Source organism: Streptomyces sp. 4F14, from assembly GCF_048159485.1.
Lineage (GTDB): Bacteria > Actinomycetota > Actinomycetes > Streptomycetales > Streptomycetaceae > Streptomyces.
Window position 1 is genome coordinate 1 of sequence record NZ_JBLRVY010000015.1, and the last position, 53,874, is coordinate 53,874.

The window sequence follows — 53,874 nt, forward strand, 5'->3', positions numbered from 1 at the left end:
CGGCATGATCGACGGCCCGTGCAGCGCCCCCTCCTCACCCCCGGAGACGCCGACTCCCACGAAGTGGATGCCCTGTTGCCTGAGGGCGGCCTCCCGGCGGCGGGTGTCCGCGAAGTGCGCGTTCCCCCCGTCGATGATCATGTCGCCCGCCTCCAGCAACGGCGCGAACTCCTCGATCACCGCGTCCGTCGCCTCCCCCGCCTGCACCATCAGCATCAGACGCCGGGGCCGCTCCAGCGCCGCCACGAACTCCTCCGCCGACTCCGCCGCGACGAACGCCCCTTCGTGGCCGAACTCCTCGATGAGCGCACGGGTCCGCCCGGCGCTCCGGTTGTGGACGGCGACCGTGTAGCCGTGCCGCGCGAAGTTGCGGGCGAGGTTGCGGCCCATGACTCCGAGGCCGGTGACGCCGATCGATGCGGATGCGCTCATGTGTGGTACCTGTCCCCTGCGTGGAGTGGAGGTGAGTCCGTCACCGTCAAGTACGCACGTGGCGCGGCTCTTTCTCGATGCCGCTCCCTTTCCGGGCGCGTCAGTAGATGCCGTCGACCTTGAGATCCGGCCCGACGACGAGGTTCACGACCCCGGCGGTCGCCTCCGCGGACACCGTCGCCGTCACCTTCCCGCCGAGCCGCGTCATGAGGGCGCGCGCGCCGGTGTCGTCCGAGCCCTGGGCGTGCTGGACGGTCGTGGTGGTGACGTTCGAGGGCGCGTTGCCGGTGGCGACGACCGTGAAGCCGCTCAGCCGGAGCTTCTCCGCGACGTCGGAGGCCCGGCCGGGGATGCCCGTGCCGTTGAGGACGCGGACGCGCACCTGTGAGGCGTACACGAGGTTCTTCGTCTTCGCGGCGAGCGCGTCCTTCGTCGTCTCCTGGTCCTTGGCCAGTGCCGTGAACAGGTCGACGGCCTGCGGGTACTGCCAGGCGACGTTGGCCTTGTCCCTCGGAAAGTCCGCCTCGCGCGGGTAGTTGGGGACCGTGAGGAAGGCGAGCCGCTCGCTGGGGATGCCCTTCAGCTCGGACGCGAGCGCGTACAGCGGCTTGATGCCGGCCATCTCCTTGTCCGCGGTCAGCGATTTCGTCGCCGAGTTGAGGAAGCCGTACATCGAATCGGGGCTCGTCAGCTTGGACTTGGCCTTCTTCGTGAGGGCGTCCATGAACTCCTGCTGGCGGCCGATACGCCCGATGTCGGAGTTGTCGCCGACGCCGTAGCGCGCGCGGACGTAGCCGAGGGACGTCTCGCCGTCGATGGTCTGGCAGCCGGCCGGGAGGTTCAACTTGGCCTTGGGGGAGCGGATCGGCTCCTTCGGGCAGACCTCTATGCCGTCCAGCGCGTCCACCATGCCCTTGAAGCCGGAGAAGTCGATGGACATGAAGTGGTCGATGCGCAGACCGGTGTTCTCCTCGACGGTCTTGATCGAGCAGGCCGCCGCGCCCGCGACCTCACCGCTCGTGCCGCCCAGCGCGAACGCCTCGTTGATCTTGAAGTGGTGTTCCTTCGACTTGGTGCCGTCTCCCTTGTCACAGACGGGGATCCGCACCCACGAGTCGCGCGGGAACGACAGGACGGTCGCCCACTTGCGGTCCGCCGGGATGTGCAGGACGAGCAGCGTGTCCGACTGCATCGTCTTCAGGTTCTCGCTGCTGCCGTAGCCGGAGTTGGCGCCCTCACGGCTGTCCGAACCGACGATCATGATGTTCTTCGAGCCGGGGCTGAGGTTCTCCGGCCGGTCGCCGCCGAGCTTGTCGTCCACGTCGGCGGAGGTGATGTTGCCGTTCAACTGCTGGTAGATCCAGGTACCGGCCCCGGCGACCCCCAGCACGCCGACGCACAGGACACCGGCGCTCCAGGCCAGCACCCGACCGCGCCGCGTCAGGCGGACATCCGCCTTGCGCTTCCCCACGCCGTTCCTCCGCTCCCCCAGCTCGATCGGGGCTCCGTCTCCACCCGGCACGGACACCCCACACACAACAGACGACCCAGCCATCAGGTTTCGTTGCCCATCGGATGACCAATTCTTTTCCAGTACGTCCGATACCGCACATCCCGTTCAGCTCACCTGCCTCTTACGATGATCGACCGGCGTGCCACCGTGATCAACAGGGGGATTCAGATGAACACCGTCCGCTTCAGACAGTTCGGTACGTACGGCGCCGTCGCCGCGTCGCTCGTGCTCGCCGCCTCGGCGGTCGCGACGCCGGCCCAAGCCGACGTGCAGACCGACCAGTTGTGGATCAACGCGCCCTCGGACCGGCCGGTGACGGTCGCGCCCGCCTCGGGGGAGGCGCTCACCCAGACGATCCCGGTCGGCCTCTACCACGACAACAACAACTTCACCGTGACCGACGGCAAGTTGACCGTCGACGTCTCCGGACTCGCCGGTGTCGCCGAGGTGTTGTGGCCCGCGAACTGCGTCCCGACCGGGACGACGGCGGTGTGCGACGCCGGGGACGTCCCGATCCTGCGCGCCGGTTTCGTGCCCCAAGTGACCCTGAAGGTAAGGGCGTTGCCGGGCGCGGCGACCGGCGCCGCCGGCCGGATCACGTACGGCGCCGAGGCGACCGGCGGGCCCGACGGCACGCTCACCGCGCCGGCCGACTCCTTCGAGACGAACGTCACAGTCGGCACGGGGCCCGACCTGAGCGTCCCGACGCCCGCCGATCTCACGGGGGTTCAGCCCGGGACGACCGTCGACGCGCCGTTCAGCATCACCAACCACGGCGACCAGGCCGCGAACGGCTTCACCCTCCAGATGTGGACGTCGTACGGGCTCGACCTCGCGACGGCGTATCCGCAGTGCACGTCCGAGGACATCGACGGCTTCCTCGTCCACTACACCTGCGCGTTCGACACGGTCGTCCAGCCGGGCGAGACGGTCGGGCTCCCGCAGCCGCTGAAGGTCACCGTCGCGCCGCACGCCCTCGACGAGCGGTTCGACTTCTCCGTCGACACGGCGGCCGGGCAGACCGAGTTGCAGCCCTCCGACAACGGCACGGGCTGGCAGCTCCACGCGGACAGCACGGCGGACTTCGCGGTCTCCGGGACCTACGCGGGCGGGGCGGTCGGGGAGACCGTCGACCTCACCGCGCGGCTCACGGACAACGGGCCCGCCTGGGTCGCCAACATCCGCTCCGGCGACCCGGTGGCCGTCCTCGACGTGACGCTGCCCGCCGGGACCAGCGCGGTGAGTGTGCCGGACCGCTGCACGCCCCACGGCGCCGGGTACGCCTGCGAGTTGGGGATCATGATCAAGCCGGGGGAGAGTGCCGGGTTCCCGTTCACGGTCCGGGTCGACAGTGTCGTACCGGACGCGAAGGCGACGGTGTCGGCGCGGCCGTCGTACGGGACGGGCTTCTCGTTCGACCCGGACACGTCGAACAACTCGGCCGAGTTCTAAAGGCGGTTAGGGCAGTTGGGGCACCCCGGGGGGTTCAGGGTGCCCCAACCGGTCTTGTGTTACGGCGCGTTGATCAGGTCCACCGGCGGGACGCTGACCGTGCGCGCGCCCTCCTTGCCGCCGAGGGTGACCTTGCGCAGGGAGACGTTGTTCTTCAGGTTCGTCTCCTGGAGGCGGTGGGCGGGGTTCGCCATGACCTCGATGTAGTACGTGCCGTTGGGCAGGTCCGTGATGTCGAAGGACTGGCCCGGACGGTACTGGGTGTAGGTGTCACCGGAGCCGACGTCCAGCACCTCGCGCACGGAGATCGAGTTCTGCTGTCCACAGGCGGTGGACAAGTCCGTGTTGAACGGGTGCCAGTTGGCGTTCTTCACCGTGTAGTCGACGGCGTCCGTGTTGGCGAGGCAGAACGCCTCCTTGCCGCTGCGGACCTCCTTCGTGCGGTCCTCGCTCAGCAGGCGGTAGCTCGCGAAGTCCGTGAAGTGCCAGTGCTCGTGGCCGATGCGCGGGTCCCACTCCATCGTGCCGGCCGGGGTGTAGCCGACCTGCTTGCCGTTCGCGTCGTAGAAGTACTGGTAGGAGTCCATGAGTTCGGCACCCGGCTTGCGGAAGCCGTCCACGACGAGGGGGGCCGGACCGGCGTTCCACACGTTCGCGCTGAACGCGAGGTAGTCCTTGCCGGGTACGTCGCCGTCCTCGCCGTCCGTGATGGAGATGTCCCACGCCGGGAGCGAACGCAGGTCGGGCTTCGGGACGTTGGCGGGGGCGCCCGCCTTGCCGGTCGGCTTCGCGGCGTTCGCCTTCAGCGCGGGGGCGATGCGGGAGCCGTCCGTGTGGCCCTTGCCGTCGCCCAAGTGGTGGGCCTGGCCGCGGGCTTCGAGCGCGTGGGACAGCGCGGGCGGGGTCGGGGCGTCGGCGCCGCGCGGGCCGTAGTGGTGGTTCGCGCCCTCGGTCGTGCCCGTCGCCGCGTGGCCGCTGTGCTGGGAGCGCAGGCCGACGCCGCCCTCGCCCTTGATCTCGCGGACCGTCACCTTCACGGACGCCGTCTCGTTCGGGATGGCGAACAGGTCACGGTACTTCTTCGCGACGGAGACCTGCGCGGTGTACTCGCCGGCCGCGAGGTTCACGGGCCTGTCGTAGTCGACGGCCGAGGTGTTGGCCGCCCAGCCCTGCTCGACGCCCCAAATGGAGCCCAGCGTAAAGGGGTTGGTCGGGCAGCTCTGCGGATAGTGCGAGGTCGCCGGGGCGTCCGGGCGCAGCCGTCCCGACGCGTTGTTCGGACAGAACGTCCCCTTGCTGCTGGTGACGACCTTGCCCGCGGCGTCCTTCACCGACACCTCGACGAAGTCCGGCAGCCCCTTGAAGTCCTTGACGAGGCCCGCCGGGAGGTTCTTCGTCGTCACCTTCTTGCCGTCCCGCAGCACCTGCTGCGCGACGACCGGGTCCTTGTACGACTTGCGCGTCACCTTGAACTCCAGGGGCGCGTTGTCGACGGTGAGGTACGTCCCGAGGTCGAGGTAGACCCCCGACTCCCCCTCGTACTTGTCGAGCACCACGGACTTCGACGCGGCGACGAGCTTGAGCTGAGGCTGCCCGGGTTTCGCGGCGGGCGCGGCACCTGCCCCCGGCGCGGTGGCGGCCACCCCGGCCACCACCGCGAGCGCGGCCCCCGCGGCCAACGCCGCGCGCTTCTTCACTTGCTTGCGATCTTGCTGACTGGTCATCGGTTCCTCGTCTGTTCCTAGCCTGCGAGCGCCTGGTCATCGACGCCCGGACCGAACAACCCGCATCCCGAACCCCACCCCACGTACCACTGCGACGCGTCCCCACGCGCCCCTGAGATCGGACCCGGTCTGTGAGCACCCTGTGAGACAGGGTTTCGATGACCTCGGTTGCCTCACCCCTCAAGAAGGTCAAAAACTCAACTCCGCGATCACTAAAGGGTGTTGTCCGAACAGTCAAGGTTCATCCGGAGCCCGGGGGTGATCACCACCCCACCCGCCACTCCTCCCGGTACCCCGGATGCTCGTGATACGCCTGAGCCAGCATGCGCAACGCGAACCCCACCCCGCCCGCCGCGCATCCCCTTCCCTCATCCCCTCATACTCCCGAGCCAGCGCGTCGACCATGTCCAGCATCGGCAACTGACTGTCCAGCAGCGCATCACCCCCGAAGCGCTGGGCGACGTAGGCGTAGGCGTGGTTGTCCTCTTCATTGCGCGCACGAAGAAACGCGACGATCCCGTCCACTGCCCGATCCTCCCCCGCACCGCCGCCGCTACGCTCGGCACCCTGCCGCCACCCACCCTGAAGGGGCCGCCGCGCATGGGCCGGATCGAGTACTACAACGACCCCACCGCACCCGAGGCCAACACACTCATCCCCGCCAGCAACCTCCTCGTCGCCGACGACAGGGGCGCGATCCTCCTCCAGCGCCGCCGCGACACCGGGCAGTGGGCGCTTCCCGGCGGCGCCCAGGACATCGGCGAGACAGCGGCAGGGTGCGCCGTATGCGAATGCCTGGAGGAGACCGGCATCGTCGCCGAGATCACCGGTTTCCTCGGCGTCTACACCAACCCCCGCCACATCGTGGCGTACACCGACGGGGAGATCCGCCAGCAGTACGAGACCACGTACATCGGCCGCCCTGTCGGAGGCGAACCCACGGTCAACGACGAGGCCGACGGCGTACGTTTCGTCCTGCCCGCCGACCTCGACGCGTACGACATCCACCCCAGCATGCGGCAGCAGATCGGGGACTACCTCTCAGGTACGTACCCCTACCTCGGCTGAGCCCTGGGATTCATCGCCCGCGAGCGTCACGCGGGCGTTCTGAACGAGGCGGCGTCGAAGGGAGCGCCTTCGTACGTGTACGGATGGTCGACCCCCTCCGCCGCGAGCGCGGCAGCGCGTCGACGTTCCCACTGGAGCCGCAGCTCCCACGCGGACTCCGCCTGGGCGTGGCGGTCCGCCTGGAGACGGAAGATCTCCGCGGCGTCTTCTTTGGAGAGGAAGGTCCAGGGGCGGGACCAGGGGCTTACGGGTACTACGGGCTGGGGCGCCGGTACGGGGGCCGTAGACGGCTTGCGGCGCTTGCCCCGGCCGGGGAGGGTGAGAGCGAGCAGGGTGCGCAAGCATGCCGAAATGGCATGCGCGATAGAGTGGCGCATGGCGACAGTTCCTTCCAAGGCTATGTCGTCACGGCCTCGTCAGCAGAGTGTTAGAGCACTCTGAGTCCTGACGGGGCCACTTTTTGTGTTGTGATCCGCAACATAGCACCGTGATCGAATCGGTGGTGCGCGGATCCTGTGAAGATGTTCAGCCCGCCGAACGCCGGGGAGTGTTCTCATGTCCGCATGGACATGGCTGGAAAGGTAGACCGCGGGGACTACGGCATCGGCGTAACCCCCTGGGACGACGAGGCGTGGCGGGCCGAGGTCGTGGAGTGGGTGCGGGGAGTACTGGGGTACGACGCCCCCATGGGGGACGTACGCCTGCGCCCCTGGTCCGTGCTCGTGCGGTTCGGGGAGCTGTGGTTCAAGGCGAATCCCGAAGGGAGCCGTTTCGAGGCGGGGTTGGGGAAGGGGCTGGCTCGGTGGGTGCCGGGGAGGGTGATGAGGCCGGTCGCGGTGTGGGGTGAGCGGGGGTGGGGGTTGTGGCCCGACGGGGGAGTGGTGATGCGGGAGGGCGAGGGGGTGGGGGTGGCCGCGTGGGAGGAGATGGTGCGCCAGTACGCCCTGATGCAGCGGGAGTTGGCCGCCCACGCGGCGGAGATCGAGGCGCTGGGCGTCCCCTCGGCGCGGCCCGAGGACGTTCCCGCGCTCTTCGACCGCCTGGTCGAGGAGAACACGGTCCTGGACGACGCCGGCCGCGCCGAACTCCTCGACAGGCGCCCCGAGTTGACGGCCTGGTGCGAGGAGCTCGCGGCCACCGGGATCCCGGCCTCCCTCGACCACTCCGACCTCCAGGACGCCCAGGTCCTCACTCGTCCCCCGTACCACCGCTTCACCTACTTCGACTGGGGTGACGCCACCCTCGCCCACCCCTTCACCAGCCTCCTCGTCCCCACCCGGGTGGCCACCCGCCGCTACGGCCCCGACCTCGCCCCCCGCCTCCGCGCCGCGTACCTCGAAGCCTGGACGGACACGGGCCTTTCGACCCCCGAACTCCACCGCGCCGTCGACCTCGCGTGCCGGGTGGGCGCCGTGGGGAGGGCCGCCGCCTGGGGGCGGGTGTTCGCGACCGGGAACGGGATGCCGCGGGACAACGCGGAGGCGGCGGCTGCCTGGTTGAGTGAACTCTTCACGGAGGAAGCCGAAGTGTTCTAGGCACCCCGGCAAGAATGAGGAGTTCCGGGGCCCGAGTCCGGTATCACAGCGGTGATTTCCCCTGAATCCGGTAGCGACCATATATTCCGCTGGGTGTACTTCTGCTACGTCGACGATTCCGGCGCGGACCAAGGCCGCACCTTGACGGGCCTGCTGGTCCCGGAAGAGGGCTGGAGCGACCTGCTTCACCACTGGCTGGAGGGGCGCCGCAAGCTGCAAGAGACCTGGGGCGTTCCCAAGAACACCGAGTTGCACGCCGTGGACCTGGTGAAGGGACGCGGGCGGCCATGTGCCACGGAGAACCAGAACAAGAGCTTCGGCAGGCCGGCGAGGATCGCCGCTCACGACCTGATGCTCAGGCACCTCGCCAAGTGCGAGAGCGTCCGCGTTCTCACCGTCGCAGGTGGCACGTCGCGCATAGCCACGGTGTACCGGGCCTTCGTGAGCCACCTCGAAGTGTGGGCGCTTGAGGAGGAAACCCGCGTCGTGATCATGTGCGACGGCCAGTCCGGCCCCGACGAAGTGGAAGAGGTGGGCCAGGAGAAGGCACAGGACGTGTGGAGGCAGGCCATCCGCGGTGCCAAGCCCTACCGTGACGCTCACCGCAGTCTGCCGCTGGCCTCGCGCCGTGTGCTGGAAGACCCTGTCATGCAGGACAGCAGGTACAGCCAGCTCATCCAGGCTGCCGACCTGGTGGGGTACGCCGCTTTCCACCATCTGATGCTTGCGCGTCCGGAGGTGTGGCCCAAGATGACCGCGATGGGCTCCATGTCCAAGGCGTACAAGCGGCTCCGGCATCACTGGCTTCCCGGGTACGGAACCGACGGCGTCGTCTGGGTGGATGGCGACGCCTCGTCCTGAAACGCAGAAACCCCCGGCGAAAACCGGGGGCCTACGAGAGCAAGACCCCTTGAGCGCCCTCACTCGGACACATGGGACCTTGCAGGTAAAGGGTGCCAGAGCCGACCGCGAAGGGCAACAGCTTCAGGCGGCGGCAGTGCCGCAATCCGTTGGAAAACAACAGGTCAGGGCCGAAGGGGGCCCGGCCGCATCCAGCAGCCGGAGCCCCTTCGGTCACCTAGATCCTGATGGACCTCAGACGTTCACCCCGAAGTCCTGCGCGATCCCCGCGAGGCCCGACGCGTAGCCCTGGCCGACCGCGCGGAACTTCCACTCCGCGCCGTTGCGGTACAGCTCGCCGAAGACCATGGCGGTCTCGGTGGCGGCGTCCTCGGAGAGGTCGTAGCGGGCGATCTCCGCGCCGCCGGCCTGGTTGAGGATGCGGATGTACGCGTTGCGGACCTGGCCGAAGTTCTGCGAGCGGTTCTCCGCGTCGTAGATCGAGACCGGGAAGACGATCTTGTCGATGTCGGCGGGGAGGCCCGCGAGGTTGACCTGGATCTGCTCGTCGTCGCCGTCGCCCTCACCCGTGCGGTTGTCGCCCGTGTGGACGATCGTGCTGTCCGGGGTCTGCTTGTTGTTGAAGAAGACGAAGTGGGCGTCGGAGTAGACCTTGCCCGCCGGGTTGACCGCGATGGCGGAGGCGTCGAGGTCGAAGTCCGTTCCGGTGGTCGTACGGACGTCCCAGCCGAGGCCCACGGTGACGGCGGTCAGGCCCGGAGCCTCCTTGGTGAGCGAGACGTTGCCACCCTTGGACAGGCTTACAGCCATGGTTGGGAGTCCTTCCCTTGTTGTCGTACGTCGGTGCCGCATCCGGCTTGCTGTACGGCGTGAACCTACAGCTACCACGAAGAACGCCCCAGGGTGCCGCAAAGGTTCCCGGCCCCTTTACTTTCTTTACCCTTCGCCCGCCGGCCACCTCCCGGACACCCGCGCTCCGCGGGAACGCCCGGTAATTCGCGTGACTCCCGCCCCCGCCGCCCCCACCATGGAACGCATGTCCGGTCCCCACCTCATCCGAGGCTCCGTCTCCCTCCCGGAGGCCGAGCTGATCTGGCGTTTCTCGCGGTCGTCGGGACCGGGCGGCCAGCACGTCAACACGAGCGACACGCAAGTGGAACTCCGTTTCGACCTGGCCCGCACGGAATCGCTGCCGCCCGTCTGGAAAGAACGCGCGCTGGAGCGCCTCGCCGCCCGCCTCGTCGACGGCGTCGTCGTCGTCCGCGCCTCCGAGCACCGTTCGCAGTGGCGCAATCGCGAAGCCGCGGCCGTCCGCCTCGCGGCCCTCCTCGCGGAGGCCACCGCCCCACCGCCGAAGCCCCGCCGCGCCACCCGCATCCCCCGCGGCATCAACGAACGCCGCCTGCGGGAGAAGAAGGCCCGCGCGGAGACGAAGAAGGGCCGCTCGGGCCGGGACTGGTGAGGGACGGGTACGCCGCTGCCGGAGAGGTACGGGTACGGGGTACCGGAGAGGTACGGGTACGGGGTACCGGAGAGGTACGCCGGGCGGGGCACCCCAGCCGTCCCCGGGAGTCTCCACCCTCACCCCAACTCCAGTACCCCCACGACCTCTTCCTCCCCCGCGTCCCCCACCGTCTCCCCGTTCTTCCGGAACCCCAGGCCGAGATAGAACTCCTCGGGACCCAGCTCCCCGGTATGCCAGGTGACGTACATCTCACGTACCCCCCCGCCCCCGTAGCTCCTCCGCGACGGCCTCCACGGCGAACCGCCCGTAGCCCTTCCCCTGCTCCCCGGCGTCGATATTGAGCCGCCACAGGCCGGACCGCCGCAGCGACCCCCCGTCCTCCCGCCAGTCGACGTCGAGGAACGCCATCAGGAACCCGACGGCACGCTCCCCGTCGAGGATCAGCCGGGGCCAGGCGACCCGGGGATGCACATACGCCTCCGCCAGCGACTTCACGACCGGCGCGACGGCGAACTCCTGGTCCGGCCGCACGGCGACGCCGATCGCCTTCGTGAAATTGGCGGGCGTGATCTCTTCGAGTCGGGGTACGGGCATGACGGCACCCTAGGCCGACCCCTCGGGAGGCCGCGACGCGTTTCCCGCGCCGCCCCCTACCCCAGTTGCCGGTACCTACCCCGGAAGTACAACAACGGCCCGCCCTCCGCACTCGGCACGGAAGCCGAAAGGACTCGTCCGATCACCAACGTATGGTCCCCGGCGACCACCCGCCGCTCGGTCCGGCACTCCAGGTTCGCGAGCGCCCCGCCCACCATCGGCGCCCCGCTGAGCGTCCCTCTCAGGTACGGGATGTCCTCGAAGAGGAGCCGGTCGCTGAGCCGCCCCTTCATCGCGAAGCGCCCGGCGATGTGCCGCTGGCTCTCGGAGAGGACGGAGACGGCCCACAGGGGCTGTTCGTCGAGGAGGTCGTCCATCCGGGAGCCGCCGCGGAGGCTGACCATGACGAGGGGAGGGTCGAGGGAGACGGACATGAACGCGGTCGCGGTCATCCCGACATCCTCGGCGGGCGGCGCGGTGGGATCGTCGGCGTCCAGGGGCGGTTCCTGCGCGGTGACCAGCACCACACCACCGGCCAGCCGGGCCATCGCGGCCCGGAACTCGTCGTTGCTCACCCCCTCAGCATGCCCGGTGAGGGTGGGTACGGGGGCGGGGGAGAAGTTCGGCACAGTCAGGGACGCTAGTGTCCGCCCACGCCGGACACATCGGACTTCGGCCCGAGAGCGGTCGTACGACCAGGTCCTACGACCGACCCGAACTCAGCGGCCCCGGTGGAACCATCGACGTACAGTAAGCGTTCTCTGAACAGTCAGTAACACGTCTCGTGCCACTCTGGAAATTACAGAAACGCCGACCAATTGTTCACGTTTTGCTGTGACTTGAGTCACAAGGGACAAGAATTGTTGACCCTGTGTACCGAGTTGGCGGCGCGCTGTGATTCAGTGGCGGTGAAAAGGTACGCCGATGAACAACCCTTGATTCGCTGCGAAGTCTCGGGGGGAGGGCGAACATGGAGACCGAGTCGGAACCTTATGTCCGCCTCGCGTCCCTGCGGCAACTGCACCAGGCGATGGCCGACATGAACACGGCCCGCAGCCTGGCGGACACCTTGCAGACGGTCGCGGACGGAGTCGTGAACGCCCTCGGCTACGAGCTGGCGTGCGTCAACCTCGTACGGAACGACGGCCACCTCGTCGTCGCCGCCTTCGCCGGGAACCCGGCCGCGGAGGCGCTCATCACCGGCCGCGTCGGCTCCCGCGAGTCCTGGGAGCGCCGCCTCGCGATGGGCGAGCGGTGGGGAGACCTGGTCTTCATCCCGCACACCGAGGGTTGGGTACTGGACGACGATGACGTACCCCAGTGGTACACCGACGGCCCCCCGCCCCGCTTCGAGGACGAGTGGCACCCCTCGGACCGCCTCTTCGCCCCCATGTACACCCCACCCTCCCAGGGGGGTACGTGCGGCGAGCTGATCGGCGTCCTGTCGGTGGACCGCCCGCGCAACGGCCGGCTGCCGGGCGCCTGGGGCCGCGAAGCACTTCAGATGTACGCCTTCCAGGCGGCCATAGCGATCAGCAACGCCCGCCTGCGCTCCAACATCCAGCGCGCCCTGGTCCGCCTGGAGCGCGAGCAGCAGGCCCTCAGGGCGAGCGAGGAATCGTTCCGCGCCGCCTTCGAGTACGCCCCCTCGGGTATGGCCATCGCCGAACTGGGCGGCGAACAGCACGGCCGAATACTCCGGACGAACGACGCCCTGTGCCGTCTGCTGGGCCGCCCCGCCTCCGCGATGCGCCGCTACGCCTTCTCGGACCTCGCCCACCCCGAGGACATCGGCATCCTCCTGCGTACCTCCGCGGAGGGAGGCCGCGCGGAACTGAGACTGCGCCGCCGGGACGACACGTACATATGGGTGTCACTCCGTAACTCCGTGGTAGCAGACGCCGCCGACGGGCCGCGCTTCCTCCTCACCCATATCGAGGACATCGAGGACCGCAAGCGCCGCGAGCTCCAGCTCGCCCACCGCGCCTCCCACGACTCCCTCACCGGCCTCCCGAACGCCGCCGAGCTGCGCACCCGCCTCTCCGCCCGGATCTGCACCCGCCCGCAGCCCGCCCACCCCGCCGCGCTCGACGCGATGGACCGCACGTACGGCCCCGGCGCGCACGACGCGAACGGCTACGGCTTCGACTACCACCCCGCCCCCACCCCTGGGTATGACGGGTACGACCACGTGCACGTCGTCGCCCCCGACGAGGGCGTCCGCGACGACGGCACGAAGGGCCTCGCCGTCCTCTTCTGCGACCTCGACGGCTTCAAGTCGATCAACGACCGCTTCGGGCACAACGCGGGCGACGCCGTCCTCATCGAGGTCGCCCGGCGCCTGGGCCGGGCGGTCCGCGACGGCGACACGGTCGCGCGGCTCGGCGGCGACGAGTTCGTGATCCTCGCCGACGGCCTCGGCCGCGCCGACGCCACCGACCTCGCCGTACGCCTCAGGAACGAGATCATCCAGCCGATCCGCGCCGAGGGGCGGGCCGTGCGGGTGGGGGCCAGCTTCGGGATCGGGTGGGCACAGTGCGGCATGTCGGCGGACGAGGTGCTGAAGTCCGCTGACGAGCGGATGTACGTCGAGAAACGATCTCGTCCCAAACAGCACCGCCGGGCCGGATAAGCCGCAGGTCAGAGGGTTTGAGGGGCCGGACTCACCCGTTCGGCCCAATCGGAGCGGGTAGGCTCGCTCTCCTCACCACCCATGTTTACGGCCCCGCACCTGTTGAGGAGTTCGAGGGATGACGCCCGGCAACAACGGCGCGAGCACGCCGGAGGACGACGACCCGTTCGGCTACCTCTACGAGGACGGACAGGCCCGGGGAGCTCAGCCGCCGTCCGGGGGCTACGGCTACCCGAACTCGGTCAACCGGGTCCGCGCGGTCGGCGACCGCCGCCCCGCCGCGGCCCCGCAGCAGCAGACGGCCGCCTACGGCCAGGTACCCCAGCAGTACGGGCAACCCCCCCAACCTCAGCAGTACGGCGCCCCCCAGCAGCAGGGCGCGTACGGCCCCCCGCAGGGCCTCCACCAGGGACCGCCCCCGCAGCAGCCGCCGCGCGCCGGCAACCGGGGCGGCGGCGGTCGCGGCCCCAACACCAAGGGCCTCCTGATCGGCGCCGTGGCCGTCGTCCTCGCGGTCGTCGTCGGCATCGTCATCGCGGTGTCCCTCGGCGACAAGGACAAGGAGGCCGACGGCGGCACGACCCCGGCGCCCGAGGCGTCCACGTCGGCGAGCGCCTCGGAGGGCGGGTCCAGCAGCAGCCCGAAGGCCGAGGACGAGCTGCCCGGGACGACCGACGCGAAGGCGATGAAGCTGGACGGCGGAGCGACCACCGCCTCGGACATAAAGGGTTCGAAGTCCGGGACGTACGTCACCGGTCTCAACGCCGAGGGCGCCTCGGTCACCTGGACCGTCAACGGCATTCCGGAGAACGGGACTTACACCGTCTTCGCCCTCTTCAACGTGACGGGCGAGGATCAGGAGATGACCCTCTCCGTCAACGGCAAGCCCTTCGGCAGCAAGGTGAACTTCGGCAACTTCACCCACTCCACGGACCCCACCCGGGCCTGGACCAACACCTACGCCTGGCCGACCCTGACCAAGGGCACCAACACCATCACGATCTCCTGCCAGTCCGGCGACAAGTGCAACGTCCTGCTGGACCAGATGGCCCTGCGCAAGGGCCAGGTCAAGACCCTCGACTAAGGGCGCTCCTGATGGATCTCCGCGGCGTCGCGACGCCCGGCACCCCGAGAGCACGCACCGAAGCGCCCTAAGCCGCGCTGACCTCCCCCGTCACCGCCACCCGCCCCACCCACTCCTCGTACGCCCCCCGGTCGAACTCCCCCGCCCCCGGCGCCAGTACGGTCGCCATCGACAGGGCCACCGCCCGGGAGAGCCTCTGCGGCCAGGGGAGTTGGTCGAGGAGGCCGGAGAGGAGGCCGGCGGTGGCGGAGTCGCCGGCGCCGGTGGGGTTGCCGCGCAGGCGGGCCGGCGGGGTGGCGTGCCAGCGGCCCTCCGGGGTCATCGCGAGGAGGCCCTCGGGGCCCAGGGAGGCGATGATCGAGCGGGCGCCCCGGCGCCGCGCGTCCTGCGCCGCGCGCAACGGGTCGTGGGAGCCGGTGAGTTCGGCGAGTTCGTCGGCGTTCGGGGTGATGATGTCGGGCCGGGCCGCGACCCCGCGCCGCAGCGGCTCCCCGCTCGTGTCCAGCAGCACCGGCACCCCCGCCGTCCGCGCCGCCCGCACCAACCCCGCGTACGCGCCCACCGGTACGCCCTGCGGCAGGCTCCCGCACAGGGCAACTGCCGAGGCGGACAGCAGGAGTTGGCCGTACACCTCCAGGAACGCACCCCACTCGGCGGACGTGACGACCGGGCCCGGCTCGTTCAGCTGAGTCGTCTCACCTGTGTGCGTGTCCACGACCGCGACGGTCCTGCGGGTGTGCCCGGAGATCGGCACGAGCGCGTCCACCACCCCGGGAATCAGGGTGAGTTGGTCCTGTACGACCTTCCCCGTCGTACCGCCCGCGAAGCCCGTCGCCGTCACCTCGTGGCCGAGGGCGGCGAGGACGCGGGCGACGTTCAGGCCCTTGCCGCCCGGCCGTTCGAGAACGTCCGAGACGCGGTGGGTCGTATGCGGGCGCAGCCCCTTCACGCGGTAGGTGATGTCGAGCGCGGTGTTGAGCGTGACCGTGAGGATCACCAGCCTCGACCTCCCCTCGTCGGCGCTTACGGCATCCTTCCAAAGGTCAGATCATGCCAAAGGGTCAGCGCCCTGGGGCTGCCGATTTCACGCCAGTTCAGGTGTAGTTACCCAACTGCCGTGCCGCATCACGCCCTTGAGGTCGAAGTTCTCGTCCAGGACGAGGAGGTCGGCCAGCTTGCCGGGCTCCAGGGAGCCGATCTCACCCCAACGGCCCAGCAGGCGGGCCGGGTTGACGCACAGTGCCTGTACGGCGTCCTCGATCCGGATGCCGTCGACCGTCACCGCCCGCTTGAACGCGCGGTCCAGCGTCAGCGTCGACCCCGCGATAGCGCCGCCCTCCACCAACCGCGCGACGCCGCCTGCGACTTCGACCTCCAGCGGGCCCAGCAGGTACCTGCCGTCGCCGATGCCGGCCGCGTCCATCGCGTCCGTGATGAACGCGACGCGCTCCGCGCCGGCCAGCCGGAACGCCAACTCCAGGGCGGCGGGGTGCAGATGGGTGCCGTCGTTGATCAACTCGACGGTGACACGGGGGTCTTCGAGCAGCGCGGCGACCGGGCCGGGGGCCCGGTGGCCCAGTGGGGGCATCGCGTTGAACAGGTGCGTCGCCACCGTCGCGCCCGCCTCGATCGCCTCCCTCGTCTGCTCGTACGTCGCGTCCGTGTGGCCGATCGCCGCGATCACCCCGTGCTCCGTGAGAAGCCTCACCGAGTCGATTCCGCCGGGGAGTTCGGTGGCCAGCGTCAGCATCGTGGCGTGGCCCCGCGCCGCGTCGATCAGCTTCCGTACGTCCGCCGGGTCCGGGTGCCTCAGCAGAGCCTCGGAGTGGGCGCCCTTGCGGCACGGGGAGATGAACGGGCCCTCGAAGTGGATGCCGGCGATCTCTCCGTCCTCGGCGAACTCGCTGAGCAGGCCCGCCTGTCGGGCGAGGACGTCCAGGTCGTTCGTCACGGTGGAGGCGACGAGGGTGGTGGTGCCGTGGGTGCGGTGCGTTTGGAGGGCGGTCTGTACGTCGTCGGCGGTGCCGGAGAAGGAGGCTCCGCCTCCGCCGTGGTTGTGGAGGTCGACGAAGCCGGGGATGAGGTAGTGGCCGGTGAGGTCGATGCGGTGGGCGGTCTGGGGGGCCTCGGAGGTGATGTGCTTGCCGTCAACGGCGATGTCCTGGACGGAAGTTCCTGAGGGGAGGACTGTTGTTGCGCCGGTGAGGAGCGTTGTCGGGTGCGGGTTCGTCGTGGTTGTTCGCGCAGTTCCCCGCGCCCCTGAGTGAGCTGCCCTCACGGCGTTTCCTCCATACCGGCCGATTCCTTGAGAAGATCCCACGCCATCAGGCCAGCTCCTAGGCAGCCCGCCGTGTCACCCAGGGCCGCCGGGACCAGAGCCGGGGTGTGTTGGAACGTCACTCGATCTTGGATCGCCTTCCGTAGCGGGGTGAAGAGGGTCTCCCCCGACTCCGCCAATCCGCCCCCGATCACGATCCTCGTCGGGTCCAGGAGGGTCAGGGCCGTCAGCAGGCCGTCCGCGAGGGTCGTCACCGCCTGCTGCCAGACCTCCACCGCCCTCACGTCCCCCGCCTCCACCGCCTTCGCGCAGTCCGCCGCGTCCGCCGTGGGCTCGCCCGACGCGCGGGCCCATGCCTCCGACACCGCCGCCGCCGACGCGTACCGCTCCAGGCAGCCCCGCTGTCCGCAGGGGCAGGGGATGCCGCCGGGGCGTACGACGATGTGGCCGATCTCGCCGGCGGAGCCGTGGGCGCCGGGGTCGATGCCCGTGGGGGTGCCGATCGCGCCCGCGATGCCGGTGCCGAGGGCGAGGAAGAGGAAGCGGGGGGTGTCGCGGGCGGCGCCGAGGCGGCCCTCCGCGAGGCCGCCCGTGCGGACGTCGTGCCCTAGCGCCGCAGGGGTACCGGTACGGGTCGCCAGGAGGTCGCGCAGGGGGGCGTCGCGCCAGCCGAGGTTCGCGGCGTAGACGGCTACCCCTGAGGTCTCATCGATGATGCCGGGGACCGCGAGGCCCGAGGCGAGCGCCGGTTCACCCAGGTGGCGTACCCCGTACGACCGGAGGTCCGCCGCGAAGTCGAGGATGCCGCCGATCACCGCCTCGGCGCCCCGCTCGCGGGCCGTGGGCCTGCGGTCGCGGTGCAGCAGCGCGCCGTCCGCGCCGACCAGGGCACCCTTCATCGCGGTGCCGCCCACGTCGAGGGCGATGACATGTCTCACGGAGAACAGTGTGGCCGAGGACCCGGGAGAGGTCTAGTCCACTGGGGTGGTGTAGACCTTGATCCGACTATCGGACAACGTGTATGGAGCAGACAACAGTGGTGCAGCGGGGTTGGGTCGGGGGCGTGGTCGCGTTGGGGATGACCGTGAGTATCGGGGGGTGCGGGGTACTCGGGAGTGACTCCGGAAAGGTGACCCTGAGACTCGTCGCCGCGGACTATGGGGACAGCGCGGCCAACAGCTCCACCAAGTACTGGGCCAAGCTCACCAAGGCGTACGAGGAGAAGAACCCCGACGTCGACGTCCAGGTCAGCGTGTACTCCTGGAACGACGTCGACAGCAAGGTCAAGTCCATGGTCGACGCCGGGAACGCGCCCGACATGGCGCAGATCGGGTCGTACGCCGACTACGCCGCCCGTGAACTCCTCTACAAGGCCGGCGACCTGCTCTCCATCCCCACCCAGGCCGACTTCGTCTCCCAGCTCGGCAGCGCGGGCAAGGTGCACGGGCAGCAGTACGGGATGCCCTTCGCGGCCTCCACCCGGCTCCTCTTCTACAACAAGGGCCTCTTCGCCAAGGCCGGCATCACCGCGCCGCCCACGACCTGGGACGAACTCGCCGGTGCCGCCGCCAAGTTGAAGGACGCGGGGGTGGACTACCCGTACGCCCTGCCCCTCGGGCCCGAGGAGGCGCAGGCCGAGGCCATGCAGTGGATGCTCAGCGGGGGCGGGGGGTACACCTCCACCGCCGGGACCTACAGCCTCGACTCCACCGAGAACGTCCGGACGTTCACCTGGCTCAAGGACAAACTCGTCGACAAGGGCCTCACGGGGCCCGTCGCGCCCGCCAAGCTGAATCGTGCCACCGCGTTCTCCTCCTTCGCCGCCGGTGATGTGGGCATGCTCATCGGGCATCCCTCGCTGATGAAGACGGCCCGGGACAAGGGGGTCCAGTACGGCATGGTCCCCATGCCCGGGAAGGCCGGGGTGCGGCCGCTCACGATGGGTGTCGCCGACTGGATGACCGCGTTCAAACAGCACGGGCACCGGGCCGAGATCGGCAAGTTCCTCGACTTCGTGTACGACGAGGACAACGTGCTCGCGTTCTCCCGTGAGTACGACCTGCTGCCGGTGACCTCCTCCGCGTCCGAGGTGATGAGCACGGCGCCCGAGGACCGCGACCTCGAACCCTTCCTGGAGCAGCTGCCCCTCTCTGAGCTGTACCCCGTGGGTCGTACCTCCTGGGCCACCGTCGCGGCGTCCATCAAGAAGGGGATCGGTACGGCGGTGGCGCCCGGGGTACGTCCCGACGACGTGCTGCGCGGGCTGGAGACCGAGGCGCTGGCCGCGGAGAGCGGCTTGTCGTAACCGGGTACTACTGTCGGGGTATGCCAGATACCGAGCTGGGCCGGCGGGAACGTGACGTCCTGGCGCTGGAGCGCCGCACGTTCCCCAGCCCCGGCATAAAGGAACGCGCGATCCGCGAGGACCTGGGCATGTCCCCCGTCCACTACTACCAACTCCTCAACGCACTGCTGGACGACCCCAGGGCCTTGGCCGCGGATCCGGTGACGGTGAACCGCCTGCGGAGGGTTCGGGAGGGGCGGCGGGAGGAGCGGTAGGGGGTGGGGGGTACGGGAGGACTACGGGCTGCGGGTGGGATGTGGCTGATCGCGCAGTTCCCCGCGCCCCTTAAAAGCAACCAGTCACCCGGCGCATTAGCCCCACGGATCTGCACCCGAAGTCTTTTAGGGGCGCGGGGCTGTATCTGATAGCGGCTCCGCCGCAGGGCGCGACCGGCCCCCACCAACCCGCACCCGACCCTCTACTGTCGACCCCATGGGTACCCACCTCACCCCCCTGGCCCGCCAAGCCCTCGCCACCCTCCGCACCCACCCCTCCCGCACCCTCCTCGCCTTCGACTTCGACGGCACCCTCGCCCCCATCGTCGAGGACCCGGAGAAGTCCCGCCCCTACCCCGGCGCCACAGAAGCCCTCGCCGCCCTCGCGGAGAGGGGTGCGCGTATCGCCGTCATCACCGGCCGCCCCGCCGAAGTGGCCGTCCGCTACGGGCAGTTCGAGGGTGTCGAGGGGATGACGGTCCTCGGCCACTACGGCGCCGAGCGCTGGGACCAGGCCACGAAGACGGTCACCGCCCCGCCCCCGCCCCCCGCCCTGGACGCCGTACGCGCCGAACTCCCCGGCATTCTGGGGGCAATGGACGTGTGGGTGGAGGAGAAGGGCCGGGCCGTCGCCGTGCACACCCGGCGTGCGAAGGACCCGCAGGGCCTGTGGGAAGCCCTGCGGCAGCCGATCGCCGAACTCGCCGCCCGGCACGGCCTGATCGTCGAACCGGGCCGGCTCGTGCTGGAGATCAGGCCGGCCGGGATGGACAAGGGGGCGGCACTCCACAGCCTCGTCGAGGAGACCGGCGTGACGGCGGTGCTGTACGCCGGGGACGACCTGGGCGACCTGCCCGCTTTCGACGCCGTGGACGCTCTCCGCGAGGCCGGCACCCCCGGCGTCCTCGTCTGTAGCGGCAGCGAGGAGGTGACCGCCCTCAGGGACAGGGCCGACCTGGTCGTGGCCGGTCCCCCCGGAGTCGTAGAACTTCTGGGTCAGCTGGTCAACGACGTCAGCTGATCCAGGAACCACTGCGTCGGCGGCAGCGCGGTGGCCGCCGCCGCGAGCCGCTTCGTCCGCTCCGCCCGCTCCTCACGCGGCATGGAGAGCGCCTCGTGGAGAGCTGCGGAGGTCTCCAGGATGTCGTACGGATTGACGGTGATCGCGTCGTCGCGCAGCTCCCAGTACGCCCCCGCCTCCCGCGAGAGGACCAGGGCGCACCCCTCGTCGGAGACGACGGGCACCTCCTTGGCGACGAGGTTCATGCCGTCCCGGACGGGGTTGACGAGGGCGACGTCGGCGAGCCGGTACGCCGCGAGGGACCGGGCGAAGTCATCCTTGAGATGGAGCAGTACGGGGGTCCAAGTCGCCGTCCCGTAGACGGAGTTGATCTCGGCGGCGACCCGCTGGACCTCGTCCATGTAGTCCCGGTACACCTTGAGGTCCTGCCGGGAGGGGTACGCGAAAGCCACGTGGACCACGCGGTTACGCCATTCGGGGCGGGTATCCAGCAGGTGCCGGTAAGCCAGTAGCCCCCGCACGATGTTCTTGGACAGCTCGGTCCGGTCGACGCGGACGACGGCGAGCCGCCCCTCCCCGATCTCCTCGCGCAGGGAGACGACCCGGTCCCGTACGTCGGCCTGGTCCGCGCGCTCGCGCAGGAAGTCCGCGTCGGCGCCGAGGGGATGCACCCCGATCCCGGTCGACCCGGTCCCGTCGGGACAGCACGCGGCGAACGCGTCGGCCCACCGCCGGGTGAGGAACCCGAGCCGGTCGGCGGCGAGCATGCTGGTCAGGAGTTGCGTACGGATGTCGTCGGGCAGCAGCGCGAAGTAGTCCGGCGGGGCCCACGGCGTGTGCGAGAAGTGCCCGATCCGCAGGTCGGGCCGCAGCGCGCGCAGCATCCCGGGCACGAGGCACAGGTGGTAGTCCTGCACGAGTACGGCCGCCCCCTCGGCGGCCCCCTCCGCGAGCGCCTCGGCGAACGCGAGGTTGTACGCCTCGTACGACGCCCACTGCCGCCGGAACTCCGCGTCGAACACGGGCTCCAGCGGCGTCTGGTACAGCATGTGGTGCACGAACCAGAGCACGGAGTTGGCGACCCCGTTGTACGCGTCGGCGTGCACGTCGGCCGGGATGTCGAGCATCCGCGTCCCGGGCTCGCCCACACCCCGCCGTACGGCTTCGCGGTCGCCGTCGGACAGGGCGCTGCACACCCACAGCGCGCCGGAGTCCGGGTCGATCGCGGAGAGCCCGGAGACGACACCGCCGCCACCGCGCTTGGCGTGGAGCGTGCCGTCGTCGCCGACGGAGTAGGAGACGGGGCCCCGGTTGGAGGCGACGAGCACACGCGAAGCACCGAACGTCATACGCCTGAACCTAGCCAGGCGCCGCGCTGCTCAAACGTTCGGAACGTATACGTGGCATGGGACACCGGGGTATGCCCTACCCAGGTACTACCCGGTTACCCCCACAGGACCAGCCCCCCCAGGACCAGCCCCGCAGGCCCCCTCACGCACGCCCCCTCACGCCACCTCCCGCCGCGCGTACTCCGCCACCTCCACCATCGGCGGCCTCTCCTCCGTGTCCACCGAGTACGTCCGCGCCTCGAACCCGTCCTCCCCCCGCTCGAACTGGGTCAAGGAGGGCCGGATCAAGTGCCCCCGGGCGAGCCGCAGTTGGGCGGTGCGGTAGATCGCCGCCGACATCCGCCCCAGCGCCTGCCCGTCCTGGTGCCGGTGCTTGCGGACCCCGATGTCGACCTGGGCCAGCGCGTCGAGGCCCACCAGATGCAGGGCGTCGACCAGCATGCCCAGCTCGACCCCGTACCCGACCGGGAACGGCAGTTGCTCCAGGAGGCTGCGCCGGGCGGCGTACTCGCCCCCCAACGGCTGCACGAAGCCCGCGAGTTGGGGCCAGTGCATGTTCAGCAGGGGGCGGGCCATCAGCTCGGTCACCCGGCCGCCCTGACCCGAGGCCCCCGCGAGCGGGCGGTCGTACATGCCCTTGACGAGGTCCACGTCCGGATCGGTCAGCAGCGGGCCGACGATGCCGGAGACGAAGTCGGAGGAGAAGTCACGCAGGTCGGCGTCGATGAAGCAGACGATGTCGCCGGTGGTGGCGAGGAGGGACCGCCACAGGACCTCACCCTTGCCGGGCAGTGCGGGAATGCGCGGGAGGATCGCGTCGCGGTGGACGACCCGCGCCCCCGCGGACGCCGCCACCTGCGCCGTACGGTCGGTGGAGCCGGAGTCGACGACCACGAGCTCGTCGACGAGCGGGACCTGGAGCATCAGGTCGTGGCGGATGACCGCGACGATGTCACCGACCGTCGCCTCCTCGTTCAGCGCGGGCAGGACCACGGAGACGGTCCGCCCGGAGGCCCGCTTCGCGGCCATGATCCGGTGCAGGGGGCGATCGGTCACCGACCAGGAGCGGGTGGCCAGCCAGCGCTCGACTTCTTCCAGCACAGTCAGCGGCTCCTCACTGTCACGGTCACACTGCCCAGTGTGATCCATCTCGCGCCTCGGACGACTATCTCAACTGTCGTGGCCTTCGGTTACAGTCTTGAACAACGCTGGTGACCATCGCATGTCGGGGGCCGCCCGCGGACAGCTCCACTCATAACTTCATACCGCTCATCCAGAGGGGCAGAGGGATACGGCCCGATGAAGCCCCGGCAACCCTCCAGCCGGTCTCGTGCGTGATCACGCAGCGAGGCTCCCGGCTAGGGAAGGTGCCAAATCCGTCTCACGGCGAGATGCGTCGTGAGGAAGATGAGGAGAAAGGGCCTCGCCTCCATGGCTGTGCAGACCATCGCCACGACCACTGTCGACCTCGGTCCCGCCGCGGCGCTGAGCTGTCGCGAGTGTGGTCACCGCGTCCCCCTCGGCCCGTTCTTCGCGTGCGAGGAGTGTTTCGGGCCGCTGGAGATCGCGTACGACTTCTCTTCGTACGACCCCGAAGAACTCAAGCGGCGCATCGCCGCGGGCCCCGCCAACATCTGGCGCTACGCCCCCCTGCTCCCCGTACCGGCGGACGTGGCCGACAAGCCGAACATCAACCCGGGTTGGACCAAGCTCGTCCAGGCCGACCGTCTCGCCGCCGAACTCGGCGTCGAGCAGGGCAAGTTGTTCGTCAAGGACGACTCCGGCAACCCGACCCACTCCTTCAAGGACCGTGTCGTGGCGCAGGCGCTCGAAGCGGCGCGCGCCTTCGGTTTCACCACCCTCAGCTGCTCCTCGACGGGCAACCTCGCCGGTGCCGTCGGCGCGGCAGCGGCTCGCGCGGGCCTGCGTTCCTGCGTCTTCATCCCGCACGACCTGGAGCAGGGCAAGATCGTCATGGCCGCGGTCTACGGCGGTGAGCTGGTCGGCATCGAGGGCAACTACGACGACGTCAACCGCTTCTGCTCCGAGCTGATCGGCGACTCCGCGGGCGAGGGCTGGGGCTTCGTCAACGTCAACCTGCGGCCGTACTACGCCGAGGGCTCCAAGACGCTGGCGTACGAGATCTGCGAGCAGCTCGGCTGGGAACTCCCGGACCAGCTCGTCGTACCGATCGCCTCCGGGTCGCAGCTCACGAAGATCGACAAGGGGCTCCAGGAGCTGATCAAGCTGGGGCTCGTCGCGGACAAGCCGTACAAGATCTTCGGGGCGCAGGCGGAGGGGTGCAGCCCGGTGTCCGTCGCGTACAAGGCGGGGCACGACGTCGTACGGCCGCAGAAGCCGGACACGATCGCGAAGTCGCTGGCCATCGGGAACCCTGCGGACGGGCCGTACGTGCTGGACATCGCGCGGCGGACCGGCGGCGCCGTCGAGGACGTCACCGACGAGCAGATCGTCGACGCGATCAAGGTGCTGGCGCGGACGGAGGGGATCTTCGCGGAGACCGCCGGGGGTGTGACCGTGGGGGTCACCCGGAAGTTGATCGAGAACGGGCTGCTGGACCCGTCCCTCACGACGGTCGTCCTCAACACGGGTGACGGCCTCAAGACGCTCGACGCGGTCGCCGGCACCGGCCTCACCGCCACCATCCGCCCGACCCTGGACTCCTTCCGAGAGGCTGGCCTCGCATGAGCGTGACCGTTCGTATCCCGACCATCCTGCGTACGTACACCGGTGGGCAGGCCGAGGTGGCCGCCGAGGGCGGGACCCTCGGGGAGGTCATCGCGGACCTGGAGAAGAACCACACGGGCATCTCCGCGCGCATCCTGGACGATCAGGGCAAGCTGCGGCGGTTCGTCAATGTGTACGTCAATGACGACGACGTCCGTTTCGAACAGGGGCTGGAGACGGCGACTCCCGACGGCGCCGGCGTCTCCATCATCCCGGCGGTCGCCGGAGGCTGATTTCTCCGGTTGACCTAATGTCATTACCAGCCGGTAGTAACCGTAGGTAACAGACATTACCCATTGTTCACAGAATTGCCCCCTCCGTGCAGAAGCGGAGGGGGCAATTCTGTGTGGTTGAACGAGGTAAGGTTGGGGAACCCGCTTCCGTTTGGCTCTTGCCCCGCAAGTCGGAAGCCCTTGATTTCTGCCTTACACCCGACAAGAAGTAGCCAAAGTGCGCGTCTCTTGCGTGGCATTTGTGGCATATGTCGGGCCCGACTTGCCCCGAACTCTGGTGAATTCTCACCACATTCCGGATCGTGGGCGTCCAGAATTCTCGTCCGATTGACCTGTTGCAGACGGCAGTTGGACAGATACATTCAGCCGCGGTCGACGCGTTCCGGCGCACGCCCCCAATACGGCAGGGGGGTGAGGTCTGACCCGGATCCACGAAGTGTGGATCCGCGCAAGGGCCAGTAATAGGGGAGTTAGGCATGGCTCAGGGCACCGTCAAGTGGTTCAACGCGGAGAAGGGGTACGGCTTCATCGCGGTCGACGGTGGTGCGGACGTCTTCGTCCACTACAGCGCCATTCAGATGGACGGCTACCGCACCCTCGAAGAGGGCCAGCGAGTCGAGTTCGAGATCTCGCAGGGTCAGAAAGGCCCGCAGGCCGACATGGTTCGCGTCACCGCCTGAACATTCAACAAGAGACCCGCACCTGTCCAGGGTGCGGGTCTCTTGTCGTCCCCCCGCCCCCCGCCCCCGCCACCCCCGTGACCCCCGCCGTCCCCACCCCGCAGCCCCCGCAAACCCCCGCACCCCACCCGTACGGCCTTGCACTCTCAGGGGTCGAGTGCTAATCATTGGCGTTAGCACTCTCCCCGTGAGAGTGACAACGAAGGACCGAGTCGGTGAGGTTCACGGCGAGGGTGGGGCAAGGGACCACCGAGCCGCGGGACCGTCCGTCGCGGGCGCGGGCGCGGTCCACTGCGGTACTCACCCCCAGTCCTGGAGGGACCACTTCACATGGCCAAGATCATCGCGTTCGACGAGGAGGCGCGGCGCGGCCTTGAGCGCGGTATGAACCAGCTCGCCGACGCCGTCAAGGTCACCCTCGGCCCCAAGGGCCGCAACGTCGTCCTTGAGAAGAAGTGGGGCGCCCCCACGATCACCAACGATGGTGTGTCCATCGCCAAGGAGATCGAGCTGGAGGACCCGTACGAGAAGATCGGCGCCGAGCTGGTCAAGGAAGTCGCGAAGAAGACGGACGACGTAGCCGGTGACGGCACGACGACCGCGACGGTCCTGGCCCAGGCACTGGTCCGCGAGGGCCTCCGCAACGTCGCCGCCGGCGCCAACCCGATGGCTCTGAAGCGCGGCATCGAGAAGGCCGTCGAGGCCGTCTCCGGCGCCCTCCTGGAGCAGGCGAAGGACGTCGAGACCAAGGAGCAGATCGCCTCCACGGCCTCCATCTCCGCCGCCGACACCCAGATCGGCGAGCTCATCGCCGAGGCGATGGACAAGGTCGGCAAGGAAGGCGTCATCACGGTCGAGGAGTCGCAGACCTTCGGCCTGGAGCTTGAGCTCACCGAGGGCATGCGCTTCGACAAGGGCTACATCTCGGCGTACTTCGCGACCGACATGGAGCGTATGGAGGCGTCCCTCGACGACCCGTACATCCTGATCGCGAACTCCAAGATCGGCTCCGTCAAGGACCTGCTCCCGCTCCTGGAGAAGGTCATGCAGTCGGGCAAGCCGCTGCTGATCATCGCCGAGGACGTCGAGGGCGAGGCCCTGTCGACCCTGGTCGTCAACAAGATCCGCGGCACGTTCAAGTCCGTCGCCGTCAAGGCCCCCGGCTTCGGCGACCGCCGCAAGGCGATGCTGAACGACATCGCGATCCTCACCGGCGGCGAGGTGATCTCCGAGGAGGTCGGCCTCAAGCTGGAGAACACGACGCTGGACCTCCTGGGCCGCGCCCGCAAGGTCGTCATCACCAAGGACGAGACGACGATCGTCGACGGCGCCGGTTCCTCGGACCAGGTCGCCGGCCGGGTCAACCAGATCCGCGCCGAGATCGAGAACTCCGACTCGGACTACGACCGCGAGAAGCTCCAGGAGCGCCTGGCGAAGCTCGCGGGCGGCGTGGCCGTCATCAAGGCCGGTGCCGCGACCGAGGTCGAGCTCAAGGAGCGCAAGCACCGCATCGAGGACGCCGTCCGCAACGCGAAGGCCGCCGTCGAGGAGGGCATCGTCGCCGGTGGTGGCGTGGCCCTGCTCCAGGCTTCCCAGGTCTTCGAGAAGCTGGAGCTGGAGGGTGACGAGGCGACCGGCGCTGCCGCCGTCAAGCTCGCCCTTGAGGCCCCGCTGAAGCAGATCGCCGTCAACGCCGGCCTCGAAGGCGGCGTCGTGGTGGAGAAGGTCCGCAACCTCACCCCGGGTCACGGCCTCAACGCCGCGACCGGTGAGTACGTCGACCTGGTCGCCGAGGGCATCATCGACCCGGCCAAGGTCACGCGCTCCGCGCTGCAGAACGCGGCCTCCATCGCCGCGCTCTTCCTCACCACCGAGGCCGTCATCGCCGACAAGCCGGAGAAGGCCGCCGCGCCTGCCGGTGGCGGTATGCCGGGCGGTGACATGGACTTCTGATCCATCTCCCGCGAGGGACGGATCGGCAGTACTACTGAGGGCGGTACTCCCCAGGTACGGGGGGTACCGCCCTCGGGCGTTGGTTCAGGGTTTCTTGTCGGGAGTGCAGGGCACGAGCCTGCCGTCATCCGTGAGTCGTACGTGGACGACGTACGGCTTCGCGGCCCCGGCCCGCAGCGTCACCTTCCACGCCGTGTGCTTGCGTACGGCCTTGTCCGGCCCGGCCGTGTTCTCCACCCAGTCCGGCATCGGCTCCCCGGGGTCGGCGGCGCACGTACTGCCGGCGACGTCTACGGCCATCCCCCCGCTCCCGCTGATCTGCTCGGGCACGGACTTGAGGTTCAGCGCGACCTCCTGGCCCCACTCCTTCACGGACAGCGTGACGCTGCCGTCGTCGTTCTTCTCGACGGCGTACGCGGCGGACTGGCTGGACGCGCCCGGCCACAGGACCCACCCCACGGACACGGCGGCACAGACGACCCCGGCGACGAGCACGCGCCTCGGGGTGAACACCCTCCGAGGTGCGGGGACTTGAGCCGCCCCCCGCAACTCGGCCTCCTGCTTGAGCTGTTCGAGCAACCGCTCCTCAAAGGTCATGCCTCGCCCCCCACGGTGTACATCTCCGGTACGACGACGTCGGCCCCGCGCAACGCCTTCCGCGCGCGGTGCAGCCGGACCCGCGCGGTGACCTGCCGTATCCCGAGCGCGGCGGCGGCCTCCCCGACGCCGAGCTGGTCCACGGCGACCAGTTCCATCACGGCCCGTTCCCCGTCGGGGAGTTGAGCCAGCGCCTTCAGCGCCCGACGCCCCGGACTCTCCGCGTCGAGCTGCTCCTCCAGCCGCGCGATGTCATCGGCGTCGAGCAGCCGCCGCCCGGAAACCCGCCGCACCCGCTCGGCCTCCCGGGCGACCCGCCGGTACTCGGCGGAGACGACGTTCCGGGCGATCCCGTACAGCCAGGCGGTCTCGCTCCCGAGCCCGGCGCGGTACGTGTGCCCCGAGTCGAGGACGGCGAGAAAGACCTCGGCGACGAGGTCGGCGACGGTGTGTGGATCATCGACTCGCCTGGCCACGAACCGGGTTATGGCCCCCACATGCCGCCGGTAGAAGTTTTCCAACACCTCCGGATCACTGAGCCCACCCCGTCTTTTCCCCATGCCACCCACAGGCGCCTCCTTCGCGTCAGGCGGTACGTCTGTAGTTGGCGGGGGGAGGGGGAAGCGTTACAGGGTCAGTTGGCGTAGTCCTGGAGTTCGGTGGTGTCCAGGACGAAACCGAGGGGGTGAGGAAGGGGAACAGGCGTACCCCAGGGGTAGGACGTGATCTCCTGGTAGCGGCCGTGCATGGGGCTGCGGTAGAGGACGACGGTGTCGTTGTCGCGGTCGATCAGGAGGTAGAGAGGGATACCGGCCTCGGCGTAGCCGACAGGTTTGTCGACGCGATCGCGCCGGTGAGTGTCCCGGTCGTGCGAAGTGATCTCTACGGCCATGAAGATGCCGTCGGATTCCGACCACTCTCCGTGCCCCGTGAAGTGTCCCTTGCGCGCGACCACTCCGTCCGTCCGGGCGCGGCCCTTGCGGTACGCCCCTGTCTCCAGCCCCGACTCCCCATAGAAACCGAGATCAGGGCGGTGCTGGGCGACTTGCAGCGTCAGCCAGAGGGCGATCTCCCGGTGATTACCGTCCGGCACTGCCTTGACCTCTAGTTTTCCGTTGATGTACTCAAGCCGAACGGTCTCCGGAGCCCGCTGCTCCAGTTCCTCGAAGTCTTCGACGCTGAGCGGATCCCGGGTACGGACCCGGCCGTCGACGAGTTCGAGCCGCACGTTCTCGGGAGCTGCGGCGGCGAGCGCCTCGAAGTCCTCGACAGGCATCTGCGGGTACTCGGCGGTGCTGGGGGTCATGGCATTGCCTCCTCCCCTCAATGGTGCCCCGGGGCAGTGTCGGCGGACCGTGGGAGCGGTCATACGGGTGTCCTTTCTCGCGGCGGCAGCCCGATCGCAGCACGGATCTCATCCGCCCGGCCCCGAACACCGGGGGAGTCCAGAAGCACAGGAGGGCGCACGGAAGCCTCCGCACACCCCCGGCACAATCCCCCCGGCAGCGCCTCCGGCCTCCCCGGTACCCGGCACTCGGAGCACTCCAGAAGTCGTACGCGTCTTACGGCCTGCCCCTCAGGTACTACGGGTCGTACGGGCACCGGCGGCGGCATCTTGTCCACGAGCCGCCGATGCAGCAGCGCGGCGGGGGAGTGGACGGGTGAGGGCAGCCCGGCGGTGAGGGCGGTACGGACGGCCTCCGCACCGGCACCCCGCGCGAACCACTCCTCGACCAGCGGAGCGAGCCGCGCGCACTCGGCGCCGGACAGGAAGAGCGAGGGCTCCGTACGGCTGAGCGCGGCGAGGAGGACGACGGCACGCGAACGGGTCTGCGGCGACGGGGAGTTCTCCGGCGGTACGTCACCCCGCGTGAACGCGGCCCACCACTCGTCACCGCGTGCGGTCCGGCTGAAGAACGTCCGGGTGACCCAGAGTTCGGTCCCCGCGCCGGACGTCACCTTCTCCTGCCCCCGCCGCAAGTGCCCGGCGGCCTGGATCCTGTTGAGCGAGGTCCTGAGCGCGCACTGTCCGTACGCGGTCGTCCTGGCCAGCGTCTTCACGGAGATGTCGGAGCCGTCGGGAAGCCGGTCGAGGTACCCGGCGATGGCGGCATCACGGGGGAGCAGGTGATCGAAGTCGCCCTTGCCGCGCGGCTGCTGGCCGGGGGCGGTGCGTTTCCCGTACCCGGGCTTGGCCATCGGGTGCGCGGACAGGTCGGCGGTACTAAAGTTGGCCTCAGCCATTGGGGTAGCCCTAACGTGAGTGGGGCGGCTCCTTCGGTCAAACCCCCACAGGTGTTGTCTGCACCTGCTGGGGGTTGATTTACGTCCAGAGCCTTTGTGTTGGCAGCACCGTAAGACCAACTGACGCTCCGTCGCAACCCGAACCCGCAAAGTCAACAGGCGGGGTGGGAGGGCGGGTTGAGACCCTCACCCATGCAAATCAAAGAGCGCTCGACGCTCAGGACTTGAGCCCCGGGAACCTCGAAAACGGTCGCGAGCCAACGCCGGACAGGGTCACGAGGGCGTTGCTCGTAACCCTGTCGGCTGCTGCCACGACCTTGGGGCAGGCCGGGGCCGCACACGCCGATCCTCCGCGCTGGAACAAGACCGAGAAGTGCCAGCAGGAGGACTGGGACGGGCGGAAGGTGCCTACGCGCATCGGCAACAGCGAGTTGGGCTGGGCGCACTTCTCCAGCAACCACAACATCCGTACCTGCCGCATCGTCAATGCCGCTCTCAACGGCAAGGCGGACAAGAACGACGGCAAGGGGGGCCTGGAATATTGGGGCTACGCCTTTGACGGCAGGCACCCCCAGGTGAAGATCATCGTCAAGGCGCAGGTTACCCGCTACACCCAGGACAGGCGGTACGACGCCGGAAGAGGGCAGATGATCGGTGTCATCACCGCCTACTGCAACGGCATGAACAAGTGTCCTGGCTGGATGAACAAGTCCGCCGCCAGGTTCAAGCGCTGAACAGGGAGACACCCCCGATGACGCCATGGGAAGTGGCCGTGGCCCAGGCCGATGTGGCCGGTCACCTGATCCTCTACACGCAGGTGGCGATCGCGAAGAAGACACGGGTGCGCGGTGTCCTTCCGGGACCGGACGCCGCACCGACCGTACGGATCGCGGTCGGCAGGCGGAAGGCAGTCGTCGGTGAGTTCCGCGCGGTGTACGAGATCCCGCTCTTCCGGCAGGACGAGGCGCTGAGCCCGTGGGAGGCGGTCAGTCTCGTACGGCACGAGGTGGGCGAGGTGCGGTTCCGTTCCAGCGGTCAGATGGACGATGTATTGGGTACCCCGCTGGTACGACTCTCCGGCGTAGTACCTGGGGCGGAGCGGTTGGAGGACAGGGCGCACACGCTGCTGACCACCCTGAGCTGCCCACCCCCGAGCTTCGAGGAACGGGAGAGCGCCGGCTCCCTGCTGGTCGGGTTCCTGTATCTGAGCCGGGACCGGATGCGGTTGTACGTATGTCACCAGGACGCCCCCGGGGTCGTCGCCTGCGACGTACGGCTAGCGGAGGCGGGCCCGGCGGTGATCGCGGAGGTGTTCTCCCGCTCACAGGAACGGGAGTTGCTGGAAGAGCCGGGGGGGGGGACCCTCACTGCGTGGCGGTGCTGGACCTGACGCACTGAGGGACCCGGCCGGCCGGGGGTCACACCTGCTTGAGGTCTTCGACGAAGGCGGCCCAGGAGACGGCGCGGAAGACGAGCTTCGGGCCGGAGGGGTGCTTGGAGTCGCGGACGGGGGTCAACGAGGGGTGTCCGGTGGCGACTTCGAGGCAGTCGTCGGAAACAGGGCCGCTGTAGCTGGACTTGTGCCAGGTGACGGTGCTGGGGTCGTACTCAGTGCTGTGCCTCATGCTCGTAATCTTCTGCGATCGACTCGATCAGGGCCAGCGAATCCTGGAGAGGGAGCGCGTCGGCCATGAGCAGTTTGAAGGTCAGCTCCGCGCGAGCGATCCGGTCCGGGTCGTCGAACAGGTATCCGAAACCGGTGCCCTCCACATAGAGGAGGGGAGGCGAGTCGGGAAAGTACATGAGCTTCACGAGGCCGTGCAGGCCGCCGACACCCCCCGCGCTGAACGGCATGACCTGCGCACCTCCGACGCGGCGGCGCAGTGTGCTCTCGTCGAGGACGCACCAGAACAATGGTGGCACCGGGGCGTCGAAGAGCTGCGCTCGCGCCATGCGGTCCTCGGCCATCCTGTCGATGTGCGCGTCCGCCGCGAGCGGGTCGTAGGCGCGGAACAGCGCCTTGGCGTAAGCCGGTGTCTGAAGCAACCCCGGGATCACGCTGGGTACATGCTGCTTGATGGTTGCGGCTTCCGCCTCCGCCTCCACCGCTTCGGCGAAGTGGTCCGCGTACTTCGACTTGGCCAGTTCCTTCGAATGCCGCGTGAAGAACGTCCCCGTCCCCAACATCTCGTCCAGCGGAGGCCCCATCTCGGGCCGGATGCGCCGGATCCCCACCTCCATCTGCCCCACGTACGAACCGCTGATGAAGAGGGCCTTTCCCAACCCCGCCTGGCTGTACCCCTTTTCCTCGCGCGCGTGCTTGAGCTCCCTGCCCAGGAGCACACGAGGTGACGTCGGCAGATCCATGTCCTTCGGCTTCGCCATGATCGACTCCCTCCGTTACAGCCGGAGTTGTTGCTGTGCCTCCTCTGGTCAGGCTAGAAGAGCACCGACCACGCTGTGTGGTGAACGGAAACACTCAGCGTGGAGGAAGTGCGCATATGAAGGAGTTGACCGGGGCCGAGAAGCCCACCCCCACCATCGACGAAGCCCTCACCAGACTGCGGGACGCCCTCGCGGACGTAGGCATCACCCTGCCCTCCCTCCGCGTTGACCAGTCCTCGGCCACCCACCGCGACCCGAAGTACCACCTCCTCGACCTCGGCCGCTGCAACGTGGACGTCGCCACCCACCTCACCGCCGCCCTGATCCGCGCGGGAGCCCCCACCCCATGACGACGATCGGCACCTACGTCCTCGACACCCGCACGAACCGCATCGGCGAGGTCATGGACCACCTGAACGGCCACCTCCAACTCCGCCCCATCGGCGGGGGAGTCGAATGGGACTGCCGCCCGGTGGACACCGAACCGCCCACGCCGGAAGCCCTGTTGAGCGAACGGGTCCGCACCCGGAACAAGGACTCCCGCACCAGGGGCAGCCTCAACCTCTGAACCCCGGGTACGCAACAAGCCCCGCCCGCAAGCCGCTTCACGGCCGCAGGCGGGGCCACCCCGCCGCCCCTCAGACCTCGTACTGCCCGACCTCGATGAAGTACCGCAACTCCTCCGGCGTCCCGTCCATCGCCCGCTGCGCCGCCGCGAAGAGCGCCGGGCTGGTCTTCGGGTTCGCGAGGATCCGGCCGACGGCGACCCGGTCGTCCTCGGCCTGCGCGAGGCGGTAACCGGTCTCCAGGAAGGCGCGTAGTACTTCCGGCGTACCGTCGTCGAGGGCCTTGTTGGCCTCGCGCTTCACCCCTCGGCCGCTGCTCGGCAGCCCCATGATGCGGGAGATCGCGACGGCGTCGTCCTCGGCGAGGGCCAGCCGGTACCCGGTCTTGAGGAAGTTCCGCATGTCGTCGACCGTGCCGTCGAGCGCCTTGCTCGCCTCGCGCTTCACGCCCCGGCCGCTGCTCGGCTGCGCCATGATGCGGGAGATGGCGAAGCTGAGCTCGGTCTCCGTCATCTCGTCGACGGGGGTGTCGGTGGCGGCTGTCGCCACGGTCGCCGGGGCGGCCGGCGCTGACGCGAACGCCGGGGTCGTGAGGAGGAGCGCCGGGGTGAGGGCGGCGGTCGCGAGGAGGAGGGCGGCACGGGTCGGGCGTCTCATAGAGCTGTCTCCGTAGGCGTGTAGAGGTCGGTGGGGAGAGCTTCGCACGGCGGAGAGGGCCGGCACATTTCCGGGAACGGGCAGTGTTCCGGGGGGAGTTGTTGCCGGTGTGCTCCGGGACGGCGTACCCCGTACGGCCTAGTCCTTACGTCCGGTGACCGCCACTGATACCCCCAGCCCGATCATCGCGAGTCCCCCGAACCCACCCACCCGGGACATCCGCCGGGGCGAGTCGGCGAACCAGGTGCGTGCCGCTCCTGCCGTAATACCCCAGAGGGAGTCGCAGGCGAGGGCGATGCAGTTGAAGACGAGCCCGAGCAGCAGCATCTGCCCGGCCGCGTGCCCGGCGTCGCGGTCGACGAACTGGGGGAGTACGGCGGCGTAGAAGACGATGGTCTTGGGGTTGGTGATGCCGACGAGGAACCCTTCGCGGAAGGACCGCCGGTCGCCGCCGCCCGCCGCGACGGCGGGCGCGTGGAGGACACCCCGGGCCCGCCACGCCTTGACCCCGAGGTACACGAGATACGCGGCCCCGGCCCACTTGAGCACGGTGAACACCAGCACCGACCGCTCGACGACGGCCCCCACACCGAGGGCGACGCCGAGCACGAGCACGTACGACCCGACCGTGTTCCCGAGCACCGTCAGCAGCGCGGCCCGCCGCCCCTGCGCGAGCGCCCGCCCGATCACGAACAGCACACTGGGCCCGGGCACGACGATGAGGACCAACGAGAGCCCGGCGAAGGCGAGGAGACGGTCGGCGGAAGGCATGCCCGCATCGAAACACGGCCCGCCGGGGGAGGGCGAGACGTTTTCCCGCCCCCTGTCGAGGCTGGCTCCCGGGTACTCCCCGCAGCGGCTCCCCGCAGCGCTACGGGGTGTCCGGGATCACAGCCCCCAACCCCCTCGTCCGGAAATGGGGTGGACCGCGGTCCGGTTGAACGGGACGTACAGGCGTATGCGCGTGCACATACCCATCGGTCAGCCCGACGACTTCATGAGCGAGGAGCCCTTCCGTGGCAGCCACCCCCACCCGTACCTCCGAGGTCCTGTCCCGCCCGGTCACCATCAACGGCCTCACCCTCGCGAACCGCATCGCGATGGCCCCGATGACCCGCATGCAGTCACCGGAGGGCATACCGGGGGAGGACGTGGCCTCGTACTACGCACGTCGTGCTACCTCAGGCGTAGGCCTGATCATCACCGAGGGGACGTACGTCGGCCACGACTCGGCGGGCGAGAGCGACCGGGTACCCCGGTTCCACGGCGAGGAGCAGCTCGCGGGCTGGGCGAAGGTCGCCGACGCCGTCCACGCCGCCGGCGGCCGGATCGTCCCCCAGCTCTGGCACATCGGCATGGTCCGCAAGGCCGGGCAGCCGCCGTTCACCGAGGCGCCGCCGGTCGGCCCGTCCGGCCTGCGGGTCGACGGCACCGAGGACGGCCGCACGATGACCCAGCGCGACCTGGACGACGTCATCGGCGCGTTCGCGCAGAGCGCCGCCGCCGCCGAACGCCTCGGCTTCGACGGCATCGAACTGCACGGCGCGCACGGCTACTTGATCGACCAGTTCCTGTGGAGCGGCACCAACCGCCGCACCGACGCGTACGGGGGCGACCCGGTCGCCCGGACCAAGTTCGCGGCCGAGATCGTCGCCGCCGTACGCGAGACCGTCTCCCCCGAGTTCCCGGTCATCTTCCGTTTCTCGCAGTGGAAGTACGACAACTACGACGCGCGGCTCGCCGAGACGCCGGAGGAGCTGGAGGCGATCCTCACGCCGCTCGCCGCCGCCGGGGTCGACGCCTTCCACGCGTCCACGCGCCGCTACTGGCTCCCCGAGTTCGACGGCGCCGACCTCAACCTCGCGGGCTGGGCCAAGAAGCTCACCGGCAAGCCGACGATCACCGTCGGTTCGGTCGGCCTCGACGGCGACTTCAACACCGCGTTCGCCGGCCAGTCCTCCGCGGCGCGCGGCATCGACGACCTGCTGGACCGTTTCGAGCGCGACGAGTTCGACGTCGTCGCCGTCGGCCGCGCGCTGCTCCAGGACCCGCAGTGGGCGGCGAAGGTCCTCGACGGCCGGTTCGAGGAACTGCGGACGTTCGAGCCGAGCGCGCTCCAGACGCTGAGCTGAGGCAGGCAGGGGGTGGGTGGGTACGGGGCCGGCCCCCGTACCCACCCTCGGACCGTCTCACCCCCACCTCACCCTCCGTCACCCACACGAGTGAACTCCGGCCGGATCGGCGGATCGTGGGCACTTCTGTTCGACGCGGCCCGTTGGGCGGGGCAGAGGCGGTCAGCGGGAGACGTGAGGAGCGAGGGATGGCGACGGAAGAGGTCCGTACGACGGCCGGTGCGGTCCGGGGCAGGCGGGAGGACGGCCTGACGGTGTTCCGGGGCGTCCCCTTCGCCGCACCCCCGGTGGGCACCGCCCGCTTCCAGGCCCCCCAGCCCCCGACACCGTGGACGGACGTCCGGGACGCGTACGAGTTCGGCGCCCCGCCCCCGCAGGAGTCCGGTCCCCAGGGCTCCGGTCCCCAGGGCGAACCCGCCACGGGCGACGACAACTGGCTGACGACGAACGTCTGGACACCGGACCCGAGCCCGAGGGCCCCGCGCCCGGTCATGGTCTGGATCTACGGCGGCGCCTACAAGATGGGCCACGCGGGCAGCCCCGGATACGACGCCCGGCACATCGCCCGCGCGGGCGACCTCGTCGTCGTCACCTTCAACCACCGCGTCGGCATCGAGGGCTACCTCCACATCGAGGGCGCCCCCGCCAACCGGGGCCTCCTCGACCAGGTCGCCGCCCTGGAGTGGGTCCGCGACAACATCGCGGAGTTCGGCGGCGACCCCGGGGACGTCACGGTGTTCGGCCAGTCCGCGGGCGCCGGCTCGATCGCCGCGCTCCTCGCGATGCCGGCGGCCCGCGGCCTCTTCCACCGCGCCGTCACCCAGAGCGTGCCGGGTACGTACTACTCGGTGCCCCTGGCCCGGGACATCGCGACGGCGGTCGCGGCGGAGGCGGGCCTGCGCCCGACCGCGCCCGACCTCGCGACGGTCCCCCCGAGGAAACTCACCCAGGCAGGCGAGTCCCTGGGCGCCAAGATGGCGACGTACACGCGCTGGGGCCAGGCCGCGGGCGCCACGCCGTACGCCCCCGTGGTGGACGGCGAGATCCTCCCGAAGACCCCGTGGCAGGCGGTGACGGCGGGCGAGGCCAGGGACATCGACCTTCTGATCGGCCACAACTCCCAGGAGTACCGCCTCTTCACGGTCCTCGGGAACCTCCTGGGCCGGATCACGGAGGAGCAGGCGACAGCCGTCCTGCGCAGGTATGCCCCCGGCGGCGGCGAACCGGGCGAGCGCGCGTACCGCGAGGCGTTCCCCGGGGCGACGGCCCAGGACCTCTTCGAACGCGTCCAGTCGGACTGGCTGTTCGCGATGCCGTCCCTGCACCTCGCGCAGGCCCAGACCGGTGCGGGCGGCCGGGCCCACCTCTACGAACTGACCTGGACACCCCCGGCCCTCGGCGGCATCCTGCGCGGCTGCCACGCCCTGGACGTCCCCCTCCTCTTCGGCACGTACGGCGCGGACCTGGGCGCCGTCGTCTTCCCCGGCGGCGAGGTCCCCCCGGACGCCCTCGCCCTGACCGACCGCCTCCAGACGTCCTGGACGTCCTTCGCCCGCACGGGAGACCCCGGCTGGGAGGCGTACGACCCGGACCGCAGGCTCACCCAGGTCCTGGACACCCCCTCGGAGGTCCGCGCCTACCCGGAGGAGACCGCGAGGGGCCTGTGGGAGGGGTACGCGTGGGAGCCGCTGCCGCTGCTCGACTGACGAGAGGGCTCGCGGGGGACAGGGCGGCGGGGCAGGGCGAGGTGACGCCGTGCGGCCGGCGGACTCAGCCCCGCACCCTCTCCGCGATCACCCGGGCACACGCCAGGGACTCGGTACGGCTGGTGTCCACGACGACGTCGTACCGCATCCCCTCATGCGCCACCTCCGCCTGGGTCTGCGCCATCCCCGGCACCCGGTCCCCCCGGGCGATCTCCCGCCCGGCGGCGACCTGGGCGTCACACCGCACCCCCACCCACAGCACACCCAGCTCCCCGAACACGGCCTCCCACCCCCGCTGCCCCTCACCCCCGCCCAGCAGCACATCGTCGACGATCACCCGCCCCCCGGCCCGGGCGACCGCCGCGACCCCCTCCCGCCAGGCCGCCTCTGCCACCTTGAACTCGGGCCCCACGGAGATGCTCCCGTCCGGCGCGAACAGAATCCCCTCCTCGGAGTTCTGCATCTTCCGGGGCAGCGCCTCCACGAAGGAATCCACCCCGAAAGCCATCCAGGCCCCCGGCAGAATCTCCTGAAGACACCGCACGATCCCGGACTTGCCGGAACTGGAACCACCGTTGAGAAAAACGACCCGAGTATCCACGCCCTCACACTAGGAGCCCCCCACACCCCCCGGACAACACATTTCCCGCCCCGCACCGACCCCCTACCCTGGACCTACCACCCCCGGCCGGAAACCCCACACCATGAACCACGCCCAGCTCACCGCCCTAGGCCGAGCCCTCCGCCTCCTGGGCGAGCACGGCGACGCGCTCACCGGCGACACCCCGGACGCCAAGCTCCACGAGATGAAGGCGGACATCCAGCGGGCCCTGGACCTGCTGGACGACAGCGTGGAGGGCGCGGCCCCGGTGACCCGCTGCGCGGAACACCCGTACGGCCCGGTCGACGAGGAGGCCCCCGACGGCTGCCTCCTGTGCGAGACCCGCCGCAGATCGGCCCGCCGTACGGAGCTGAGCGGCCCGACCCCGCCCGCGCACCTCCCGTCGGCCCCCAGCAGGTACGGCGTACGGGAGGACCGCCCGCAACCCCAGCAGCGCTGGCTCCCGGAGCTGTGGAACGGCCAGGAGTGGCAACTGTGCGGCACCCCCCGCAGGGACCGCCGGGAGGCGGAGGCGTTCCTCGCGGCGCTGCGCCGGGGGCCCCGGCCGGCGATGGCGTACCGCCTGGTCCACGAGTTCACCGACTACGAGGTACTACGGGTATGGGGTACCCCTCTGAAGGTGGACATCGAGCCCCTGGGCAACAACCTCTGAGGCCACCGGCGGCGCCCTGGTCAGGGAGCGCGGCTGGTGGCCTCGGCGGTGAGCTAGGCGCTCACTTCAGGACAGCGCCGGTTCAGCAGTGGTTGGGTACGTTGCCGGTCTGGCTGCCCTTGAGCAGGCCGCCCCAGACCCAGCTCTGGCCCGAGCCGAGCAGCACCCACTTGTTGTGGGTGTAGCCGTGCTGGCTCACGGTCTCGCCCTCGTCGTAGCAGATGGCGCTGAACGTGTAGTTGGCGCCGACGCTGTAGTTGATGCTGCACGCGGTGGACGGACAGCTGCGGACGTTCGCGCTGGTCCAGGTGGTGACCCACGTGTTCTGGATGGCCTGGGTCTGATCGGCCGCCGCGGTCCGGCTGCCCTGGTCGGTGGGCGCCGCCGAGGCGCTGGGCGCGAACATCCCCGCGCCGGCCAGCAGCCCGGCCGCGACGGTCGTGATGACCTTTGCTCTCATCTGCATGAGAAGAATCCCCCTGTTGGAATTGATCTGCTGGGATATTCAGCGTGAATGACGCTAACCGTCACCAGTCGCTCTGGTCAGTCGCGTACTGGCCAATACCATAATGAGAGGCGGCATTCCGCTCTACGCGTATCGGTGCGGCGTCACGGGCGCCTGAGCAGGGAGATCTTCGGACGGAATGAAATCGGCGCCTGGCCACTGCCGGGTCGGCATCGGATAATTGATCACCCTTGAGGACCCTGGGAAGGGAGTTGCTTCTCTCCTGGTCACTCGACGCTTTTACGGTACGGGCATGCCGGAGATCGCCGGGCCGCAGGGGGCGTGGCAGGAATTTGCCCTAGCAATTGCCAGGTCGCCTTCCGCTTTCCTTGGTCACGTTTCCTCGGTCACGACGCGCGATGCGTGGCGAGGGCGGCCCGCAACTGCCCTCCGGCCTCCTCCAGCAGCCGCCCGGCGGTCCCCGCGTCCACCCCCGCGAGCAGCACCAGCACCGCGTTCTTGACCTCGCCCCCGGTGGCGGTGAGCGCGGCCTCGATCTCGTCGTCCTCCGCCCCGGTGGCCAGCGCGACGATCCGCCGGGACCTGGCCCGCAGCTTCTCGTTGGACGCGCGGACGTCGACCATGAGGTTCCCGTACGTCTTCCCGAGCCGGATCATCGTGATCGTGGAGATCATGTTGAGGACGAGCTTCTGAGCGGTCCCGGCCTTGAGCCGGGTCGACCCGGTGATGAGTTCACCCCCCGCGACGACTTCGATCCCGTAGTCGGCGGCACCCCCCAGAGAGCTACCGGGATTACAGGCGAGCCCCACGGTCAGCGCCCCCAGCCCTCGCGCGTACTCCACCCCGCCTACCGCGTAAGGGGTACGCCCGGAGGCGGACACCCCCACCACGGTGTCGTCCCTCCCGAGAGCCAGTGCCCGCAGATCCCGCACGGCCAATTCCCGGGAATCCTCGGCCCCTTCGACGGAATCGACAAGGGCCCCGACTCCACCGGCGATAAGCCCCACGACCTGCCCGGGCGAGGTATTGAAAGTGGGCGGACACTCGGAGGCGTCCAACACCCCCAACCGCCCAGCGGTCCCGGCCCCCATATAGATCAGCCGCCCCCCGCGCCCCATCCGCAGGGCAATGGCATCAATGGCGGCGGAAATAACAGGCAACTGGGTGGCGACAGCGGCGGGAACACCGGCATCTTCGCGATTCATGAGCCGGGCGATATCGAGCGTGGACAGCTCATCGATCCGGGCGAGGTCGGCCCGAAACGACTCGGTGGGAAGAGAGGAGAGCTGGGAAAGAAGGTCAGAGGAAGACATAAAACGAAAAGCTCTTTCCATCAGGGAGTTCCTGCAAGACTCCCTACGGTCTACCGGTGCCGATGGGCCAATGCCTCGTAAGACGCGGCGAGCGCGGGAGCGGCGGCCTCGTAATTCCGCTGGGCGACCCCCACGAACAGGCAGTCCACCACCAGTAACTGCCCGGTCCGCGACGCCATGGCCGCGGGCCGCAACTCACTCTCCCGCGCGGAGGAAGTGGTCAGCACATGATCCGCGTACTGGGTGACCGCCCCGTCCGCCCGCCCGGTGATGGCCACGGTGGTGGCCCCCCGCTCGAAGGCGACCCGCAAAGGCTCGATGACATCCCCGGTGGACCCGGAATGCGTAATGGCGACGGCGACATCTCCGCCCCGCAACTGCACCGCGTTGGTCACCGCGAGATGAGGATCGCTGTGCGCATGGGCCACAATTCCGATCCGCAGGAATTTCTGCACCAGATCCTGGGCGACGAGCCCGGAAGCCCCGACCCCGTACACATCGATCCGCCGAGCGGAAGCGGCGGCGGAAACGGCCGCCCCGAGCTGGACGGTATCGAGCCCGGCGGCGGTATCGGCCAGCGTCTGCCGCTCCTCGTGCGCGAGTTTGCTGACGACGTCCCCGATCGGATCGTCGACAGAGATGTCCGTGGTGAGGACGGGCGCCCGCCCGGACTGCTGATGCGCGGCGAGCCCGGCGAGCGCGAGCCGCAGATCCCGGTACCCGGGATACCCCAGTACCCGAGCGGTACGGACGACGGTCGCCTCGCTGGTCCCGGTCCGCTCCGCGAGCCCCGTGACCGTGAGTGCCGCGCACCCCGCCGGGTCCCCCGCGACCGCCTCGGCGACCCGCTGCATGGACCGGGTCATGGAGGGGGCGAGGGTCCGCACCTTGGCCGCGAGCGCGCCGCCGAAAATTTCTTTCACATCGCGGGTCACACTCTGAAAGATATTTTCGTTTCGGCGACCGGGTCAAGAGTGCGCACAATGGAAGTCATGAGCACCGACCCCGTACCCCCCGTGAGCCACCTGGAGCAGTCCCTCCACAGAGCCAGGGCCCTGGTCCTGGCCGACCTGATCGCGGGCGAGGTCGCGGAGGCGGACGTGGTGTCGCTGGTCGAGGAGTCCGTCGTCCAGCGCCGCTGGTGGGTGGAGCAGTGGCCCGACGGCGCGCAGTACGTCGCGGGCCTGGTCGCCCAGGATGTCCAGGACGCCCTGCTGGAGAGGTACGGCCGCTGGCCCCTGTGCCCGGTCTGCGGCTCCGGCGACCCGCACGCGCTGGAGGTCGAACCGGAGCTGGGCCCCGACCCGCACTGGGTCTGCCACAAGGCCGGTGTGAAGGTCGCGGCGGTCGGCTCCCTCGCCGCCGCCCCGAGCGGACCGCCGTCCTCATGACCGTCTACATCGACCCGCCCGCCTGGCCCGGCCACGGCCGCCTCTGGTCCCACCTGGTCAGCGACGTCTCCTTCGATGAACTCCACGCGTTCGCCGAGGAGTTGGGCGTGCCCCCGCGCGCTTTCGAGCGGGATCACTATGACATCCCCGAGCAGCGCTACGCCGATGTGGTGGCCGCCGGCGCGGTCGAGGTCAGCAGCCGCGAGGTCGTCCGGCTCCTGCACGGCGCGGGTCTGCGCCGCCGCAAGGCGAGCGTCCCTCAGAGCCGGTACCGCCGCAGTTCGTAGGCGTCTCCCTCCGGATCCGTCCCGACCCCGACGAACCCGGCCCGCTCCAACACCCCTCTGGACGCCAGGTTGTCGGGCTCGACGACGGCGAACACGCTGTCCACGTCGCCCTGTTCACGCCCGAGCGCCCACTCCCCGACGGCCCGCACCGCCTCGGTCGCGAACCCGTTGCCCCGCGCCTCGGGCACGACGTCGTACCCGATCTCGGTCCGGCCCTCCCCGTCCGGCGCCGCGTGGAACCCGAGGCTGCCGATGGCCAGCCCGTCCGCCCGCCGCACGAGCACGAACAGCCCGAACTCCGCGCGCAGGACGCCCTTTTCGTACGAGGAGAACACCAGCCCGGCGGCCTCGCGGGTGCCTTCGAGGGGGCCGTCGCCGAGCCAGTCGAAGCCGCCGTCGCCGCCCGCCCACAGCTCGGCGAGCACGGCCGGCGTGGCGGACTCCAGGGTGAGCCGATCGGTGGGCAGGACAAGGTTGTTGTGCCACAGCCAGCGCGACACCGGCGCACGGCCCGGGAGCTGACCGCGCCCGGTCGCCCACAGCAGCGCCTCCCACGGGTCGAGCGCCGGACGCACCTGGGGGAAGATCCGCTGGAGCACGAACTCGGCGAGTTCCGGGGCCGGTTGGTACGCGACATCCAGACCGCGCGCGAGGTCGTGGGTGTGCAGCAGGACCTCGGCGGCCCCCATCGCGGCGAACCCCTGCCGGTTCGCGTCCCGGAACGGCGCCGGGTGGTACGCCCGCACCCGCGGCGGCGTGCTTCGTACGGCCGCCGCGAGCACCGCGCCGGCCGCCTCGATCACGTCCACCACACGGGAGTTGGGCGTCTCCTCGTCGAACCGGAGCTTGAAGGGCAGGTACGCGCCCTGCACCCGGCCCGCCAACTGCCCGGCGTATCCGAAGAGTTCGTACGCGATGTGCTCGGCGGTCGTCCGGCAGCTCCACTCCAGGCCCGAGGCCGGGGTGTCCGCCCAGTCCCGGTCCGTGAGCGTCCGCAGCAGCGCGACGCACTCCGTGACGGCCGCGTCCAGTTGATCTCCGCCCGAAAGACTTCTCCGCATGACGTGAGGGTAGAGCCTCAGCCCGTCAGCACCTCCAGTTCGGCGGCGATGTTGCGCCGCGCGTCCGCCTCCCAGTGCTCTTGGCCGTACGGCGTTCTGAACAGCCTTTCCATGCCGAGGAGTTGGCGCAGAATGTCGGCCCGTCCGGCCCGGAAGGCGGCCTCGGGGATGAAGCGGTACTCCTCCCGCACGGCGGCCGTGTACGCCGTGTACGTCTCCGGCGCCGAGGCCAGGACCGCGAGGTCCGCGTCGCACAGCACCTCGCCGTTGCGGTCCCCGTCGGCCGGGGCGTGCCCCTGGGTGAGCCGCACCAGTCGCGCGACCTCCGCCACGCCCCGCTCCGGCACGCCCGCCTCGGTCAGTGCCCGCTCCGCGAGCCGCGCCGACCGCTCCTCGTTCGTCGACCGGTCCGGAAGGTAGACGGCGTCGTGGAACCAGGCCGCGAGCCGCACCAGGCCGGCGTCCTCGGCGTAGCTCTCCAGGAGGTCGACGCGGTCCAGTACCGCCGTGAGGTGGGTGAGCGTGTGATACCTGCGGTGGGGTTCCTGCCAGCGCTCGATCAGGTTGTCGGCGTAGAGGCGGGGCGCGATGGCGCAGGAGTCGTCGGTCCGTGCGGAGAGCAGGGCGGGGAGCCAGCGGGCGCGCAGGGCGTCGAGGTCGGGCATGGGCCCATTGTCCCGCCGCACGGCGGCTCCCTACGCCCTAGGTTGGTCGTATGACTGCTACTTCGGAGCTACCCCGCGACCCCGAACTCCCCGGCCGTCTCCTCATCACCGAACGCGACGCCCTCATCCCCCTCCTGCGCGCCCGCCCCGACGCCGACTTCGCCCTCCCGACCACGGGCTGTCCGGACTGGTCCGTGCGGGACGTCCTTGCGCACTGCTCCTCGGCCCTGATGCGCGTGGTGGAGAACCGTTTCGAGGAGGGCGTGTTCTCCCCCGAGTCCAACGACCGCGACATCGCCGACCGCGCGGACTGGCCCATGGCCCGGATCGTCGACGAGCTGGAGCGCGGCATGACCGAGGTCGGCCCGGTCGTCGCCGCCTCGGACGGCCGTCACGACGGCATAGCCCTCGGCGAGTGGATCCACGCCGGCGACGTCCGCGAAGCCTGGAACGAACCCGACGCGTACGCCGGTCCGGCCCTCCCCGACGCCCTGACGCTCCTCGCCCGCCTCACCCGGCAGTACGAGCGCCTCCCTCTCCAGGCCGACCTGGACGACGCGGATGAGCCGCTCGTCCTCGGCCACTCCGACGGCACCCACCCTCCGGCCCGCTACCTCGGCCCCGCGTCCGCGCTCGTGCGGCTGTACTTCGGGCGATCGGTTCAGGGGGCGTCGTACGAACTGGTGGGGGTACGGGAGGACGAGCTGAATCTGTTCGCCTGACGTACCCTGATTGGACTAGACCTGTAGAGGGACCCGGCGAAAGGCACCCGCATGAGCACGCGCGCGCTCCTGGAGGTGATCGCCCTCACCCCCGAGGACGCGATCGCGGCGCAGACCGGCGGCGCGGACCGGGTCGAGCTGGTCTCGCAGATGGCGGCGGACGGACTGACCCCGGAGCTGTCGGTGTTCGGCGCCGTCCGCGCGGCCGTGGACATCGATGTCCGCGTGATGCTCCGCCGGACGGCGGGCTTCGCGGCCGGTGACCTCGGTCAACTCGTGCGGGCGGCCGCGGAGTTCAGGGAGGCCGGGGCGGACCAGTTCGTCCTGGGGTTCCTGGACGACGCGGGCGCCGTGGACGTGCGCGCGGTGGAGCGGCTCGTCGCCGGGCTCGACGGCTGCCGCTGGACCTTCCACCGCGCGATCGACCACGCCGCGCACCGCGAGGAGGTCCGCAAGGCGCTGGCGGGCCTGCCGGGCCTGGACACCTACCTCACGGCGGGCTCGGCCGCTGGCGTGGAGCAGGGCATGCAGACGCTGCTCGGGGAGGCGGGCCGGTACGAGGAACGCCTCCTGGTCGGCGGCGGGTTGACCCTCGCCCACGTCCCCGCCCTGCGCGCGGCCGGAGTCGACGCCTTCCACGTCGGCGGAGCGGTACGCCCGTCCGGCTGGACCGAGCCGGTGGCACCGGAGGCGGTCAGGACCTGGCGCCGGGCGATCGACCCTGCCTGACGGCTCGCGCGAACTGCCGGGCAGCCGGGGTTGATTGGCGGCCCGCGTGTACACCGGGCGACCGAGCCCGCCTGACGGCTCGCGGGAACTGCCGGGCGGCCGGGTCCGATTGGCGGCCGGCGTGAACGCCGGGCGATCGAGCCCGCCTGAGGGCCCCGCGTGTACACCGGGCGACCGAGCCCGCCTGACGGCTCGCGCGAACTGCCGGGCGGTCGGGTCCGATTGGCGGCCCGCGTGTACACCGGGCGGTCGGGTCCGATGGGCGTCCCGCGTGCCCACCCGGCGCCTGGATCCGCCTGAACTAGCGGATCTGCTCCGGCAGTTCACGCCCGTGCACGACGACCAGCCCGGAGACCGCGCGGGTCAGCGCCACGTACAGCCGCCGCAGGCCGGTTCGTTCGTCCGGCTCGCCGTCCACCACGGCCTGCGGTTCGTCCAGCACGACGTAGTCGTACTCCAGGCCCTTCGCCAACGAGGCCGGGACCAGGGTGAGTCGGGCCTCGGCCGTGGTCTCCTGCCCGGGGTCGAGGTACGCCACCCCGGCCGCCGTCAGCGCCTCGGCGAGCACCGGGATCCGGGCGTCGGCGGCGATGAGCCCGATGGACCCCTCCCGCAGCAGCAACTCCCCGCACGCCGCGACGACTTGCTCCACCTCGGAGACCTCGCGCAGCTCGAAGAACCCGGGGTTCTCCCGCACCGACGCGACGGGCGCGAGGCCGGGCGCGATGTGCGGCAGCAGCCGGGACGCGTAGGTGATGACGTCCGTCGGCACCCGGAACCCGGCGGTCAACTCCTCGACCACCGCCTCGGATTTGCCGAGGTGCCCCAGCGCCTCTTCCCAACTCCGCGTCGCCCAGGGGGTGGTGCCCTGCGCGAGGTCGCCGAGGATGGTCGCGGAACCGGTCGTGCAGCGCCGCCCCACCGCCCGGTACTGCATGGGGGAGAGGTCCTGCGCCTCGTCGAGGACGACGTGCCCGAGGGAGTGCGTGCGCTCGACGACGTCGGTGGCCTCGTCGATCAACACCGCGTCCGCGGCAGACCACTTGGCCGACTTCACGGACCGTACGGGCTTGGCCCACAGGATCGTCTTCTGCTCCTCGTCGGTGAGGACACCGGCCGCGTGCTCGGCGAGGAACTCCGGTTCGCTCAGCAGCCGCAGGACCAGCTTCGCCGGATCGACCGGCGGCCAGATCGCCTTGACGGCCGCCTTCACCGCGCTGTTGCGGGCCACCGAGTCCTGGACCCGGTCGTCCGGCGCCTCCCCGGCCCGCTCCATCTGGACGAGCACCGCGTGCGCGATCCGCTGCGGCAGGGCCTCGCGCGCCGCGCCGTACCGGATATCGCGGTCGAGCAACTCCCTTACCGTGTCCTCCAGTTCGTACGCGGGCACCCGCCAGCGCCGGGAGCCGCGCACCACGACCACGGGCTCGGTGGGCGGGGTGACGTGCGCGTAGACGGCCCGGCGCAGCACCTCCGCCATCCGGGCATCGCCCTTCACGACAGCGGCGGCGGCCTCGTCCGTGCCGCGTACCTCGACGTGCGCGACGAGGTCGTCCACCGTCGCCTGACGGACCGACAACTCGCCCAGGGCGGGCAGGACTTGTTCGATGTAGTGGAGGAAGGACCTGTTCGGGCCGATGACCAGCGTCCCGGTCCGCGCCAGCCGCTCGCGGTGCGCGTACAGCAGATACGCGACCCGGTGCAGGCCGACGGCGGTCTTCCCGGTGCCCGGACCTCCCTGCACGCAGACGCTGCCCGCGAGGCCGCTGCGCACGATCTCGTCCTGCTCGGGCTGGATCGTCGCGACGATGTCCCGCATCGGGCCGACGCGCGGCCGCTCGATCTCCTGCTGGAGCAGCTTGCTGGTCCGCGCCGCCTCCGCCGGGTCGGAGAGGTGCTCGTCCTCGTACGCGGTGAGGTCGCCGCCGGTGTACCCGAACCGGCGGCGCAGCCCGACGTCCATCGGGTCCTTCTTCGAGGCCCGGTAGAAGGGCTGCGAGACGGGCGCGCGCCAGTCGATGACCATGGGGTCACCGTCGCCGTCGTGCACATGCCGGCGCCCGATGTAGAACCTCTCCCCTTCGGCGCCCTCGGCCTGCTCGACACCGGGCGCGTGCAGGTAGTCCAGCCGCCCGAAGAACAGCGGGGTGTCGCTGAGGTCGGCCAGCGCCTTGATCCGCTCCTCGATCTGGCGGCCCAGTACTTCCGCGTTGACCCAGTTGGCGGTGACGTCCTTGATGTCCAGCGCCTGCACGTCCTCCCGCATCGCCCGCAGCGCGGTACGGGACGCGGTCAGGTGGGAGCGCTCACGGGACAAGGGGTCGTCGGCGGACACGGGCGTGGACAAGGGGGTGCCTCCGGGCATGCGTGAGCTGCGGATGGGGTGCGGCTGAGGGACCGCCGGTTTCCGACCGGACGGCGGCACTCCGCGAGGGAGGCGGCAAGAGCGGAGAGTTTAGGCCAGGAGCCGGTACGAGGGCCAACGGGTTTTCGTCCTCTCAGGGGAACCCTGAGGCCGACCCCTAATACCCCTGAGGAAATCCGTCCCTCTTGAGTAGTACGAAACGGGCGGGAAAGTTGGCTCTGTGGACCGATGCCGTCCTTATGTCCGGGATCGCACCATGGATGCATGAGCGCAGCGACCTTCACCCCAGCCCCGGCCGCCGGTCGCCCCTCCGGTGCGACCCCGATCAGCAGCCCGCACAGGCACCGCCTGGGCGACACCGTTCACGCGATACGCGTGTTCGCCGGTGCCGCTTTCGACGTCATGATCCTCGGTGAGTACGGCGAGGAGGCAGGTGTCCGCCGCCGCAGGTGACGCCGGGCGCTCAGGCGTCCCCGGCGTTCCCGGTGTCCCCGGCCAGCAGCTCGTCCGCGTCGACGATCCGGTAGGCGTACCCCTGCTCCGCCAGGAACCGCTGCCGGTGCGCGGCGAAGTCCTGGTCGATGGTGTCCCGGGCGACGACGGAGTAGAAGTGCGCCTGATGCCCGTCCGCCTTGGGCCGCAGCACCCGCCCGAGCCGCTGCGCCTCCTCCTGCCGCGAGCCGAAGGTCCCGGAGACCTGGATCGCGACGGTCGCCTCGGGCAGGTCGATGGAGAAGTTCGCGACCTTGGAGACGACGAGCACGCTGATCTCGCCCTCCCTGAAGGCGTCGAAGAGCTTCTCGCGCTGCGCGTTGGAGGTCTCCCCCTTGATCACGGGCGCGTCGAGATGCTCCCCCAGCTCGTCGAGCTGGTCGATGTACTGCCCGATGACGAGGATCTGCTGCCCGGCGAAGCGGCGCACGATCGCCTCGGTCACCTTCCGCTTCGTCGCGGTCGTCGCACAGAAGCGGTACTTCTCCTCCGCCTCGGCCGTGGCGTACGCGAGCCGCTCGGAGTCGGTGAGATTGACCCGCACCTCGACACAGTCCGCGGGCGCGATGTACCCCTGCGCCTCGATCTCCTTCCACGGCGCGTCGAACCGCTTCGGCCCGATCAGGGAGAACACGTCGGACTCCCGCCCGTCCTCCCGCACCAGCGTCGCCGTCAGCCCGAGCCGCCGCCGCGCCTGGAGGTCGGCGGTGAACTTGAAGACCGGCGCGGGCAGCAGATGCACCTCGTCGTAGACGATCAGCCCCCAGTCCCGCGAGTCGAACAGCTCCAGGTGCGGGTAGACACCCTTCCGCTTCGTCGTCAGCACCTGGTACGTCGCGATGGTGACCGGCCGGATCTCCTTGCGCGTCCCGCTGTACTCCCCGATCTCGTCCTCGGTCAGCGAGGTCCGCTTCACCAGCTCGTGCTTCCACTGCCGCGCGGAGACGGTGTTGGTGACGAGGATCAGCGTCGTCGACTTGGCCTCGGCCATCGCCCCCGCCCCGACCAGCGTCTTCCCGGCCCCACAGGGCAGTACGACGACCCCGCTGCCCCCGTGCCAGAAGTTCTCGACGGCCTGCTTCTGGTACGGCCGCAGCGCCCACCCGTCCTCGGCGAGCCCGATCGGATGCGCCTCCCCGTCGACGTACCCGGCGAGGTCCTCGGCCGGCCACCCCAGCTTCAGCAGCGTCTGCTTGATCTGCCCCCGCTCGGAGGGGTGCACGACGACCGTGTCCGGGTCGATCCGCGCCCCCACCAGCGGCGCGATCCGCTTCGAGCGCAGCACCTCCTCCAGCACCGGCCGGTCGGTGGAGGTCAGCACCAGCCCGTGCGCGGGATGCTTGCTGAGCGTGAGGCGCCCGTACCGGTCCATGGTCTCGGCGATGTCGACGAGCAGCGCGTGCGGCACCGGATACCGGCTGAACTGCACCAGCGCGTCCACGACCTGCTCGGCGTCGTGCCCCGCGGCGCGCGCGTTCCACAGCCCCAGCGGCGTCACCCGGTACGTGTGGATGTGCTCCGGCGCCCGCTCCAGCTCGGCGAACGGTGCGATCACCCGACGGCACGCGTCGGCCTGCTCGTGATCGACTTCGAGCAGCAGCGTCTTGTCTGACTGGACGATGAGAGGACCGTTCACGTACGTGGATCCCTTCCGCACGGGGCAAACGTCCAGTGTGCCTCATCCGGCGACGATCACGCCGGGAGCGATCACGCCGAGAGTGCTCACGCCGGGAGCGCGCCCCCTCAGTCCTCCGCCAGCTCCGCCACCCCCGTGATCCGGTGCAGGGGGTACGTCCGGATCTCGTCCGCCGTGTGGTCGTACGCCGTGACGAAACCGCCCTCGACGCGCAGGGGGGCGATGACGCGCTGGGAGGCGGCGCCGTCCGCGTTGACGTAGCCGATCCAGAGGGGCTCGCTGGTGAGGACGGCCGCCTGGACGGTGGCGAGAGTGTCGGCGGGAGAGGTGCGCGGTAGCTCTCCGGGGGTAGTGCGGGAGGACTCAGGGGTGGGTTTGCGGGGCGTGGTCGAGGCCAGGTCGCCCGCGCGGATGGCGCGGACCGCCGCCGTCAGGAGCGTGTTGTCCGGGACCGGGGGGCCGTCGGGAACTGGCTCCGGAGGGGTACGGGGCGGAGTGCGGTGCGCGTCGGCGCGGTGGATCAGGACGTCGCCGTCGGCGGACTCGGCCGCGGGGGCGTAGCCCATCGTGCGCAGGACGTCGAGCAGGGTCGCCGGGTCGGCCTGGGCCGCCAGGACCGTGGGGGCCAGCCTGCGCAGACGCAAGCCGGCCGAGCGCTTGTCCGCGAGGATCTCGTTCAGCAGCGCGTCGTCGTCGCAGCGGACGTACGCCGAGGCCGCGCCGACCCTCAGGTGGCCGTGTCTGCGGGCCACATCGTCGATCAGGTACGCCAGCGGCTGCGGCACCGGCGTCCGCGAGTGCGCGGTCAGGAACGCCTGGAGGTCGGAGGCGGTACGGCCAGCGTCCAGCGCCCGGCGCACCGAGGCCGGCGTGAACCGGTACACCGTCGCGCCGCCCTTCGACTCGACGTCCGCGAGCACCCCGAGCGTCTCCGCGAGGGGCCGCCGCAGGGGGCCGGGTGCTACCGCCGTCAGGTCGGCCTGGAGGAGTACGTGGTCCAGGGGCTCGGGGAGCAGCGGCGCGAGCAGCCGGGCGGCAGCGGCACTCGCCACGGCCTGCTCCGAGGGGGACAGGGGTAGTACCACGGGGTGATGGGAGGACCGGTGGTGCACGGGGAGCTTGTCACCGGCGTCGGCGGGATCCGTGCCGGGAGCCGGAGCGGAGCCGCCACCGGATACGGGAGCCGTGCTGCCACCGCCCCCCGCGCCGGTCCCCAGCAGCGCCCGCCCATGCCCCGACAGCGCCCCCCTACCCGTAATACCCAAGGACTCCGCCTCGCTCAGCGTCCACTGCGCGAGCCGCGTCCGCAGATCCCCCTCGCCGCGCTCCGGCCCCCGCAGGGGCCGCTCCCAGCGCAGCCGGGCGAGCAGCGTTTCGGAGCTGGGCGCCGTCCCCTCCGGGAGGTCCCCCAGAAGAGCCAGGACCCGGCGTCGTACCTCGGGGGTAGCCGAACGATCCAGCCCGGGACCGAGCGCCGAGAGCGTACGGTCCTTGCCGTCCCGCCCGCCCACCACTCCCGGCGTCCGGGTCGCCGTGAGCCACGCCTCCGCGAGCCGCGCCCACCGCTCGGCCGCCGGACGCTCCAGCCACTCGTCGTACTCGGGGGTCGCCGCGTACCGCTCGTCGGCCTCGCCGTCGGACGCCAACAGTCCGGCGGCGTAGGCGAGTTCGACCCAGAACGCGGCCACCGGCTCCGACACGTCGAGGGCGACGGCGGTCCGCTTGAGGTCGCGGACGCTGAGCCCACCGGCCCGTAGTACCGCGGGGCCGCCCTCGTCCCAGTCCTTCAGCAGCTCCTCGACGGTCGCCAGCGCCGTGTACGCCTGCCCGGCCGCCGTCGCGTCCACGATCTGCGGACCGTGAACTCCCGCCGCCCGCACGGCCGGTGGCGACGGCTCCACCTCCCGGTGCGCCCGCCCGGCCCGCAGGTGCAGCGCGACCTCCCGGGGCAGGACGACGGTCCCCGGCGCCGTCGGCAGCAGCAGCCCCCGGTCCAGCAACCACCGCAGCCGCGCCGCCGGTTCGGCCGTGACCTGCCCGTACGGCGGCCCCCACACCAGCCGCTCCAGCACCTCGACGGACTCCGCCGGGGCCTTCGCGAGCAGCGCCCTCAGCTTGCGGCGGCTGGAGAACAGCGCCGTGAGGCCCGCGACCGCGCTCACCGAGTCGTGCGTCGACGGCAGCCCCACCGCCGCGACGATCGTCTGCACCCGCCCCGGCGACATCCCCGCCGTCGCCTCCTGCACGCTCGGCCCGAGACCGGTGGGGGAGGGATGCTGGGGTGAGGGCGCGAGTAGCTCTCTGGCGGTACGCACCAGCCTCAGCCGGTCGTCGTCCCCCCACACCAGCGCCTGGTCCCGCAGCGTCGCCACCGCGCCGGGCAGCGCCGCCACCACCGCCGGGTCCTCCTCGTCCCCGGCCATCAGACCCAGGAGCTCCTGGTACGACGCCGGGTCCGCCGCGACGGCGAGCGCCTCCGCGGTCTGCAGCGCGAACCGGTCGAGCCGCTCCAGGGCCCGTACGACGGAGGCGCGGGTGCCCGCTCTCGTCGCGAGCTGGGTCAGGTCGGTGGGCACCGGCGTGATGAGGTCCGGCCGGCCGCGCAGCAGGGCGGCGAGGGACCGGTCGTCGCGCGAGCGCAGTGCCTCGGCGAGGGAGCGGGGGGTGCTCATCTGACCCACGGTAGCGGGTAGCTCCGGGGTAGGGGTCGTCCACGAGGGTCCTGTGAGCCCCTGCAACTCCAGATCTACTGGACGAAGTCCCCCGCGCGGTAGCTTCTTCCCGTGGGGATCGAAAGCGACCAAGTCGTCTACGAGTACCTGAGCCGCGTCGGGGACGTGGCCCAGCAACAGCAGTTGGCGTCGGGGGCCCGGATGCGGCTCGTGTCGGAGTTGCGCGACGAGATCGACCAGCGCCGGGCGAAGGCGTCGGTGGACAGCCCGGCGGCGGTGCGGAAGATCATCGCCCGGCTGGGGAGTCCCGACGACGTCGTCGCGGCGGCAGGCGGCGGTGCCGGTACGCCGGACGCGCCCGCGGTCGCCGTACCCGCCCAGCCGGCGTACCCCTCAGGTCCCCCGGTACCCGAGAGCCACCCGGGAGCGTCGGCGCCGACCGGCCGCACCGGCTCCGGTGACGGTGAACCCGTGTCCCTCCCCACCCCCCGTACCTCAGGCGAGGCCCTCCCCGACTGGTGGCTCAAAGGCCCCGGAGGTCTGGAGGGCGACCTCGACGCCGTCCCGGGTTTCGTCGGCGGCGTCGAGATCCCCGAACTCCTCAAGTCCCCGCGCGCCAGGGCGGCGGAGGCGAAGGAGCGGGCGGAGAAGGCCGAGAGGGAGGCCGCTGCCGCGCCCCAGGCCCCGGCCGGCGAACAGACTGAGCCCGTCGCCGACCCCGGCCAGGCCGCAGCCCCCCGTCGCCGACGCCGCCTGATCCCCCTGCCCTCCCGCAACCGCCCCGCCGCCGACCGCCCCTCCCGCACGTGGAGCAACCCCCTCCTCCTGCTCGCCGCCGCCTCCCTCGTCGTGGGCGCGGTCCTCGGCAACCTCCTTGCGCTGGGCGCCGGTTGGGTCATCGCGTACGCGTCCCGGCGGCTCACCGACCGCGAGACGAAGCTCGCCGTGATGTGGATCCCCGGCAGCGCGGTGGCGGCGGGAGCGGTGTGGGTGTGGGGCCGCGCCCAGGGCCGCTGGGGCGAGCCGATCGTGGCCGGGCACATGAACGACGCGGTCGCGGAGACCTGGCCGTGGGTGGTGCGGGGCGCGGCCGTCGCGTCGGCCCTGTACCTGGTCTGGCGGTCGCAGCGGAACAAGTAGCCCTCAAGCGGGACAGGCAGCTCTCAAGCGGTACAAGAGGCCCTCAAGCGGAACACGTAGTCCTCAAGAGGGACCTTGAGACACTCGGAGGTATGAGCGCCCACGCACCTGTCCCCGCACCCGCACCTGCCTCCACCTCCGTCTCCACCCCCCTCTCCACCCCCGCCCCGCTGGTCGTCGGCTTCGACCTCGA

The 53,874-nt window shown here is 70.3% G+C and carries 56 protein-coding genes, 2 pseudogenes and 1 riboswitch (1 of these 59 only partly in view); of the genes and pseudogenes, 28 read left to right on the forward strand and 30 right to left on the reverse strand.

What is annotated here, in order from left to right; genetic code table 11:
• A partial coding sequence (locus tag ACLZOT_RS25310; RefSeq protein WP_416971358.1) for an NAD(P)-binding domain-containing protein occupies nt 1-432 on the reverse strand: 432 nt, incomplete at its 3' end.
• 100 nt (nt 433-532) lie between these two features.
• The gene (locus ACLZOT_RS25315) at nt 533-1,903 is read right to left on the reverse strand and encodes an LCP family protein (RefSeq protein WP_416971359.1); all 1,371 of its coding nucleotides are present in this window, start codon (nt 1,901-1,903) and stop codon (nt 533-535) included.
• Nucleotides 1,904-2,113: 210 nt separating this feature from the next.
• Here ACLZOT_RS25315 and ACLZOT_RS25320 point away from each other — a divergent pair, with 210 nt between their 5' ends.
• Nucleotides 2,114-3,397: a hypothetical protein gene (locus ACLZOT_RS25320; protein ID WP_416971360.1), complete on the forward strand. Its 1,284-nt coding sequence runs from the start codon at nt 2,114-2,116 to the stop codon at nt 3,395-3,397.
• A 59-nt stretch (nt 3,398-3,456) separates the two neighbouring features.
• Here the strand turns inward: ACLZOT_RS25320 and ACLZOT_RS25325 are convergent, their stop codons facing one another.
• Nucleotides 3,457-5,121 carry a lysyl oxidase family protein gene (locus tag ACLZOT_RS25325; RefSeq protein WP_416971361.1) on the reverse strand — a complete coding sequence of 555 codons (1,665 nt, stop codon included), beginning with the start codon at nt 5,119-5,121 and terminating at the stop codon, nt 3,457-3,459.
• A gap of 262 nt (nt 5,122-5,383) precedes the next feature.
• Nucleotides 5,384-5,470 (reverse strand): annotated as a pseudogene (locus tag ACLZOT_RS25330) (DUF6221 family protein); the annotation flags it as partial.
• Nucleotides 5,471-5,721: 251 nt separating this feature from the next.
• Here ACLZOT_RS25330 and ACLZOT_RS25335 point away from each other — a divergent pair.
• The gene (locus tag ACLZOT_RS25335) at nt 5,722-6,189 is read left to right on the forward strand and encodes an NUDIX hydrolase (protein WP_416971538.1); all 468 of its coding nucleotides are present in this window, start codon (nt 5,722-5,724) and stop codon (nt 6,187-6,189) included.
• A gap of 26 nt (nt 6,190-6,215) precedes the next feature.
• Here ACLZOT_RS25335 and ACLZOT_RS25340 read toward each other — a convergent pair whose 3' ends face one another.
• Complete coding sequence (locus ACLZOT_RS25340) at nt 6,216-6,530, reverse strand: hypothetical protein (RefSeq protein WP_416971362.1); 315 nt, start codon at nt 6,528-6,530, stop codon at nt 6,216-6,218.
• Between the two features lie 222 nt (nt 6,531-6,752).
• On the opposite strand from ACLZOT_RS25340, the gene ACLZOT_RS25345 reads away from it, so the two are divergent.
• Both ACLZOT_RS25345 and ACLZOT_RS25350 read left to right on the forward strand, forming a co-directional pair.
• Complete coding sequence (locus ACLZOT_RS25345; protein WP_416971363.1) at nt 6,753-7,724, forward strand: aminoglycoside phosphotransferase family protein; 972 nt, start codon at nt 6,753-6,755, stop codon at nt 7,722-7,724.
• A 93-nt stretch (nt 7,725-7,817) separates the two neighbouring features.
• On the forward strand, nt 7,818-8,585 hold the full coding sequence (locus tag ACLZOT_RS25350) for a DUF3800 domain-containing protein (protein ID WP_416971364.1): 768 nt from the start codon (nt 7,818-7,820) through the stop codon (nt 8,583-8,585).
• A gap of 234 nt (nt 8,586-8,819) precedes the next feature.
• Here the strand turns inward: ACLZOT_RS25350 and ACLZOT_RS25355 are convergent, their stop codons facing one another.
• A complete protein-coding gene (locus tag ACLZOT_RS25355; RefSeq protein ID WP_416971365.1) occupies nt 8,820-9,395 on the reverse strand; it encodes a TerD family protein in 576 nt (191 codons plus the stop codon).
• Between the two features lie 226 nt (nt 9,396-9,621).
• Between ACLZOT_RS25355 and arfB the strand changes: the two genes are divergently transcribed.
• Entirely contained in the window at nt 9,622-10,047 is a 426-nt protein-coding gene (gene arfB / locus ACLZOT_RS25360) for an alternative ribosome rescue aminoacyl-tRNA hydrolase ArfB (protein WP_416971366.1), read from the forward strand.
• A gap of 119 nt (nt 10,048-10,166) precedes the next feature.
• Here the strand turns inward: arfB and ACLZOT_RS25365 are convergent.
• Nucleotides 10,167-10,644: pseudogene (locus tag ACLZOT_RS25365) on the reverse strand (GNAT family N-acetyltransferase).
• A 56-nt stretch (nt 10,645-10,700) separates the two neighbouring features.
• Nucleotides 10,701-11,192, reverse strand: a complete 492-nt coding sequence (locus ACLZOT_RS25370) for a flavin reductase family protein (protein ID WP_416971539.1) — start codon at nt 11,190-11,192, stop codon at nt 10,701-10,703.
• Nucleotides 11,193-11,614: 422 nt separating this feature from the next.
• On the opposite strand from ACLZOT_RS25370, the gene cdgB reads away from it, so the two are divergent.
• Together cdgB and ACLZOT_RS25380 are read left to right on the forward strand one after the other, a co-directional pair.
• Nucleotides 11,615-13,276 carry a diguanylate cyclase CdgB gene (cdgB, locus tag ACLZOT_RS25375; protein ID WP_416971367.1) on the forward strand — a complete coding sequence of 554 codons (1,662 nt, stop codon included), beginning with the start codon at nt 11,615-11,617 and terminating at the stop codon, nt 13,274-13,276.
• A gap of 118 nt (nt 13,277-13,394) precedes the next feature.
• Entirely contained in the window at nt 13,395-14,360 is a 966-nt protein-coding gene (locus ACLZOT_RS25380; RefSeq protein WP_416971368.1) for a carbohydrate-binding protein, read from the forward strand.
• 67 nt (nt 14,361-14,427) lie between these two features.
• Here ACLZOT_RS25380 and ACLZOT_RS25385 read toward each other — a convergent pair whose 3' ends face one another.
• From ACLZOT_RS25385 to ACLZOT_RS25395, 3 genes are all read right to left on the reverse strand, one after another.
• Entirely contained in the window at nt 14,428-15,357 is a 930-nt protein-coding gene (locus ACLZOT_RS25385; protein ID WP_416971369.1) for a 1-phosphofructokinase family hexose kinase, read from the reverse strand.
• An 87-nt stretch (nt 15,358-15,444) separates the two neighbouring features.
• Entirely contained in the window at nt 15,445-16,638 is a 1,194-nt protein-coding gene (gene nagA / locus ACLZOT_RS25390; RefSeq protein WP_416971370.1) for an N-acetylglucosamine-6-phosphate deacetylase, read from the reverse strand.
• Complete coding sequence (locus ACLZOT_RS25395) at nt 16,635-17,576, reverse strand: ROK family protein (protein ID WP_416971371.1); 942 nt, start codon at nt 17,574-17,576, stop codon at nt 16,635-16,637. Before ACLZOT_RS25395 ends, nagA begins: the two co-directional genes overlap by 4 nt.
• A gap of 140 nt (nt 17,577-17,716) precedes the next feature.
• On the opposite strand from ACLZOT_RS25395, the gene ACLZOT_RS25400 reads away from it, so the two are divergent.
• The 3 genes from ACLZOT_RS25400 to otsB all read left to right on the forward strand — a co-directional run bounded on the left by ACLZOT_RS25400 (nt 17,717) and on the right by otsB (nt 20,218).
• Nucleotides 17,717-18,943, forward strand: coding sequence for an ABC transporter substrate-binding protein (locus tag ACLZOT_RS25400; RefSeq protein WP_416971540.1), 1,227 nt, complete (start codon nt 17,717-17,719; stop codon nt 18,941-18,943).
• 20 nt (nt 18,944-18,963) lie between these two features.
• Nucleotides 18,964-19,197, forward strand: coding sequence for a DUF3263 domain-containing protein (locus tag ACLZOT_RS25405; RefSeq protein WP_416971372.1), 234 nt, complete (start codon nt 18,964-18,966; stop codon nt 19,195-19,197).
• Nucleotides 19,198-19,414: 217 nt separating this feature from the next.
• Complete coding sequence (gene otsB / locus ACLZOT_RS25410; RefSeq protein WP_416971373.1) at nt 19,415-20,218, forward strand: trehalose-phosphatase; 804 nt, start codon at nt 19,415-19,417, stop codon at nt 20,216-20,218.
• Here the strand turns inward: otsB and ACLZOT_RS25415 are convergent.
• Both ACLZOT_RS25415 and ACLZOT_RS25420 read right to left on the reverse strand, forming a co-directional pair.
• Nucleotides 20,194-21,567, reverse strand: coding sequence for an alpha,alpha-trehalose-phosphate synthase (UDP-forming) (locus ACLZOT_RS25415; RefSeq protein ID WP_416971374.1), 1,374 nt, complete (start codon nt 21,565-21,567; stop codon nt 20,194-20,196). The two genes, otsB and ACLZOT_RS25415, sit on opposite strands and share 25 nt — an antisense overlap.
• A 156-nt stretch (nt 21,568-21,723) precedes the next feature.
• Nucleotides 21,724-22,668, reverse strand: a complete 945-nt coding sequence (locus ACLZOT_RS25420; protein WP_416971375.1) for a glucosyl-3-phosphoglycerate synthase — start codon at nt 22,666-22,668, stop codon at nt 21,724-21,726.
• A gap of 165 nt (nt 22,669-22,833) precedes the next feature.
• Nucleotides 22,834-22,981: riboswitch (SAM riboswitch) on the forward strand.
• Nucleotides 22,982-22,998: 17 nt separating this feature from the next.
• On the opposite strand from ACLZOT_RS25420, the gene thrC reads away from it, so the two are divergent.
• From thrC to groL, 4 genes are all read left to right on the forward strand, one after another.
• Nucleotides 22,999-24,276 carry a threonine synthase gene (thrC, locus tag ACLZOT_RS25425; protein WP_416971376.1) on the forward strand — a complete coding sequence of 426 codons (1,278 nt, stop codon included), beginning with the start codon at nt 22,999-23,001 and terminating at the stop codon, nt 24,274-24,276.
• A complete protein-coding gene (locus ACLZOT_RS25430) occupies nt 24,273-24,548 on the forward strand; it encodes a MoaD/ThiS family protein (protein ID WP_416971377.1) in 276 nt (91 codons plus the stop codon). The genes thrC and ACLZOT_RS25430 overlap by 4 nt, the downstream gene beginning before the upstream one ends.
• A gap of 476 nt (nt 24,549-25,024) precedes the next feature.
• Nucleotides 25,025-25,228: a cold-shock protein gene (locus tag ACLZOT_RS25435; protein WP_004986573.1), complete on the forward strand. Its 204-nt coding sequence runs from the start codon at nt 25,025-25,027 to the stop codon at nt 25,226-25,228.
• Between the two features lie 330 nt (nt 25,229-25,558).
• On the forward strand, nt 25,559-27,181 hold the full coding sequence (groL, locus tag ACLZOT_RS25440; RefSeq protein WP_055722845.1) for a chaperonin GroEL: 1,623 nt from the start codon (nt 25,559-25,561) through the stop codon (nt 27,179-27,181).
• Between the two features lie 84 nt (nt 27,182-27,265).
• Here the strand turns inward: groL and ACLZOT_RS25445 are convergent, their stop codons facing one another.
• From ACLZOT_RS25445 to ACLZOT_RS25460, 4 genes are all read right to left on the reverse strand, one after another.
• Nucleotides 27,266-27,778: a hypothetical protein gene (locus ACLZOT_RS25445; protein WP_416971378.1), complete on the reverse strand. Its 513-nt coding sequence runs from the start codon at nt 27,776-27,778 to the stop codon at nt 27,266-27,268.
• The gene (locus ACLZOT_RS25450; RefSeq protein WP_416971379.1) at nt 27,775-28,338 is read right to left on the reverse strand and encodes an RNA polymerase sigma factor; all 564 of its coding nucleotides are present in this window, start codon (nt 28,336-28,338) and stop codon (nt 27,775-27,777) included. The genes ACLZOT_RS25445 and ACLZOT_RS25450 overlap by 4 nt, the downstream gene beginning before the upstream one ends.
• A gap of 74 nt (nt 28,339-28,412) precedes the next feature.
• Nucleotides 28,413-29,084: a Uma2 family endonuclease gene (locus ACLZOT_RS25455; protein ID WP_416971380.1), complete on the reverse strand. Its 672-nt coding sequence runs from the start codon at nt 29,082-29,084 to the stop codon at nt 28,413-28,415.
• A gap of 59 nt (nt 29,085-29,143) precedes the next feature.
• Entirely contained in the window at nt 29,144-29,977 is an 834-nt protein-coding gene (locus ACLZOT_RS25460; RefSeq protein ID WP_416971541.1) for a hypothetical protein, read from the reverse strand.
• A 329-nt stretch (nt 29,978-30,306) separates the two neighbouring features.
• Between ACLZOT_RS25460 and ACLZOT_RS25465 the strand changes: the two genes are divergently transcribed.
• On the forward strand, nt 30,307-30,756 hold the full coding sequence (locus ACLZOT_RS25465; RefSeq protein WP_416971381.1) for a hypothetical protein: 450 nt from the start codon (nt 30,307-30,309) through the stop codon (nt 30,754-30,756).
• Nucleotides 30,757-30,773: 17 nt separating this feature from the next.
• A complete protein-coding gene (locus tag ACLZOT_RS25470) occupies nt 30,774-31,412 on the forward strand; it encodes a hypothetical protein (RefSeq protein WP_416971382.1) in 639 nt (212 codons plus the stop codon).
• A 28-nt stretch (nt 31,413-31,440) separates the two neighbouring features.
• On the opposite strand, the gene ACLZOT_RS25475 is transcribed toward ACLZOT_RS25470, so the two are convergent.
• Both ACLZOT_RS25475 and ACLZOT_RS25480 read right to left on the reverse strand, forming a co-directional pair.
• Complete coding sequence (locus ACLZOT_RS25475; protein ID WP_416971383.1) at nt 31,441-31,647, reverse strand: DUF397 domain-containing protein; 207 nt, start codon at nt 31,645-31,647, stop codon at nt 31,441-31,443.
• Nucleotides 31,631-32,407: a helix-turn-helix domain-containing protein gene (locus tag ACLZOT_RS25480; protein WP_416971384.1), complete on the reverse strand. Its 777-nt coding sequence runs from the start codon at nt 32,405-32,407 to the stop codon at nt 31,631-31,633. Before ACLZOT_RS25480 ends, ACLZOT_RS25475 begins: the two co-directional genes overlap by 17 nt.
• Before the next feature lie 116 nt (nt 32,408-32,523).
• Here ACLZOT_RS25480 and ACLZOT_RS25485 point away from each other — a divergent pair, with 116 nt between their 5' ends.
• The gene (locus ACLZOT_RS25485) at nt 32,524-32,757 is read left to right on the forward strand and encodes a hypothetical protein (RefSeq protein ID WP_416971385.1); all 234 of its coding nucleotides are present in this window, start codon (nt 32,524-32,526) and stop codon (nt 32,755-32,757) included.
• The gene (locus tag ACLZOT_RS25490) at nt 32,754-32,975 is read left to right on the forward strand and encodes a hypothetical protein (RefSeq protein WP_416971386.1); all 222 of its coding nucleotides are present in this window, start codon (nt 32,754-32,756) and stop codon (nt 32,973-32,975) included. The genes ACLZOT_RS25485 and ACLZOT_RS25490 overlap by 4 nt, the downstream gene beginning before the upstream one ends.
• 70 nt (nt 32,976-33,045) lie before the next feature.
• Here the strand turns inward: ACLZOT_RS25490 and ACLZOT_RS25495 are convergent, their stop codons facing one another.
• Both ACLZOT_RS25495 and ACLZOT_RS25500 read right to left on the reverse strand, forming a co-directional pair.
• Entirely contained in the window at nt 33,046-33,630 is a 585-nt protein-coding gene (locus ACLZOT_RS25495) for an ALF repeat-containing protein (protein WP_416971387.1), read from the reverse strand.
• Between the two features lie 138 nt (nt 33,631-33,768).
• Nucleotides 33,769-34,401, reverse strand: a complete 633-nt coding sequence (locus tag ACLZOT_RS25500; protein ID WP_416971388.1) for a LysE family translocator — start codon at nt 34,399-34,401, stop codon at nt 33,769-33,771.
• A gap of 245 nt (nt 34,402-34,646) precedes the next feature.
• Between ACLZOT_RS25500 and ACLZOT_RS25505 the strand changes: the two genes are divergently transcribed.
• Both ACLZOT_RS25505 and ACLZOT_RS25510 read left to right on the forward strand, forming a co-directional pair.
• A complete protein-coding gene (locus ACLZOT_RS25505; protein ID WP_416971389.1) occupies nt 34,647-35,762 on the forward strand; it encodes an NADH:flavin oxidoreductase in 1,116 nt (371 codons plus the stop codon).
• A gap of 188 nt (nt 35,763-35,950) precedes the next feature.
• Nucleotides 35,951-37,468 carry a carboxylesterase/lipase family protein gene (locus tag ACLZOT_RS25510; protein WP_416971390.1) on the forward strand — a complete coding sequence of 506 codons (1,518 nt, stop codon included), beginning with the start codon at nt 35,951-35,953 and terminating at the stop codon, nt 37,466-37,468.
• A 64-nt stretch (nt 37,469-37,532) separates the two neighbouring features.
• On the opposite strand, the gene cpt is transcribed toward ACLZOT_RS25510, so the two are convergent.
• Nucleotides 37,533-38,069 carry a chloramphenicol phosphotransferase CPT gene (cpt, locus tag ACLZOT_RS25515; RefSeq protein ID WP_416971391.1) on the reverse strand — a complete coding sequence of 179 codons (537 nt, stop codon included), beginning with the start codon at nt 38,067-38,069 and terminating at the stop codon, nt 37,533-37,535.
• Between the two features lie 103 nt (nt 38,070-38,172).
• Here cpt and ACLZOT_RS25520 point away from each other — a divergent pair, with 103 nt between their 5' ends.
• Nucleotides 38,173-38,742 (forward strand): hypothetical protein, encoded by a 570-nt coding sequence (locus ACLZOT_RS25520; protein WP_416971392.1) that lies wholly within the window; start codon nt 38,173-38,175, stop codon nt 38,740-38,742.
• 82 nt (nt 38,743-38,824) lie between these two features.
• Here the strand turns inward: ACLZOT_RS25520 and ACLZOT_RS25525 are convergent, their stop codons facing one another.
• The 3 genes from ACLZOT_RS25525 to ACLZOT_RS25535 form a co-directional block, all read right to left on the reverse strand.
• Nucleotides 38,825-39,208, reverse strand: a complete 384-nt coding sequence (locus ACLZOT_RS25525) for a hypothetical protein (protein WP_416971393.1) — start codon at nt 39,206-39,208, stop codon at nt 38,825-38,827.
• Between the two features lie 386 nt (nt 39,209-39,594).
• Nucleotides 39,595-40,521 carry an N-acetylmuramic acid 6-phosphate etherase gene (gene murQ / locus ACLZOT_RS25530; RefSeq protein WP_416971394.1) on the reverse strand — a complete coding sequence of 309 codons (927 nt, stop codon included), beginning with the start codon at nt 40,519-40,521 and terminating at the stop codon, nt 39,595-39,597.
• A 50-nt stretch (nt 40,522-40,571) separates the two neighbouring features.
• Entirely contained in the window at nt 40,572-41,456 is an 885-nt protein-coding gene (locus ACLZOT_RS25535) for a MurR/RpiR family transcriptional regulator (RefSeq protein ID WP_416971395.1), read from the reverse strand.
• A gap of 57 nt (nt 41,457-41,513) precedes the next feature.
• Between ACLZOT_RS25535 and ACLZOT_RS25540 the strand changes: the two genes are divergently transcribed.
• A complete protein-coding gene (locus ACLZOT_RS25540) occupies nt 41,514-41,912 on the forward strand; it encodes a hypothetical protein (RefSeq protein ID WP_416971396.1) in 399 nt (132 codons plus the stop codon).
• The gene (locus ACLZOT_RS25545; RefSeq protein ID WP_416971397.1) at nt 41,909-42,199 is read left to right on the forward strand and encodes a DUF4031 domain-containing protein; all 291 of its coding nucleotides are present in this window, start codon (nt 41,909-41,911) and stop codon (nt 42,197-42,199) included. The genes ACLZOT_RS25540 and ACLZOT_RS25545 overlap by 4 nt, the downstream gene beginning before the upstream one ends.
• Here the strand turns inward: ACLZOT_RS25545 and ACLZOT_RS25550 are convergent.
• On the reverse strand, nt 42,172-43,260 hold the full coding sequence (locus ACLZOT_RS25550) for a GNAT family N-acetyltransferase (RefSeq protein ID WP_416971398.1): 1,089 nt from the start codon (nt 43,258-43,260) through the stop codon (nt 42,172-42,174). The genes ACLZOT_RS25545 and ACLZOT_RS25550 overlap by 28 nt on opposite strands.
• A gap of 17 nt (nt 43,261-43,277) precedes the next feature.
• Nucleotides 43,278-43,925 (reverse strand): hypothetical protein, encoded by a 648-nt coding sequence (locus tag ACLZOT_RS25555; RefSeq protein ID WP_416971399.1) that lies wholly within the window; start codon nt 43,923-43,925, stop codon nt 43,278-43,280.
• Nucleotides 43,926-43,975: 50 nt separating this feature from the next.
• Here ACLZOT_RS25555 and ACLZOT_RS25560 point away from each other — a divergent pair, with 50 nt between their 5' ends.
• Complete coding sequence (locus tag ACLZOT_RS25560) at nt 43,976-44,647, forward strand: maleylpyruvate isomerase family mycothiol-dependent enzyme (protein ID WP_416971400.1); 672 nt, start codon at nt 43,976-43,978, stop codon at nt 44,645-44,647.
• A gap of 51 nt (nt 44,648-44,698) precedes the next feature.
• A complete protein-coding gene (locus ACLZOT_RS25565; RefSeq protein WP_416971401.1) occupies nt 44,699-45,376 on the forward strand; it encodes a copper homeostasis protein CutC in 678 nt (225 codons plus the stop codon).
• Between the two features lie 301 nt (nt 45,377-45,677).
• On the opposite strand, the gene ACLZOT_RS25570 is transcribed toward ACLZOT_RS25565, so the two are convergent.
• Nucleotides 45,678-47,741 carry a HelD family protein gene (locus ACLZOT_RS25570; RefSeq protein WP_416971402.1) on the reverse strand — a complete coding sequence of 688 codons (2,064 nt, stop codon included), beginning with the start codon at nt 47,739-47,741 and terminating at the stop codon, nt 45,678-45,680.
• A gap of 264 nt (nt 47,742-48,005) precedes the next feature.
• On the opposite strand from ACLZOT_RS25570, the gene ACLZOT_RS25575 reads away from it, so the two are divergent.
• The gene (locus ACLZOT_RS25575; RefSeq protein ID WP_416971403.1) at nt 48,006-48,194 is read left to right on the forward strand and encodes a hypothetical protein; all 189 of its coding nucleotides are present in this window, start codon (nt 48,006-48,008) and stop codon (nt 48,192-48,194) included.
• Between the two features lie 10 nt (nt 48,195-48,204).
• Here the strand turns inward: ACLZOT_RS25575 and ACLZOT_RS25580 are convergent, their stop codons facing one another.
• Together ACLZOT_RS25580 and ACLZOT_RS25585 are read right to left on the reverse strand one after the other, a co-directional pair.
• Complete coding sequence (locus tag ACLZOT_RS25580; RefSeq protein ID WP_416971404.1) at nt 48,205-49,869, reverse strand: DNA repair helicase XPB; 1,665 nt, start codon at nt 49,867-49,869, stop codon at nt 48,205-48,207.
• Between the two features lie 107 nt (nt 49,870-49,976).
• Nucleotides 49,977-52,541 (reverse strand): helicase-associated domain-containing protein, encoded by a 2,565-nt coding sequence (locus ACLZOT_RS25585; protein ID WP_416971405.1) that lies wholly within the window; start codon nt 52,539-52,541, stop codon nt 49,977-49,979.
• Nucleotides 52,542-52,652: 111 nt separating this feature from the next.
• Between ACLZOT_RS25585 and ACLZOT_RS25590 the strand changes: the two genes are divergently transcribed.
• Both ACLZOT_RS25590 and ACLZOT_RS25595 read left to right on the forward strand, forming a co-directional pair.
• On the forward strand, nt 52,653-53,681 hold the full coding sequence (locus ACLZOT_RS25590; protein ID WP_416971406.1) for a hypothetical protein: 1,029 nt from the start codon (nt 52,653-52,655) through the stop codon (nt 53,679-53,681).
• Nucleotides 53,682-53,773: 92 nt separating this feature from the next.
• Nucleotides 53,774-53,874 carry the start of an HAD family hydrolase gene (locus tag ACLZOT_RS25595; protein WP_416971407.1) on the forward strand. The gene runs 610 nt beyond the window's last position, so only the first 101 of its 711 coding nucleotides appear in the window; it begins with the start codon at nt 53,774-53,776; its stop codon lies off the right edge, out of view.

Excerpts from the sequence above, each read along its gene's own strand:
- ACLZOT_RS25320 (WP_416971360.1), top strand. The coding sequence starts at position 2,114 with ATGAACACCGTCCGCTTCAGACAGTTCGGTACGTACGGCGCCGTCGCC.
- ACLZOT_RS25325 (WP_416971361.1), bottom strand. The coding sequence starts at position 5,121 with ATGACCAGTCAGCAAGATCGCAAGCAAGTGAAGAAGCGCGCGGCGTTG.
- ACLZOT_RS25335 (WP_416971538.1), top strand. The coding sequence starts at position 5,722 with ATGGGCCGGATCGAGTACTACAACGACCCCACCGCACCCGAGGCCAAC.
- ACLZOT_RS25345 (WP_416971363.1), top strand. The coding sequence starts at position 6,753 with ATGGACATGGCTGGAAAGGTAGACCGCGGGGACTACGGCATCGGCGTA.
- ACLZOT_RS25355 (WP_416971365.1), bottom strand. The coding sequence starts at position 9,395 with ATGGCTGTAAGCCTGTCCAAGGGTGGCAACGTCTCGCTCACCAAGGAG.
- arfB (WP_416971366.1), top strand. The coding sequence starts at position 9,622 with ATGTCCGGTCCCCACCTCATCCGAGGCTCCGTCTCCCTCCCGGAGGCC.
- ACLZOT_RS25370 (WP_416971539.1), bottom strand. The coding sequence starts at position 11,192 with ATGGCCCGGCTGGCCGGTGGTGTGGTGCTGGTCACCGCGCAGGAACCG.
- cdgB (WP_416971367.1), top strand. The coding sequence starts at position 11,615 with ATGGAGACCGAGTCGGAACCTTATGTCCGCCTCGCGTCCCTGCGGCAA.
- ACLZOT_RS25380 (WP_416971368.1), top strand. The coding sequence starts at position 13,395 with ATGACGCCCGGCAACAACGGCGCGAGCACGCCGGAGGACGACGACCCG.
- ACLZOT_RS25400 (WP_416971540.1), top strand. The coding sequence starts at position 17,717 with ATGACCGTGAGTATCGGGGGGTGCGGGGTACTCGGGAGTGACTCCGGA.
- ACLZOT_RS25405 (WP_416971372.1), top strand. The coding sequence starts at position 18,964 with ATGCCAGATACCGAGCTGGGCCGGCGGGAACGTGACGTCCTGGCGCTG.
- otsB (WP_416971373.1), top strand. The coding sequence starts at position 19,415 with ATGGGTACCCACCTCACCCCCCTGGCCCGCCAAGCCCTCGCCACCCTC.
- ACLZOT_RS25415 (WP_416971374.1), bottom strand. The coding sequence starts at position 21,567 with ATGACGTTCGGTGCTTCGCGTGTGCTCGTCGCCTCCAACCGGGGCCCC.
- thrC (WP_416971376.1), top strand. The coding sequence starts at position 22,999 with ATGGCTGTGCAGACCATCGCCACGACCACTGTCGACCTCGGTCCCGCC.
- ACLZOT_RS25430 (WP_416971377.1), top strand. The coding sequence starts at position 24,273 with ATGAGCGTGACCGTTCGTATCCCGACCATCCTGCGTACGTACACCGGT.
- ACLZOT_RS25435 (WP_004986573.1), top strand. The coding sequence starts at position 25,025 with ATGGCTCAGGGCACCGTCAAGTGGTTCAACGCGGAGAAGGGGTACGGC.
- groL (WP_055722845.1), top strand. The coding sequence starts at position 25,559 with ATGGCCAAGATCATCGCGTTCGACGAGGAGGCGCGGCGCGGCCTTGAG.
- ACLZOT_RS25445 (WP_416971378.1), bottom strand. The coding sequence starts at position 27,778 with ATGACCTTTGAGGAGCGGTTGCTCGAACAGCTCAAGCAGGAGGCCGAG.
- ACLZOT_RS25450 (WP_416971379.1), bottom strand. The coding sequence starts at position 28,338 with ATGGGGAAAAGACGGGGTGGGCTCAGTGATCCGGAGGTGTTGGAAAAC.
- ACLZOT_RS25455 (WP_416971380.1), bottom strand. The coding sequence starts at position 29,084 with ATGACCCCCAGCACCGCCGAGTACCCGCAGATGCCTGTCGAGGACTTC.
- ACLZOT_RS25460 (WP_416971541.1), bottom strand. The coding sequence starts at position 29,977 with ATGGCCAAGCCCGGGTACGGGAAACGCACCGCCCCCGGCCAGCAGCCG.
- ACLZOT_RS25470 (WP_416971382.1), top strand. The coding sequence starts at position 30,774 with ATGACGCCATGGGAAGTGGCCGTGGCCCAGGCCGATGTGGCCGGTCAC.
- ACLZOT_RS25475 (WP_416971383.1), bottom strand. The coding sequence starts at position 31,647 with ATGAGGCACAGCACTGAGTACGACCCCAGCACCGTCACCTGGCACAAG.
- ACLZOT_RS25480 (WP_416971384.1), bottom strand. The coding sequence starts at position 32,407 with ATGGCGAAGCCGAAGGACATGGATCTGCCGACGTCACCTCGTGTGCTC.
- ACLZOT_RS25485 (WP_416971385.1), top strand. The coding sequence starts at position 32,524 with ATGAAGGAGTTGACCGGGGCCGAGAAGCCCACCCCCACCATCGACGAA.
- ACLZOT_RS25490 (WP_416971386.1), top strand. The coding sequence starts at position 32,754 with ATGACGACGATCGGCACCTACGTCCTCGACACCCGCACGAACCGCATC.
- ACLZOT_RS25495 (WP_416971387.1), bottom strand. The coding sequence starts at position 33,630 with ATGAGACGCCCGACCCGTGCCGCCCTCCTCCTCGCGACCGCCGCCCTC.
- ACLZOT_RS25500 (WP_416971388.1), bottom strand. The coding sequence starts at position 34,401 with ATGCCTTCCGCCGACCGTCTCCTCGCCTTCGCCGGGCTCTCGTTGGTC.
- ACLZOT_RS25510 (WP_416971390.1), top strand. The coding sequence starts at position 35,951 with ATGGCGACGGAAGAGGTCCGTACGACGGCCGGTGCGGTCCGGGGCAGG.
- ACLZOT_RS25520 (WP_416971392.1), top strand. The coding sequence starts at position 38,173 with ATGAACCACGCCCAGCTCACCGCCCTAGGCCGAGCCCTCCGCCTCCTG.
- ACLZOT_RS25525 (WP_416971393.1), bottom strand. The coding sequence starts at position 39,208 with ATGCAGATGAGAGCAAAGGTCATCACGACCGTCGCGGCCGGGCTGCTG.
- murQ (WP_416971394.1), bottom strand. The coding sequence starts at position 40,521 with ATGTCTTCCTCTGACCTTCTTTCCCAGCTCTCCTCTCTTCCCACCGAG.
- ACLZOT_RS25540 (WP_416971396.1), top strand. The coding sequence starts at position 41,514 with ATGAGCACCGACCCCGTACCCCCCGTGAGCCACCTGGAGCAGTCCCTC.
- ACLZOT_RS25545 (WP_416971397.1), top strand. The coding sequence starts at position 41,909 with ATGACCGTCTACATCGACCCGCCCGCCTGGCCCGGCCACGGCCGCCTC.
- ACLZOT_RS25550 (WP_416971398.1), bottom strand. The coding sequence starts at position 43,260 with ATGCGGAGAAGTCTTTCGGGCGGAGATCAACTGGACGCGGCCGTCACG.
- ACLZOT_RS25555 (WP_416971399.1), bottom strand. The coding sequence starts at position 43,925 with ATGCCCGACCTCGACGCCCTGCGCGCCCGCTGGCTCCCCGCCCTGCTC.
- ACLZOT_RS25560 (WP_416971400.1), top strand. The coding sequence starts at position 43,976 with ATGACTGCTACTTCGGAGCTACCCCGCGACCCCGAACTCCCCGGCCGT.
- ACLZOT_RS25565 (WP_416971401.1), top strand. The coding sequence starts at position 44,699 with ATGAGCACGCGCGCGCTCCTGGAGGTGATCGCCCTCACCCCCGAGGAC.
- ACLZOT_RS25570 (WP_416971402.1), bottom strand. The coding sequence starts at position 47,741 with ATGCCCGGAGGCACCCCCTTGTCCACGCCCGTGTCCGCCGACGACCCC.
- ACLZOT_RS25575 (WP_416971403.1), top strand. The coding sequence starts at position 48,006 with ATGAGCGCAGCGACCTTCACCCCAGCCCCGGCCGCCGGTCGCCCCTCC.
- ACLZOT_RS25585 (WP_416971405.1), bottom strand. The coding sequence starts at position 52,541 with ATGAGCACCCCCCGCTCCCTCGCCGAGGCACTGCGCTCGCGCGACGAC.